Annotated in this window: 59 protein-coding genes and 1 riboswitch (2 of these 60 only partly in view); of the genes, 7 read left to right on the forward strand and 52 right to left on the reverse strand. The window is 37.2% G+C overall.

All coding sequences use genetic code 11. The features are described 5' to 3' along the window. From spoIVA to V179_RS0111435, 6 genes are all read right to left on the reverse strand, one after another. Positions 1-370: the beginning of a stage IV sporulation protein A gene (spoIVA, locus tag V179_RS0111410; protein WP_028391561.1), read on the reverse strand. The gene continues 1,109 nt to the left of window position 1, outside the view; the window shows 370 of its 1,479 coding nt (coding positions 1-370); its start codon is at positions 368-370; its stop codon lies beyond the left edge, outside the window. 199 nt (positions 371-569) lie between these two features. Then, entirely contained in the window at positions 570-1,289 is a 720-nt protein-coding gene (locus tag V179_RS0111415) for a hypothetical protein (RefSeq protein WP_028391562.1), read from the reverse strand. 13 nt (positions 1,290-1,302) lie between these two features. Further along, the gene (locus tag V179_RS0111420; protein WP_028391563.1) at positions 1,303-1,500 is read right to left on the reverse strand and encodes a DUF2768 domain-containing protein; all 198 of its coding nucleotides are present in this window, start codon (positions 1,498-1,500) and stop codon (positions 1,303-1,305) included. A 939-nt stretch (positions 1,501-2,439) separates the two neighbouring features. Further along, positions 2,440-3,492 (reverse strand): NAD(P)H-dependent glycerol-3-phosphate dehydrogenase, encoded by a 1,053-nt coding sequence (locus V179_RS0111425; RefSeq protein WP_028391564.1) that lies wholly within the window; start codon positions 3,490-3,492, stop codon positions 2,440-2,442. A gap of 16 nt (positions 3,493-3,508) precedes the next feature. Continuing rightward, positions 3,509-4,819: a ribosome biogenesis GTPase Der gene (gene der, locus V179_RS0111430; protein WP_028391565.1), complete on the reverse strand. Its 1,311-nt coding sequence runs from the start codon at positions 4,817-4,819 to the stop codon at positions 3,509-3,511. 439 nt (positions 4,820-5,258) lie between these two features. Continuing rightward, positions 5,259-5,867 carry a YphA family membrane protein gene (locus V179_RS0111435; RefSeq protein WP_028391566.1) on the reverse strand — a complete coding sequence of 203 codons (609 nt, stop codon included), beginning with the start codon at positions 5,865-5,867 and terminating at the stop codon, positions 5,259-5,261. Positions 5,868-6,198: 331 nt separating this feature from the next. On the opposite strand from V179_RS0111435, the gene V179_RS30030 reads away from it, so the two are divergent. After that, entirely contained in the window at positions 6,199-6,333 is a 135-nt protein-coding gene (locus V179_RS30030; protein ID WP_084552320.1) for a YpzI family protein, read from the forward strand. Positions 6,334-6,537: 204 nt separating this feature from the next. On the opposite strand, the gene rpsA is transcribed toward V179_RS30030, so the two are convergent. From rpsA to prsW, 8 genes are all read right to left on the reverse strand, one after another. Then, positions 6,538-7,674 (reverse strand): 30S ribosomal protein S1, encoded by a 1,137-nt coding sequence (rpsA, locus tag V179_RS0111445; RefSeq protein WP_028391567.1) that lies wholly within the window; start codon positions 7,672-7,674, stop codon positions 6,538-6,540. Positions 7,675-7,861: 187 nt separating this feature from the next. Beyond that, a complete protein-coding gene (locus V179_RS0111450; RefSeq protein WP_028391568.1) occupies positions 7,862-8,443 on the reverse strand; it encodes a lysophospholipid acyltransferase family protein in 582 nt (193 codons plus the stop codon). A 2-nt stretch (positions 8,444-8,445) separates the two neighbouring features. Beyond that, positions 8,446-9,120 carry a (d)CMP kinase gene (gene cmk, locus V179_RS0111455; RefSeq protein ID WP_028391569.1) on the reverse strand — a complete coding sequence of 225 codons (675 nt, stop codon included), beginning with the start codon at positions 9,118-9,120 and terminating at the stop codon, positions 8,446-8,448. Positions 9,121-9,398: 278 nt separating this feature from the next. Beyond that, complete coding sequence (locus tag V179_RS0111460; protein WP_235179027.1) at positions 9,399-9,653, reverse strand: YpfB family protein; 255 nt, start codon at positions 9,651-9,653, stop codon at positions 9,399-9,401. A gap of 62 nt (positions 9,654-9,715) precedes the next feature. Then, on the reverse strand, positions 9,716-10,372 hold the full coding sequence (locus tag V179_RS0111465) for a flagellar brake protein (RefSeq protein WP_028391571.1): 657 nt from the start codon (positions 10,370-10,372) through the stop codon (positions 9,716-9,718). Positions 10,373-10,625: 253 nt separating this feature from the next. Further along, entirely contained in the window at positions 10,626-11,978 is a 1,353-nt protein-coding gene (ypeB, locus tag V179_RS0111470) for a germination protein YpeB (protein ID WP_028391572.1), read from the reverse strand. A gap of 13 nt (positions 11,979-11,991) precedes the next feature. Continuing rightward, on the reverse strand, positions 11,992-12,852 hold the full coding sequence (sleB, locus tag V179_RS0111475; protein WP_051404935.1) for a spore cortex-lytic enzyme: 861 nt from the start codon (positions 12,850-12,852) through the stop codon (positions 11,992-11,994). A gap of 440 nt (positions 12,853-13,292) precedes the next feature. Then, positions 13,293-13,958 carry a glutamic-type intramembrane protease PrsW gene (gene prsW / locus V179_RS0111480; RefSeq protein ID WP_028391574.1) on the reverse strand — a complete coding sequence of 222 codons (666 nt, stop codon included), beginning with the start codon at positions 13,956-13,958 and terminating at the stop codon, positions 13,293-13,295. Between the two features lie 108 nt (positions 13,959-14,066). Here prsW and V179_RS0111485 point away from each other — a divergent pair, with 108 nt between their 5' ends. Next, entirely contained in the window at positions 14,067-15,041 is a 975-nt protein-coding gene (locus V179_RS0111485) for an asparaginase (protein ID WP_028391575.1), read from the forward strand. 145 nt (positions 15,042-15,186) lie between these two features. Here V179_RS0111485 and V179_RS32445 read toward each other — a convergent pair whose 3' ends face one another. The 10 genes from V179_RS32445 to V179_RS0111540 form a co-directional block, all read right to left on the reverse strand. Continuing rightward, on the reverse strand, positions 15,187-15,369 hold the full coding sequence (locus V179_RS32445) for an HXXEE domain-containing protein (RefSeq protein ID WP_161632343.1): 183 nt from the start codon (positions 15,367-15,369) through the stop codon (positions 15,187-15,189). A gap of 434 nt (positions 15,370-15,803) precedes the next feature. After that, positions 15,804-16,772: a YpdA family putative bacillithiol disulfide reductase gene (locus V179_RS0111495; RefSeq protein WP_028391577.1), complete on the reverse strand. Its 969-nt coding sequence runs from the start codon at positions 16,770-16,772 to the stop codon at positions 15,804-15,806. Between the two features lie 237 nt (positions 16,773-17,009). After that, on the reverse strand, positions 17,010-18,287 hold the full coding sequence (locus V179_RS0111500) for a Glu/Leu/Phe/Val family dehydrogenase (RefSeq protein WP_028391578.1): 1,278 nt from the start codon (positions 18,285-18,287) through the stop codon (positions 17,010-17,012). Between the two features lie 418 nt (positions 18,288-18,705). Next, positions 18,706-19,281 carry an adaptor protein MecA gene (locus V179_RS0111505; protein WP_028391579.1) on the reverse strand — a complete coding sequence of 192 codons (576 nt, stop codon included), beginning with the start codon at positions 19,279-19,281 and terminating at the stop codon, positions 18,706-18,708. A gap of 143 nt (positions 19,282-19,424) precedes the next feature. Then, complete coding sequence (locus tag V179_RS0111510) at positions 19,425-20,225, reverse strand: metallophosphoesterase (protein WP_034301063.1); 801 nt, start codon at positions 20,223-20,225, stop codon at positions 19,425-19,427. A gap of 322 nt (positions 20,226-20,547) precedes the next feature. Beyond that, positions 20,548-21,006, reverse strand: a complete 459-nt coding sequence (locus V179_RS0111520) for a YpbF family protein (RefSeq protein ID WP_028391581.1) — start codon at positions 21,004-21,006, stop codon at positions 20,548-20,550. A gap of 68 nt (positions 21,007-21,074) precedes the next feature. Continuing rightward, the gene (locus tag V179_RS29115) at positions 21,075-21,677 is read right to left on the reverse strand and encodes a LysM peptidoglycan-binding domain-containing protein (protein WP_051404936.1); all 603 of its coding nucleotides are present in this window, start codon (positions 21,675-21,677) and stop codon (positions 21,075-21,077) included. Next, positions 21,674-22,276, reverse strand: a complete 603-nt coding sequence (locus tag V179_RS0111530; RefSeq protein ID WP_028391582.1) for a CPBP family intramembrane glutamic endopeptidase — start codon at positions 22,274-22,276, stop codon at positions 21,674-21,676. Before V179_RS0111530 ends, V179_RS29115 begins: the two co-directional genes overlap by 4 nt. Next, positions 22,257-23,777, reverse strand: a complete 1,521-nt coding sequence (locus tag V179_RS0111535) for a RecQ family ATP-dependent DNA helicase (RefSeq protein WP_028391583.1) — start codon at positions 23,775-23,777, stop codon at positions 22,257-22,259. The genes V179_RS0111530 and V179_RS0111535 overlap by 20 nt, the downstream gene beginning before the upstream one ends. Continuing rightward, positions 23,774-24,844 carry a helix-turn-helix domain-containing protein gene (locus tag V179_RS0111540; protein ID WP_028391584.1) on the reverse strand — a complete coding sequence of 357 codons (1,071 nt, stop codon included), beginning with the start codon at positions 24,842-24,844 and terminating at the stop codon, positions 23,774-23,776. The genes V179_RS0111535 and V179_RS0111540 overlap by 4 nt, the downstream gene beginning before the upstream one ends. 285 nt (positions 24,845-25,129) lie before the next feature. Here V179_RS0111540 and V179_RS0111545 point away from each other — a divergent pair, with 285 nt between their 5' ends. Beyond that, positions 25,130-25,378 carry a ferredoxin gene (locus V179_RS0111545; protein WP_028391585.1) on the forward strand — a complete coding sequence of 83 codons (249 nt, stop codon included), beginning with the start codon at positions 25,130-25,132 and terminating at the stop codon, positions 25,376-25,378. A 179-nt stretch (positions 25,379-25,557) separates the two neighbouring features. Here the strand turns inward: V179_RS0111545 and V179_RS0111550 are convergent, their stop codons facing one another. Next, positions 25,558-26,139: an ECF transporter S component gene (locus V179_RS0111550; RefSeq protein ID WP_028391586.1), complete on the reverse strand. Its 582-nt coding sequence runs from the start codon at positions 26,137-26,139 to the stop codon at positions 25,558-25,560. A gap of 170 nt (positions 26,140-26,309) precedes the next feature. After that, a riboswitch (FMN riboswitch) is annotated at positions 26,310-26,439 on the reverse strand. 492 nt (positions 26,440-26,931) lie between these two features. Between V179_RS0111550 and serA the strand changes: the two genes are divergently transcribed. Beyond that, complete coding sequence (serA, locus tag V179_RS0111555; RefSeq protein ID WP_028391587.1) at positions 26,932-28,515, forward strand: phosphoglycerate dehydrogenase; 1,584 nt, start codon at positions 26,932-26,934, stop codon at positions 28,513-28,515. A gap of 347 nt (positions 28,516-28,862) precedes the next feature. On the opposite strand, the gene V179_RS31045 is transcribed toward serA, so the two are convergent. The 14 genes from V179_RS31045 to V179_RS0111625 all read right to left on the reverse strand — a co-directional run bounded on the left by V179_RS31045 (position 28,863) and on the right by V179_RS0111625 (position 42,794). After that, positions 28,863-29,021: a hypothetical protein gene (locus V179_RS31045; protein WP_154664005.1), complete on the reverse strand. Its 159-nt coding sequence runs from the start codon at positions 29,019-29,021 to the stop codon at positions 28,863-28,865. Between the two features lie 416 nt (positions 29,022-29,437). Then, positions 29,438-31,213: an ATP-binding protein gene (locus tag V179_RS0111565; protein WP_028391588.1), complete on the reverse strand. Its 1,776-nt coding sequence runs from the start codon at positions 31,211-31,213 to the stop codon at positions 29,438-29,440. Next, entirely contained in the window at positions 31,210-31,926 is a 717-nt protein-coding gene (locus V179_RS0111570; protein WP_028391589.1) for a response regulator transcription factor, read from the reverse strand. Before V179_RS0111570 ends, V179_RS0111565 begins: the two co-directional genes overlap by 4 nt. Before the next feature lie 294 nt (positions 31,927-32,220). Further along, entirely contained in the window at positions 32,221-33,399 is a 1,179-nt protein-coding gene (ccsB, locus tag V179_RS0111575) for a c-type cytochrome biogenesis protein CcsB (RefSeq protein ID WP_028391590.1), read from the reverse strand. A 12-nt stretch (positions 33,400-33,411) separates the two neighbouring features. Continuing rightward, positions 33,412-35,049, reverse strand: coding sequence for a cytochrome c biogenesis protein ResB (resB, locus tag V179_RS0111580; protein WP_028391591.1), 1,638 nt, complete (start codon positions 35,047-35,049; stop codon positions 33,412-33,414). Between the two features lie 18 nt (positions 35,050-35,067). Then, on the reverse strand, positions 35,068-35,598 hold the full coding sequence (gene resA, locus V179_RS0111585) for a thiol-disulfide oxidoreductase ResA (RefSeq protein ID WP_028391592.1): 531 nt from the start codon (positions 35,596-35,598) through the stop codon (positions 35,068-35,070). 105 nt (positions 35,599-35,703) lie between these two features. Beyond that, positions 35,704-36,447 carry a 23S rRNA pseudouridine(2605) synthase RluB gene (gene rluB, locus V179_RS0111590; RefSeq protein ID WP_028391593.1) on the reverse strand — a complete coding sequence of 248 codons (744 nt, stop codon included), beginning with the start codon at positions 36,445-36,447 and terminating at the stop codon, positions 35,704-35,706. Positions 36,448-37,103: 656 nt separating this feature from the next. Further along, positions 37,104-37,640 carry a spore maturation protein gene (locus tag V179_RS0111595; protein ID WP_028391594.1) on the reverse strand — a complete coding sequence of 179 codons (537 nt, stop codon included), beginning with the start codon at positions 37,638-37,640 and terminating at the stop codon, positions 37,104-37,106. 6 nt (positions 37,641-37,646) lie between these two features. Further along, positions 37,647-38,240, reverse strand: a complete 594-nt coding sequence (locus tag V179_RS0111600; RefSeq protein WP_028391595.1) for a nucleoside recognition domain-containing protein — start codon at positions 38,238-38,240, stop codon at positions 37,647-37,649. Continuing rightward, positions 38,233-39,387 (reverse strand): serine hydrolase, encoded by a 1,155-nt coding sequence (locus tag V179_RS0111605; RefSeq protein ID WP_028391596.1) that lies wholly within the window; start codon positions 39,385-39,387, stop codon positions 38,233-38,235. Before V179_RS0111605 ends, V179_RS0111600 begins: the two co-directional genes overlap by 8 nt. A 445-nt stretch (positions 39,388-39,832) precedes the next feature. Further along, positions 39,833-40,711: a superoxide dismutase gene (locus V179_RS0111610; protein ID WP_034301068.1), complete on the reverse strand. Its 879-nt coding sequence runs from the start codon at positions 40,709-40,711 to the stop codon at positions 39,833-39,835. A gap of 148 nt (positions 40,712-40,859) precedes the next feature. Further along, on the reverse strand, positions 40,860-41,348 hold the full coding sequence (locus tag V179_RS0111615) for a DUF3907 family protein (RefSeq protein ID WP_028391598.1): 489 nt from the start codon (positions 41,346-41,348) through the stop codon (positions 40,860-40,862). 110 nt (positions 41,349-41,458) lie between these two features. Further along, entirely contained in the window at positions 41,459-42,040 is a 582-nt protein-coding gene (gene scpB / locus V179_RS0111620) for an SMC-Scp complex subunit ScpB (RefSeq protein WP_028391599.1), read from the reverse strand. Next, positions 42,027-42,794 carry a segregation/condensation protein A gene (locus tag V179_RS0111625; protein WP_028391600.1) on the reverse strand — a complete coding sequence of 256 codons (768 nt, stop codon included), beginning with the start codon at positions 42,792-42,794 and terminating at the stop codon, positions 42,027-42,029. The genes scpB and V179_RS0111625 overlap by 14 nt, the downstream gene beginning before the upstream one ends. Positions 42,795-43,048: 254 nt before the next feature. Here V179_RS0111625 and V179_RS30035 point away from each other — a divergent pair, with 254 nt between their 5' ends. Further along, a complete protein-coding gene (locus V179_RS30035) occupies positions 43,049-43,141 on the forward strand; it encodes a YjcZ family sporulation protein (RefSeq protein ID WP_084552323.1) in 93 nt (30 codons plus the stop codon). Between the two features lie 430 nt (positions 43,142-43,571). Further along, on the forward strand, positions 43,572-44,099 hold the full coding sequence (locus V179_RS0111635) for a DUF309 domain-containing protein (protein WP_028391601.1): 528 nt from the start codon (positions 43,572-43,574) through the stop codon (positions 44,097-44,099). Between the two features lie 483 nt (positions 44,100-44,582). On the opposite strand, the gene V179_RS0111645 is transcribed toward V179_RS0111635, so the two are convergent. Continuing rightward, complete coding sequence (locus tag V179_RS0111645) at positions 44,583-44,942, reverse strand: GNAT family N-acetyltransferase (protein WP_028391602.1); 360 nt, start codon at positions 44,940-44,942, stop codon at positions 44,583-44,585. Positions 44,943-45,477: 535 nt separating this feature from the next. Here V179_RS0111645 and V179_RS0111650 point away from each other — a divergent pair. Then, entirely contained in the window at positions 45,478-46,347 is an 870-nt protein-coding gene (locus tag V179_RS0111650) for a DUF1002 domain-containing protein (RefSeq protein ID WP_028391603.1), read from the forward strand. Positions 46,348-46,522: 175 nt separating this feature from the next. On the opposite strand, the gene lysA is transcribed toward V179_RS0111650, so the two are convergent. The 12 genes from lysA to deoB form a co-directional block, all read right to left on the reverse strand. Next, positions 46,523-47,845, reverse strand: coding sequence for a diaminopimelate decarboxylase (gene lysA, locus V179_RS0111655; RefSeq protein WP_028391604.1), 1,323 nt, complete (start codon positions 47,843-47,845; stop codon positions 46,523-46,525). Between the two features lie 438 nt (positions 47,846-48,283). Then, a complete protein-coding gene (locus V179_RS0111660; RefSeq protein ID WP_028391605.1) occupies positions 48,284-49,762 on the reverse strand; it encodes a spore germination protein in 1,479 nt (492 codons plus the stop codon). After that, positions 49,722-50,324, reverse strand: a complete 603-nt coding sequence (locus V179_RS0111665) for a stage V sporulation protein AE (RefSeq protein WP_028391606.1) — start codon at positions 50,322-50,324, stop codon at positions 49,722-49,724. The genes V179_RS0111660 and V179_RS0111665 overlap by 41 nt, the downstream gene beginning before the upstream one ends. A 69-nt stretch (positions 50,325-50,393) precedes the next feature. After that, complete coding sequence (locus V179_RS0111670; protein WP_028391607.1) at positions 50,394-50,816, reverse strand: stage V sporulation protein AB; 423 nt, start codon at positions 50,814-50,816, stop codon at positions 50,394-50,396. Next, positions 50,806-51,423: a stage V sporulation protein AA gene (locus V179_RS0111675; RefSeq protein WP_028391608.1), complete on the reverse strand. Its 618-nt coding sequence runs from the start codon at positions 51,421-51,423 to the stop codon at positions 50,806-50,808. Before V179_RS0111675 ends, V179_RS0111670 begins: the two co-directional genes overlap by 11 nt. Before the next feature lie 147 nt (positions 51,424-51,570). Further along, positions 51,571-52,329: an RNA polymerase sporulation sigma factor SigF gene (gene sigF, locus V179_RS0111680; RefSeq protein ID WP_028391609.1), complete on the reverse strand. Its 759-nt coding sequence runs from the start codon at positions 52,327-52,329 to the stop codon at positions 51,571-51,573. 13 nt (positions 52,330-52,342) lie between these two features. Continuing rightward, positions 52,343-52,783, reverse strand: coding sequence for an anti-sigma F factor (spoIIAB, locus tag V179_RS0111685; RefSeq protein WP_028391610.1), 441 nt, complete (start codon positions 52,781-52,783; stop codon positions 52,343-52,345). A 1-nt stretch (position 52,784) separates the two neighbouring features. Then, positions 52,785-53,135, reverse strand: coding sequence for an anti-sigma F factor antagonist (spoIIAA, locus tag V179_RS0111690; RefSeq protein WP_028391611.1), 351 nt, complete (start codon positions 53,133-53,135; stop codon positions 52,785-52,787). A 130-nt stretch (positions 53,136-53,265) separates the two neighbouring features. After that, the gene (locus tag V179_RS0111695) at positions 53,266-54,432 is read right to left on the reverse strand and encodes a D-alanyl-D-alanine carboxypeptidase family protein (RefSeq protein ID WP_028391612.1); all 1,167 of its coding nucleotides are present in this window, start codon (positions 54,430-54,432) and stop codon (positions 53,266-53,268) included. A gap of 340 nt (positions 54,433-54,772) precedes the next feature. Further along, complete coding sequence (locus tag V179_RS0111700; protein WP_028391613.1) at positions 54,773-56,077, reverse strand: pyrimidine-nucleoside phosphorylase; 1,305 nt, start codon at positions 56,075-56,077, stop codon at positions 54,773-54,775. Between the two features lie 31 nt (positions 56,078-56,108). Then, positions 56,109-56,921, reverse strand: coding sequence for a purine-nucleoside phosphorylase (locus V179_RS0111705; protein WP_028391614.1), 813 nt, complete (start codon positions 56,919-56,921; stop codon positions 56,109-56,111). Positions 56,922-56,981: 60 nt separating this feature from the next. Further along, positions 56,982-57,671: the 3' portion of a phosphopentomutase gene (gene deoB / locus V179_RS0111710; RefSeq protein ID WP_028391615.1), read on the reverse strand. The gene runs 498 nt beyond the window's last position; 690 of the gene's 1,188 nt are visible here — the last part of the coding sequence; its start codon lies off the right edge, out of view; it ends in the stop codon at positions 56,982-56,984.

Below are 57,671 nucleotides of genomic sequence, written 5' to 3' on the forward strand. Positions count from 1 at the left end.
CATACCAAGGTGTGTGAATCATTCGGGGACCATTTTCATCTTCATATCCTTTTGCTCCTGGTACTGTATAGCCAACACAATCGACAAGCCGAATATTTACATCAAGACCTTCTGTAACATGAATGGACGCGGCTTGATTGGGAACAAATTTCGGCTCTGTCGTCATGATTGTTTTTCCTGCTGCACTTTGTGGAAGCTCATCCTGTGCTCGTGCTCGATCTGCTTCAGTTGCGATATTAGGGATCACCACAAGCTCCATGAACTTCTTAATAAATGTAGACTTTCCTGTCCTTACTGCACCGACGACACCTAAATATATATCTCCGCCGGTACGTTCAGCAATATCTTTAAAAATGTTTACCTTTTCCAAGGTATCCCCTCCTGAATTCAAGTCTTTGGGATAAACTTCATCCGATTTTATTTCTAGGACAATATAAATGTATGATGTTGTCCTAAAAGAATATACCTGTTTTTTTACTCTATAAGGGCAGGCATTTATGTTTATGGATAATAGAGGAAAATAAAATAACCCTTCCCCTACAATATATTTTGCAGGGAAAGGGTTATGACTATTTTGTCAAGAAAATTGGAACCTTTGATTTTGCATCATAAGTATAAGGCAATGAAAAAGCAGGGACAAATTCACTATTTTTCACTAGAAGATCACGGATATCATCACCAGGCTTATAAATTACTTCATCAGCTTGTAAGACGTCGTATAAATCAGGCGTATAATCAACAAACAGCTCACCATTTGTATCGATAACGATTTGAAGCGGTTTGTGACTATATGGGCTTGTTACTGTAGGCGCTTCCTTCATACCTAGTTCTTTATAATTCAGCGTATACACATAGTCGGAAATTCTCTCACCGAATGGCGGATATCCATTGCTTTGACGATAAAGGGTTATCCTTATCATTAAATCTTGAATTTGTTGAGCCATACGAACATCTATTAATTTTACAGTCGGATCTTCTTCCACATCGACTAGAACATATTGGAACACACCTCCTGCTTCATAGGAGTTACCCGGTGCTTCAGCCATATATCTTGGAGCTATTTTCTTAAAATCAATTACGTATTTCTGATAAATAGGCGTATCATTCTCTTTTGTTAAAATCGGCAAAACCGCTTGCTCACTTTGAAACTGATCTACTGCACTTTGCACGGACTGGATTTGCTCTTTATATGGGGTCTGATTTTCTACTTTTTTTTCTGCTGGATATAAGCATCCTGATAAAAGAAGGGGTATGGTACAAATAGTTATGAATTTTTTTATCGATTTCATGTTGGTCCCCTCTTTAATTAGTCGGTCCACTGACAACTACTATAAAAATAATCAGACCGGCCAAAACCATTAGTATGTATGCAATAATTGCGGTTAATATGCGCCATATCCCCTTTAATTTATAGCGGCTAAAATAAATAGAAAAAATGGAGATTGCCATAAATCCCATGGCAACAAACGAAATCCACATTTTCTGCAGTGCTGGTGTCATTATTTATCCTCTCCTTTTTCCGAATCATTATATCATATGAATTTCCAGCAATGGGAGGAAATTAACGATTCCTTTAGAATTATTTGAAAATGTAAAAATCTATAGTCAATGCCATACCTTAAAAGTTACTTTAATTAATTGAAACAATCGATATTTACTTATGGCTTAGAACCATAAGTATTTTGCAAACATATTATTTTTCCATCGCTTAACAGGTAGTAAGACCCACCACCTCAAGCTTTATGAGGGACATAGAAAAAGGTGGAGGTCTTACTGCCCATAAAGGTCCGATTGGTGAGGAAAGTGAAACTTACCGATAATTACACAGAAGTTAAGTTTGCGCCCATTGAAAGTGGTTCACACAGATGTAAGACTAAAGGACGGGTGAAGCAGGATTCTTATTATAGATTGTTCCAAGCGAAAGCGAAGATCTGAGCGACAGTAGAACAGGACTAACCATCAGTGAGGGATGAAGCAACCCCTACTGATTTGAAGTTTCACTTTATTGATATAAAAGAAAAAATGCGTAAATTTTTTTCCAATCTGAAACTAACATAAAATAAGGCTGTTTTCACATACTTTGTTGCTTTTCAATCATTTTTACACTAATAACCCGGGTTGATTTCCGTTGTAGAGGCGGTCTCAGAAGCCTCCTCAGTGCTTTGCACTTGCGGGGTCTCCCTCAACACGCTTCTCCCGCAGGAGTCTCGCACCTTCCACTACAATCAACATCTGTTCGAATTGGTTTCTTGCTAAAAACAACAATCTTTACGAAAAGAGCCTAAAAAAAAGACAGAAAATAAAGAAGCTCTTCATTTTCTGCCATTTGACTAAATCCACCTAAAACCAAGCCATATTGCTAGTTTACTGTCGTAGCATTGTATGCAGTTGTGCATAGACTCGAACCGTCTATCGCCTATTTTAGGATAAATATTTATGTTATTGATTTGGTTTGTCGCCCCAAGCATTAAATAACTCTTCCATTTCGTTTTTTTTCATTCGCGTCATCAATGAATCCACCGAATCTTTCACGTTTTGTTCATTAAATAAAACGCCGTATAAGGCATTCGTAATCGGCATATCAACTCCGACCTTTTCGGCGAGTTGATAGGCTGCTTTCGTTGTTCTTACACCCTCTACAACCATGCCCATATTCTCAAGCACTTCTTCAAGGTTTTTTCCTTTGCCAAGCATATTACCTGCCCGCCAATTTCGCGAATGAATACTTGTACAAGTTACAATTAAATCGCCAATCCCTGTAATACCGGAAAATGTTAGCGGATTCGCTCCCATCGCAGTCCCTAGCCTTGAAATTTCAGCAAGCCCTCGTGTGATTAAAGCTGCTTTGGCATTGTCGCCATATCCTAATCCATTCGTAATTCCAGCAGCTAAAGCGATAATGTTTTTCAGCGCTCCACCAATTTCAACACCTACAATATCTGGATTTGTATAGACGCGAAAGTTTTGATTCATAAATAAATCCTGAATTTTCTCTGCAGCCCGCATGTTTTCTGATGAAACCGTCACAATTGTCGGCTGACGCAGACTAACTTCCTCAGCGTGACTAGGTCCAGATAAAACTACTACCGCTTGAAGCTTTGATGCCGGAACCTCTTCTTCAATCATTTCAGATATGCGCAAAAGTGAATCAGGTTCGATACCTTTTGACACATGAACAATGGTCACTTGCTGTTTTACTAGAGGAACAATATCATTCAGCACTTCTCTAATTGCCTTCGTTGGAACTGCCATAATAATCGTTTCAATACCTTCTACGGCTTTTTCAAGTGAATGGTATCCAACAATATTGGGTGGCAATTCAATTTCAGGTAAATATTTTGAGTTGGTGTGATGTATATTAATTTCCGTGATTAGCGCTTCATTATGGCCCCAAAGACGAACTTGATGCTCGTTGTCGGCTAATACCATAGCAAGAGCTGTCCCCCAGCTCCCAGCGCCAATCACTGCGATTTTTTGTTTGACTTCTGACATAATTACACCGCCTTCGTTATTTTCTTTGGCGACCGAACATCCTGATAGGACTTCCTTCGAAGCCAAAGGCGTCTCGAATTCGATTTTCTAAAAATCGTTGATAAGAAAAATGAAGAAGTTCTGGATCGTTGACAAAAACAACGAATGTTGGCGGTTTAACTGCAACTTGAGTTGTATAATACACTTTCAAACGAGCACCATTATGAGTTGGCGTTGGATTCATAGCAATTGCATCCATTAGTACCTCATTTAAGGTATTTGTTTGAACCCTTAACGCATGACTTTCACTGACTTGATCAATGATTGGCATAACCGTATGAATCCGTTTTTTCGTTAACGCAGATAAATATACGATTGGTGCATAGTCCATAAATAAAAAGTGTGCTCGAATACTTTCCTCAAATTCCTTCATAGTCTTTTCATCTTTTTCAATCGCATCCCATTTATTGACAACAATGATGATACCACGGCCCGCTTCATGAGCATATCCAGCAATTTTCTTATCCTGCTCACGAATTCCTTCTTCCGCATTCAAGACTACTAGAACAACATCGGAACGCTCAATCGCTCTCAAAGCTCTTAGTACACTGTATTTCTCCGTACTTTCATATACTTTCCCCTTTTTCCGCATCCCTGCCGTATCAATGATGACATATTCTTTACCATCAAATTTATATGGGGAGTCAATTGCATCCCTAGTCGTTCCTTCAATATCGCTGACAATCACTCGGTCCTCACCTAATAGAGCATTTACGAGTGATGATTTGCCGACATTTGGACGTCCAATTAAACTGAACTTAATGACACCCTCATCATAATCACTGCCATCAAATTGCGGAAAATGCTTAGCAACCTCATCAAGTAAATCACCAAGACCTAAACCATGTGATCCAGAGATTGGGTATGGATCCCCAAAACCGAGTGAGTAAAAATCATAAATTTGACTTCTCATTTCAGGGTTGTCCACCTTGTTTACGGCTAAAACAACAGGTTTTTTTGATTTATAAAGGATTTTTGCTACTTCTTCATCAGCAGAAGTGACTCCTTCACGTCCATTTGTCATAAAAATAATGACATCCGCTTCATCAATAGCGATTTCAGCTTGCTGGCGGATTTGTTCTAGGAAAGGCTCATCTCCGATATCAATTCCACCTGTATCAATTATATTAAAATCATAGGTTAGCCATTCTCCTGAACTATATATTCGATCTCTCGTAACCCCGGGAACATCTTCTACAATCGAAACTCTCTCTCCAACAATTCGATTGAAGATGGTTGATTTCCCCACATTTGGGCGGCCAACTATGGCAACTACCGGTTTTGGCATATTGTATGTCATCCTCTCTTTTACCATGTATCGCTTCCATCATTACATTCATGAATCCATTCCATTTATTGCGCATTAACGGGCAGTAGACCCCCACTGATTGAAGTTTCACTATTTCGTATTAAACCCTGCTTTATAGATAATCAAATATATTTTAATGAAATGAGTCCACAAACTTTCATAAAATATTGACAGGTTTCTTAAAGAAGACAACCTTCTTAGCATACGCTCTAATTGTTCTTCATTCGTAATCTGCAAAGCTTTAAAGAAGCCTCCACTAACTATCATATAGTATCAAACTTTTCAACAATCAACAATATAGAAAAACAATCACAATTTTCAACCAGTAAGTGACTTAATAAAAATTGGACATATACTTCCGTTAAATACCCTTCTGAGTATTTTTATTAGTTATATCCGCTTGAGTATTTCAAAATCTCTATAATTGTTTTTGGCCTGTCTGAAATTTGCTTTGCATATAGTTCATTACAAAAACGCTAAGCCATTCGATACCTGACCAAATAAGACTTGCAGTTAATGATATAGTTATCATATCAAGCAATATGTAAGATGTAGCTGAATAGGGAAGTGAATTATGCACCATTGCAATCATAAAAATACCATCTCCCCAAATCATCCCGATTAAGATGCTACTTATTCGCTGTTTAAAGCTTTTATATAAAAATAATGTTAAAAAATGAATCATTACAGCAGCTAACCACGTAGGATTGACAAAGACCCAAAGCGGATCAAGTATGGAAAATAACTGAAAAGAAGCATAACCTAATGCAATTATTAAACTAGACAGCATAAAATAGACAAACTGCAATAAGGAAAGTCTACGATGATAGATGAGGACGACAAATAATAAATAAATTCCAGCTAGCCCAATTGAGTACCTCCCAATATGAAGAAAGTATTCGGCCATTCCTATTACAGCTAAAAGATGAAATAATAATTGAAACCGATACACTTGTGTTTTTGAAAAAAAGAACATAATAATGACCCAGTCAATCCAGGCAATCCAATAAAAAATCAATCCTTCCATTTACAACACTCCTCTAAAAACAGTATATCTGCTTTATTCAGAGGTTAAACCTAGTCCTATCTCGTTTGTCATAATTTATATAATTTGTATGAAGGACATGGGACGGAGCTTCGCAATTTATCAATATAGTCAATCTGTATAGCAGGTTTACTTATTTTATCGAGAAAGCATACAAAAATCCGGCTTCACATCGCCACCATTGCGAATAGGTGAGTGTAGCGTGATAGATGAATTAGCCTTCAGGGTAAATGGTGGCGTTTTAACGCTATATTAGTTTGCTATGAATAAATGAAGGTCCCTTTAGTTAGGTTAAAAAGAGGAGGTGTTATAAATGGGAAAAGATCGGCAAGAGAAAAAATTAAAAATGAGCAAAAGGGTGGAATCAGACCGTGATCAGTCTCTTAAATATTCTGGTGCAACGAGATTAGAAGGGCCTGAAGAGGCAAGAAGAAGAAATAAACAGTAGTTTTCTGTTTTTAAATTACATGAAACTAAAAAAGTTAGGCTGTTCTAATAAAAGGTCGAGATCTTCTAATTCCCGATGTACAGTTTAATTTGTGTGTAATCGTATTAAACTGGGGATCTTCTAGAGTTCTGACTCAATTGAACATTCTAAAAAAAAGTGAAATTTCTATTAAGGGGGGGTGTTCACCCCCTTAATGATTATTTATTATTTAAATTTTTTAAATGCATCCCCAAGAATTTCACCTAATTGAAACCCTTTTGTCTCTTCAGGCAATTCATACTCCTCATATTGTGAGGAATCCTGCTCTTGTAAATCTTTAATACTCAAGGACAAGCGTTGATCCTCTTCATTTACCTCAAGTACCTTTACCGTAACAGGTTGACCTTCCTGCAAAACTTCATGTGGCGTGCCAATATGTTTATGAGCGATTTGCGAAATATGCACGAGACCTTCTACTCCCGGGAAAATTTCAACAAATGCTCCAAAAGAAACGAGACGCTTAACAGTCCCTTCAAGTACAGATCCTTTTGAAGCTTTTTCTGCAATTCCTTCCCAAGGTCCAGGTAATGTTTCTTTAATGGATAAAGAGATTCTTTCATTATCGCGATCAACCGATAAAACTTTCACTTTTACTTGATCGCCTTCGGAAACAACATCAGATGCTTTATCTACATGGTCATGAGAAAGTTGGGAGATATGAACTAAACCGTCTACACCGCCGATATCTACGAATGCTCCAAAATCTGTAAGCCTTTGAACGGTTCCTTCGATCACCTGTCCGCTTTCAATTTTATCAAGAATATTTGATTTTTGTTTTTTCTTTTCATCTTGAACAACAGCTCGATGTGATAAAATTAAACGGTTTTTCTCTTTGTCAAGTTCAACGATTTTAAACGTTAATGTTTTATTTTTATATTCTGAGAAGTCTTCTACAAAATAGTCTTCAACTAAAGAAGCAGGAACAAATCCTCTTACTCCTAAATCAACGACAAGACCGCCTTTTACAACGTCACGAACTTCAGCTTCAAATATTTCTTGAGCCTCGAACTTTTGTTCAAGTGTATCCCAAGCTTTTAAAGCATCCATTTTTCTTTTTGATAGAATAAGAGCTTCTTCTTCGACCTTGATTACTTCAAGCTCTAGTACATCACCTTCAGCTACCGCATCAGATGCTTTTTCAATGTGTAAGCTAGATAATTCACTTATAGGGATAATACCATCGGTTTTCGCGTTTTCCACAGCTACAATGACTTGTTTTTCCTCAACTTTGGAAACCGTTGCATTCACCTTGTCTCCCACTTCATAATTATTTACTTCAACTTGGTTCATGTCTTCTGTCATTACGAACTCCTCCTTAACCCATGACTGCACTGCAGAATTTCTATTCCAGGCTCTTTTTCGATCTAAGAATAAGTTAGCTTGCCTGTCCTTTAGAGTGAATAAAGATTTCATACTAATTCATAATTCGGAATTAATCCCCTATTTATATAAATTCTAATAAAAACGTTAAATTGTCAAGTAAGATGAATTATTTATGGTTATTTATCAATGTTTGGATTTCTGTCATAATAGCCTTCGTTGCGTCATCTGCTGAAACTTTCTCTTCGCGTATTCTTTCGAAATCTATTGGTTTACCAAAGACAATTTTTACAGGTCTAAACATTTTATAAGGACCAATGATCGCACATGGAAGGACCGCAGCTTTTGAACGAAGAGCGAAAAAACCAGCACCCGCTAATCCCTCCCCTAATAAACCATCTTTACTTCGTGTTCCTTCTGGAAAAAGCCCTAATACTTGTTCTTCTTTAAGTACCGCTAGTCCTTTTCGCAACGCCTCCCTGTCACTGAGACCCCGCTTTACTGGAAATGCATGAACTTTAGGTAAGATACCCTTCAAAATAGGAATCTGAAACAATTCTTCTTTAGCCATAAAGTGAATATCTCTTTTCGATGCAATTCCAACGATCGGCGGATCTAGGTTATTAATATGGTTGGAGCAAATTAGTACTCCTCCCTCGTTCGGGATATTTTCAATTCCGATCGCTTTAGCCCTATAGAACGGCAATAGAACAATTTTTACAACGTTTTTTGCAAATGTGTAAAAATTCAAATTCATCTTATCCTTTCTTCTATGAGCGAAGTGATTTTCTTTGCTACTTGTTCAATCGTCATCGAGGTAGTATCTAGTTCTATGGCATCATTCGCCTTTTTTAATGGTGATACTTCCCTTTCCGAATCCAGCTTATCACGTAAAGCAATCTCTTCTTTTAATTTCTCTATATCAGCTGAAAATCCTTTTTGTGCATTTTCCTGATATCTACGCTGCGCACGTTCTTCTACTGATGCAATTAAAAACACTTTTACTTCCGCTTCTGGGAGTACATGCGTACCAATATCGCGTCCATCCATGACAACACCGCCGCCTTTGGCAAGCTGTTGCTGTCTTCTAACCATTTCTTCTCGAATCGAACGATGCTTCGATACTTCAGATACTGACCCTGTCACCTCGTTATTTCTAATTTGAGCAGTGACGTTTTCACCATCAAGAAATACAAGCTGTCCATGTTCACTTGGCTTTAATACGATTTCCGTTTGTGTCAGCAACGAAAAAAGTTGCTGCTCTTCCGTTGGATTGATTCCTTCACTAAAAGCTTTGTATGTTAATGCGCGGTACATTGCTCCTGTATCTACGTAAATGTAATTAAAATGTTCTGCCACTATTTTTGCCACAGTACTCTTCCCTGCTGCTGCAGGACCATCGATGGCAACAGATATTTTCTTTCTCATAAATCCTCCTAAAATCCAAATCAATTGCTGTAATATCCTATCCCTTTTATTTTATCACATTCACTTAATGAAACAGAAATACTTTTGCCCTAATTAAGTGAAACTTCAATCGTTGTTTATTTTCATCTCAACTTTTTGATTCTACGACCAAAAAATTGAAGTCGAGATATTTAATCTGTTATACAAGTGAAATAGATTTCAAATTCCGTAGTAACACATCCATAATCTCTTAAACGTCAAATATTTAGCCAATAAAAAAAGCGAAAAATTCGCCTTTTTTAGTCTTGCAAATCTTCGAATGTTTCAATAACTTTTGTATAATTATTGCTATTGACTCCTTCATACTGAGCAAGCTTTTTTAATTGACCAAAAGATTCTTCACGATTCAAAAAAAGTTGAAATACCAGTAAGAAAATCAATTGGATCCAAATTAATTTAATTATAATTCGTTCCACCGTTTTCAAAATAACTAAAAACCCTCCATTTGCTACTTTGTACTTATTAACAGTATGGAGAAATGATTTAAAATTCATTCAATTACTTTTCAAAATATAGAAATAATATATTTTAGTAATAACGCTTTATGTATAAAATATTAGATAAGACCACGTTTCTTTAATTCCATCTGTTTTTCAAATATAAAACGCATGATTAATTGAGTATCCGTGTCTGTTGTTTCGAAAAATTGAACCGAAAGGATATTTTTCCCTTTATATTGTTCATTAAAGCGAGTAATCCTCCCCTTCAAGCATAGATAATGAATTTCACCTGATTTTAAGGGCAAACAAAGCCATATTTTTACGTTGCTAGTCGCTTTAATCTCTATATTTCTTGGTAGCCTTATTGCTGCTCCTCCAGCACTTATGTCTTCCGTGATCGTTTTAAAAGGTGAAAATTCATTCTTTTCTGGATGTACGGCTGCATCTACTGAGACATCTAATCTTACAAATTGTCGCCTCTGAATTCGAATGAAGGTATTTTCTGGAGGTAATAATAATTGAATCATTGGAATTCTTGCTCTAATTCTCCCCAGCACTTCAGAATCAAAAATATGAACCATTTGTTCCGAATCAGTAATTGTAATCTCCAATTGCATACCATCTGGCAAAAACGCAATCTTACCAGTCTCAACATTCACTGGATAATCAATAAATAAACCGCCATCCTCTATTTCAACTACCATTGCTTTATACGTTTCTTCAGTCATAGAAAACCTTGGCTTTATTAATAAAGCGTCCCCGATATTAATCATTACTTCACACTTCCCTATAATAACTTGTTCAAATATTCTTCCTTCCACCGCTTTGACTGTATTCTTGAACATCGCCTTTTCTATCTTTATTTCCATTATTATTACATGAAAACAAAAAAAGGAAAAGCACATAAGGTACTCTTCCTTTTTAGTAATTATTATAATATGCCACTAAAACATTCTAAATGTTTAAAAACCCTAAAATAGATAGAGGGGGACACACCCATCCTATTCGTAGTTTACATCAATTGCGTTACAAAATATTCTCATAAACAGGTTCGGAATTTTTTAATTTTTCCACTTTTTCTTCTCTTCCCGAATTAGCATTAATAAAAATCCGATACGTATCCTGATTAATCGTACCTAAAAATTCATAACAAAGAACTTCTTGGTCGAGATCATTAACAATTAACGCTTTTCTCTCCTCCATAATCTGTACGTTTTGATTGATTTTCGTTTTCGCTTCTTCTGCAGATAGTGTAGCTTGAGGTATATCACGCTTTTTATGTGACTGAAAGAAGTCATCAGCTGAGAAGCCGAGCACTGATCCATCATCAAGTGCAATTTTTATTTTTACCGAATCTGGATAGATCCTAATACCATCTTGTAAAGTCACGAAGTTAAATAATCCTACATGATCATATTGAGCACTTTCAAATAGATCTAGTGATTCAAAATCATTTTCTTTTAGAAATTGAACCGCTTTATTGCTCGCTTGATTTAAATCTAATTTACTGTTCTGAATGTCACGATTGTTTATATACCATACTGGATATCCGCCTATTTTCGTTAGATCCATATCTACTTCATTATTTGTCTTTGTTTCAACAAGACTTATACTGTAAAATCCGTATTTCGCACCTTTGCCATTTTCTACAACTTTGACTTCAATCGGTTCTGTCATTTTTGCATATTTCTTTGCTTTTTGAATTGCTTCTTGTTTCGAAATAACCTCACCTTTTAAGTTTTGAAAGTTTTTATTTTCTTGTTTAGTACTCGTATGCGTAGGGTCTCCTGTTTGGGCTTCTGAGTAACCTGATACTGTTTTCTCCACCGTTTCGAAGCCATCAATAATCGTGTTATCTGCATTCTCTTTCCCAGATGCTAAAGCCATTTCAACATCCATCCAACGAAGATTATTCTTAATGACAAGATATTGGACTTTTCTTAGTTCCTTCTGAATTTCTCCAGCTTGCCCATAAAGAGATTCAAGTCTAGCATATTCCTGATCATTAAGCGGTTCTTTTTCCAAATCTCTCACAGCAGTTCGATAGCTAAAATCACCAATATCTGACAAGAACTCTTCGGTTTTATTAAATGGGAGTAATGTCAATGGAAGTTGACCCACGTCATTTTGTGCTTCAGACGTAATTCTCCAAACATCTGTAAGTGCAGGACTAAGTGAAGTACGAGAATTCATTGCTAATGTATTACCAATCTTATCTTGCAATATATCTACTTGATACGATAAATCGTGAAATGCACGTTGATACGTATTTTCAGCATTAATCAAGATTGCATTTTTTTCCTTATGTTCTTGGTAGCCCCAAAACCCCGTACCTGCAACAGCTGCTACTAAAACACCAATCACTACGTTTCTAATCAATTTGATTCACCTCTCAATGACAGAAAATATGTTTGCCGATTTGTTTAATTTGCGGTCTTGTCCAAATCCATTTACTTGTGGCAGTTGCCGGATTAAAGTAATACTCTGCATTTCCGCTCGGATCCCAGCCATTAATTGCGTCAATAACCGCTTCTTTTGCTCTTTCGTTAGGAGACAGCCAGATTTGACCATCCGCTACAGCCGTGAACGCTCCAGGTTCAAAGATAACCCCAGAAATCGTATTTGGAAACGAAGGACTATCGATACGATTTAAGATAACCGCAGCAACAGCTACTTGTCCTATATAAGGTTCACCTCTTGCTTCGCCATACACTGCATTCGCTAATAATTGAATATCATTCTGAGAATAGCCAGCTGGGAGATTCGATGCAGTATTCGTTTTTTGATTGCCTTTGGTAGCTTGTTTAGTATTTGTACTAGTTTTCCCTGTAGTTTTCGTATTCTTCTTATTTGTATTCGGTTTTATTTGCTTTGCAATATCTACCCCACCATAATACGTAAATTCGTTACCTTTTTGAATTTGTGTATGGACGAATTTCGCATTAAAATTCGATGCATCTGCAAGTTTTTTTTTCGTTGTAAACCCAGCTAAACCATCAATAGGTAATCCAAAGCTTTGTTGAAAATTTCGCAAAGCCCAATATGTCCCCCACCCATATACCCCATCGATTTTGCCATGATAATAGCCGATGTTTTGCAAACGAGCCTGAAGCTCAATGACATCGTCTCCGACCGCACCTTTTTGAATCACTTGACTCGTAAAGGCCGAAGCATGAATATCAGAAAATGCTAGACAACAAACAGCTAAACCTGTCGCTATTACCCCTTTCCATTTTGACGAAATTCCTTTCATCAACTACACACCCTCTTTTTCTTATGATGTAATGTAGTCCTATTTTCTTCTTAAGGGCCGTTTTTATTCCAAGATAAGTAGAAAAAGCCTTAATAGAAAAAAGAGGAAAACCAAATGGTCTCCCTCTTAACTCACATTTAAATAATTTGAGATATAAAAAAGGCTCTTTTCGTAAAGATTGTTGTTTTTAGCAAAAAACCAATTCGAGCAGATGATTGATTGTAGTGGAAGGTGCGAAACTCCTGCGGGAGAAGCGTGTTGAAGAAGACCTCGCAAGTGCAAAGCACTGAGGAGGCTTTTGAAACCGCCCTCGGAAAGCGAGTACCTGCAACGGAAATCACCCCCGGTTGTTAGTGTAAATATAATTGAAAAGCAACAAAGTATGCGAAAACAGCAAAAAACAATGATTCACTTCGTCTGAAACCGTTGTTTTACATGTTTTAAAAACTTCTTGTTTCATGAAATTCAGATAAAAGTCGTGCAGATTTTACTTTTTTCAATGCTAACCACCAAAGAAAAATCATAAATGGCAAAATTAAATAAATCCAAAATCGATCAGTCAAGAGTATGAAATCGTACATACCATGAAGAAACACAGTTACACTAAGGGATAAGAACAAAAATAGTTTTTTATGTGTGTTTGAGAATTTAGCTTTGCCGAGATAATACCCCATTATTACTCCGAATAATGCATGGCTGGACACAGGGAGTATCGCTCTACCTAATGCATGTTCGACTCCGTTTGCAATTAAATATAAAATATTTTCCATCGTCGCAAAACCTAATGAAACAGAAACACCATAAACAATCCCGTCGTACGGTTCATCAAATACTGCAAACGGATAAATAATATACAAAAGAAAAAACCATTTTATGAATTCCTCCAACAGTGACGCTTTTAGAAATGCTTCGCCAAATTGTGATGTAAAGACATTTTCTGTTTGCAACACGTATTGAAGAAACATAATCGGTAGCACAAGAGAAACCCCATATAAAAACGTCTTTAACACAGCAGAAACCGGTTCAGAATCATATTGATCTTTCAAATAAAAATAACATAGCAATGCCAAACCTGGTGCAATGCCTGCAGTTAAAATGACCAGCATGGCTGACCCCTTTTCATATCTTTTATTTAATCGTATCATGTAATAAGGAAAAAGAAAATGACAGCTTAAATTCTGTTATTGGTTTTAAAAAGAACCCGGAGGTGACGAATTGTGAAAAAAAATGTGTTAATCATTCATACAGGTGGAACAATTTCTATGATGGAGGATTCGGCCGGCTCCGTAAAATTAGCCGATGAAAATCCAATAAAAAAAACATCTGAAACAATACGCGACATGGCAAATTTTATCGTTAAAGAGCCTTTTAATTTGCCTTCGCCACATATCACTGCTATTGAAATGCTTTCGATTAAGAAACTAATTGAAGAATCGATCCAAAAGCAATCAATCGATGGTGTTGTAATCACTCACGGTACAGACACACTTGAAGAAACAGCTTACTTTCTAGACTTGACGATTCAGACGAATATTCCCATTGTTGTCACAGGTGCTATGCGCTCAAGTAATGAAATCGGCTCTGACGGATTATACAATTTTATCTCATCTATTAAAGTCGCAACTTGTGATCAGGCTATAGACAAAGGCGTACTCATTGTCTTGAATGATGAAATTCATACAGCCGCCAACGCCACAAAAACGCATACTAGCAATGTGTCCACATTTCAAAGTCCCCAATATGGTCCAATTGGAATTGTGACAAAGGGTGCAGTTTTTTTTCATCATCAGCCTATACATCGAGAAAAGTATCAGATGAAAAGCGTTTCAAAACGAGTAACTTTGCTTAAAGCACACGCCGGAATGGATTCTGCCTTATTTTATGCATTAAAGGATATAAATATCGATGGATTAGTCATTGAAGCACTTGGCCAAGGTAATATGCCTCCTGAGACATTAAAAGGAATCGAGGGACTCTTAGCAGCAAATATTCCTGTTGTGATCGTGTCTCGCTGCTTTAATGGAATCGTACAGGATGTGTATGGATATAACGGTGGTGGAAAGCATTTGAAAGATATGGGGATTATTTTCTCAAACGGTCTTAACGGTCAGAAAGCACGGATTAAATTATTGATCGCTCTACATAACACAGAATCTCATATAGAAATTCAGCGAATGTTTTCTCTGTAAAGGTCGACAAATACTCGATTCAAAGAAAATTAGCCCTATATTAAAACAATAGTTTTGCAATCCAATGGGATAAAAGCGCAAAAGGAACTTGTAAAATAAAACCTAATCATAGAAACCATATAAATTTTTTACCGTTATTAACTTCTCATTGAACAAGTATTTGAGCGTTATAATAGAATAAGGATAGATGAACAATCATTGAGGTAAATATGCCTAGAACATAGTCTTTTAATATAATAAATTGAATGAAATGACTGACAACGTTAGCTAATAATAGACCTGGTACTAAGGATGAAAAGAATGTAAGTGGCTCTATTCCTAAAAACACTCGATTCTTTAATGCTATATAGCTTCCATTGACTGATATAATCTATAAAAGTAAAAAGGCAAACGTAAACTGCTTTGTTGTTAAAGTAAAAGGGATCGTTTCAGAATGATTATAAAGAAAAGTCTCTACAGTCAAAATTTCTTCCAAATCGTAAATGAAATAAAGGAGCGGAAAAAGCCAAATGAATCGCTTCAATTTTGCGTGGTTAGCTACTTGTGACTTTATCTGAATCACCCCTTCAATAATTTTTTCAACTTTTGTAAGAATGTCTTTACAAATGCATCGGAAAACTAAATCGAGAGGGCGTCTCATAAGGGTCTGACTTCGCATTCTAAATCAGTATGTAGTGTTTCTTATAAGTATCTTATACTGTATTTAGTTGTTTTTTAGTCTAACCTCTTGCTTTTGGGACACCCGCTCTATTAGTTTGCAATTTAGTAAATTTTAGAAGCAATATCCGTAGCGATCATTCCACCATGAAAACGACCGTTTTCAATAAAGATTTCATTCGCATTATCTCCAGCAGCGATCACCCCAGCAATGTATATTCCAGTTACATTCGTCTCCATTGTCTCCTCGTTAAATAGTGGTCTGCCACTTTCTTCTTGAATGTGAATGCCCATTTTTTTTAAAAAAGAATAATCTGGATGGTACCCTGTCATAGCAAACACATAATCACTTTTAATCGTTTCGGCACGCTCTGCTGTATGGTAGATTACTTGTTCTTTAGTGATTTCATCAACATGAGCCCCAAATACCATAGTAATTGTCCCATTCCTTACTAGTGATTCAAATTCAGGTAATATCCATGGTTTAATGCTCTTCGAATACTCCGTGCCACGATAGAGGACAGTAACCCTAGCACCCGCCTTTACGAGTTCCAACGCAGCATCAATACTTGAATTTTTTCCACCAATCACGGTTACATCTTTATCAAAGAATGGATGACCTTCCTTAAAATAATGCGATACGTGGGGAAGATTTTCACCTGGAATATTTAAATAATTCGGATGATCATAATAACCAGTTGCGACTATAACGGCTTTCGCTGAATACGTCGCCTTAGAAGTAGTTACAACAAATGTACCTTTTTCGGCTTTAGCAACACTCGTTACATTTTCAAATGATGAAATTCGTAATTGTTTTCTCTTTACTACTTCTCGATAATACGCCAGAGCCTGATTTCGGACTGGTTTTCTATTTTCTGTAATAAAAGCAACATCGCCAATCTCAAGTTTTTCACTCGTACTAAAAAACGTTTGATGGGTTGGATAGTTATAGATGGAATTCACAATATTACCTTTTTCAATAACGAGCGCCTGAATTCCTTCATTCCCTAAAGCTATTGCAGCACTAAGCCCACAAGGTCCCCCACCAATTATAATCACTTCTTCATGAATCATTGTTATACCCTCTTTCTTATTATCAAAGCACACGGCATCCTTTTATCCCTCATTAACGTGCAGGAACCCCCCACTGATAAAAGTATCACTTTATTGGCTTTTGATCTCAAACCAATCGTGCATCGTGCCTATTATTAAATACCATTCCTTATATTTCAAGAATAATTGCAAAAAAAATCTCCTTTTCATTTAGAATAGGAGATTTTTTCATTTTCATCAATTAATAAAGCTTAAGGCTTAAATCCAACCACGGAAACGCGAAGCTTCTGCCATTTTTCTTACACCTACCATATAGGCAGCCAATCGCATATCAACACGTCTTGTTTGAGCAGTGTCATAAATATTATTAAACGCTTTTATCAAGATTTTTTCTAGTTTCTCTTCTACTTCTTCTTCGCTCCAGTAATACCCTTGATTATTCTGAACCCATTCAAAATAAGAAACAGTCACGCCGCCAGAGGAGGCAAGTACATCTGGTACAAGTAGGATGCCGCGTTCAGTTAAGATTTGTGTAGCTCCCATTGTTGTCGGACCATTAGCTGCCTCTACAACAATTTTCGCCTTTATATCATGAGCATTATCTTCTGTTATTTGGTTTTCAATAGCTGCTGGCACAAGGATATCACATTCAAGCTCTAGCAACTCTTTATTTGTAATCGTATTCTTAAATAGCTTAGTAACCGTGCCAAAACTATCACGGCGATCAAGTAAATAGTCAATATCCAGTCCATCCGGATCATAAAGGGCTCCATAAGCATCAGAAATCCCCACGACCTTCGCACCTGCGTCATGCATAAATTTCGCAAGATAGCTTCCAGCGTTACCGAATCCTTGAACAACGACACGCGCACCTTTTACATCGATGCCTCTTTTTTTAGCCGCTTCATGAATAACAATTGTAACCCCTTTTGCTGTAGCTGAATCACGACCATGTGAACCACCTAAGACTAGCGGTTTACCTGTAATGAAACCAGGGGAGTTGAATTCATCCATTCGACTGTATTCATCCATCATCCAAGCCATGATTTGAGAGTTGGTAAATACATCAGGTGCAGGAATATCCTTCGTTGGTCCAACGATTTGACTAATCGCCCGCACATAACCGCGGCTCAATCTTTCTAGCTCACGGAACGACATATTGCGAGGGTCACAAACGATACCGCCTTTTCCGCCTCCATATGGTAAATCAACAATTCCACATTTTAAGCTCATCCAAATAGATAATGCCTTCACTTCTTTTTCAGTCACATCTGGATGAAAACGGATTCCACCCTTAGTAGGACCTACCGCATCATTATGTTGAGCACGATATCCAGTGAATATTTTTACTGAACCATCATCCATTCTTACTGGAATCTTCACTGTTAGCAAACGCAATGGTTCTTTAAGCAGCTCATAAACTTCCTCAGGATAACCAAGTTTGTCCAATGCTTTATGTATTACAGTCTGAGTAGACTTCAGCACGTCATATTCTTGTTCTTGGTTAGTATGGTCAGTACCTTTCTCGGCTACCATCTGTATACCTCCTAGAATCTTCAGTAATTACTTTAGGTCATCTTACAAAAAAACGCCACCATTTACCATGAAGGATATATCATGAAGTACGCTACACTCGCCAAATCAAAGGTGGCGGTAGCGAAGCCGGAATTTTGGACTTTCTTGATAAATCAGTATACCTGATAAAAAGATCGGCTACCTTAGTAAATCCAATCCCCGTCCCCATGTCCTTCATACAAGAGTATACACCTTTGTATCACTTCTGCAAAGCATTATAGTTGGAAAAAGAAGATTAATCACAAATTTATTGAAAGCGATATCATTTAACTCATCACTACTTTTGTAGATAACAAGTAGACTTGTGATTTAAAAAGCAGGAAAGAGCAATTAAGTCTTGTTTTTGTAGCTATTGCTCTTTACCTTTTTAATTGCATGTTTATTTAGAAAAATATTTCGTAAGTATTAAATGTGCGTTTTCAGGTATAATACAATTTCCATATTCCTTTAATCTGTAAATAGTCAGTGTAGACACATAGCCATATTCAGCAGCAAGTGAAATGATTGTATCATATGATTCTTTAGATACCTTTTCAATTAAAAAATAATATTGACCTTCAAACTCATAAAGGGTGATACAAACATCCATATGTTTGATACAATATGCAAGTTGAATTACTGCTTCAATATCGGCAAACATATATAGAATATATGGATGCTCACCAATCCGAACTTCTAAATCCAAGTACTCATCTTCCTCTGTCAAACTGTCTTCCTCGTCTTTTGACACAACAATAATTAACCCTTGTGCCTGTAAGGAAAAAATTTCAACCGCAATTGATCCGCTCATTTTAAAATTCATTTCCTCACAAGCTTCTTCCACCATTTCTTGAAAAAGTTTGTGAACCTTTAGAGAATTAGCTTTAATATCTTCTATGGTTATTCCTCGATCAAACAAGTCATCGAATGTTAAAAATATTTTTATCTTGTTATTCGTCAATCGCTCCAGCTTCATAAAAAATGCCCCCTGAATAACCATTTTCATACATCATATGTAAACGATTATTCACGGTGCATATCCTTTTTCGCTTCTATTTTGATTCCTCAATCTCATACCATTTTGTTCGTTCACTTTTGAAATCAACTTGATTGTTGTTACTATAGTTCAATGACTTTTGAGTGATCTTCCGAACCGTTTCCATTAAGTGTTAGTAAATGCGTCTCTGGTTTTGCTCCTAAACGTAAAGGTAACGTGCTTGTTCCATATCCATTACTCGTTAAAAAAAGCGATTTTCCAGCTTTAGATAACCCTCCGAGCTCATATGGACCAATACCAAAAAATCTAATTTGTCCTCCATGAGTATGGCCTGATAAAACAAGCTGAATATTATGCTCACTTTTAACCTCTTTAGCAATTAGTGGGTTGTGGCTGATTAATATTCTGAAATCATGCTCATCAGCATCTCTAAGAGCCAAATCATATCGCGCTTTTTTTTCACCGATATCTTCAATGCCAAGCAGTGTGATTTTTTGATTTTCAGACACGTTAATTCTCATTGATTTATTGTTAAGGATTATCACATTTTGTTCCTCAAGCTTATTTAATAATTCTTGCTCATTTTGTTCATAATCATTATTTCCCCAAACGAAATAGACAGGCCCAATTTCTTTTAATTTTTCAATATTCGCAGCCACTCGTTCTATCGGAACGCCACCTTCTCTTAAATCACCACCAATGATGACAAAGTCCGCTTTATTACGGACAAAATCAATTAGTTTAGGAGAAATCTTCCTTCTATGAATATCAGATATAAAAAATAAAGATATAGGATCAGACGACTCAAAAGCTTCAAAGTTCAATGTTTGTACTAAAATTCTATTTAAAAATGCCATTCGCCACATATACAAGACAAGGACTACAATTATGGCAATCCCTAAAATTACTCCGTTTAATATCATCTATTGTCTGCCTTCCTTCTAATCACTTACCATTTGATTAACAAAGTTGTATGGGGTAAAACTCAACCATTTTCCATGAAGGATCAATCATTTAACAAGTTGCACTCACCTAATCATAATGGTGGCGGTGCGCAGCCGGTATTCGGAATGTTTCTCAATATAAATTAGTTTACCTGCTAAGAAGATTTGTTGTATTGTTAAGTCGCGAAGCCCTGTCCCCGTGTCCTTCATAAAAAAAATAGGCTGACTCAAAGTCAAAGAGTCATGCCCCCCTAATTAAACAATTTACATATCATGCAGAAACAGCATGTATATGTTGTCTTTATTTACTTTCATGATACAGATTTATATCATAATTTTTCTTCATCATTTCGAACACCTTATGGCGATTTTTCCATTTCAGTTCAGCCTTCCATAGCTCTTTGCTTTTATGAATGATTTCTTTTCGCATCGTATGATATTCAAGTTCTGCTTTATCAACCTTTTTCTTCATGATACCCATATAGCCGTACAATCCCGCTGTTATTAATAAAAATAACATATGTGCAAACTGATCAACGAACACAGAAAACATTGTGAAAAATGAATAAGAATAAGGAATAATTATAGCAATATATAGGTAGGCAAACAATGATCCTGCGGAAATAATGGTTGCCCATATTGTTCTAAGATGTTTTTTTTTCAATGCCTCATATTTTCTTTTTCTTTCTACTACATGTTGCAGCATTTGTTTCGTCGCCTGATCAGTATTATCGTCTAATAATAGGATGGCTGACTCCATTCGCTTCCCCTCCAATGCGTCTACACCATCACTATATGCACTTGTCCAAATAAAATGATAGAAATCTCTTATTCTTTTTCCTTTAATGGGATTTCTAAAACTTGACCTACTTGTATTTCATCTCCCTGTATATGATTCCATTCTTTTATGAAGTCAATACCATCACCTGAATTATAATAGTTCATAGAAATAATAAATAAACTTTCATTTGGCGAAACGGTATGGTAAACAATCTGATACCCATCTTTTGACTCCTGTTTCTTATCTTTTCTCTCTATAACAGATGCTTTCTCTTGAGTTTTTTCAGACTCTATTGGTCGGTTAGCACTAGCAGGTATCGTTTCTGAATCATTCGTTTTTCCCTGCTTTTCTTCCGTCATTTCATTTGATTTTATACCATCCGTGTGCTTTGTTACTTCTACCGTTTCAAAGCCACTTACTAGCTTTTGTGGAGATAATGAAATCGGCTTTTGTTTTTCTAAAAACGGTAAAAGAAAAAATATGGCAATCGGCATGGCAATAAAAAAAGCAGCTAATAGCTTAATTAACAGAAACTTATTCTTTCGTTTTTTTTTCTTTTTCGCTCGTATCTCACTCCTGCTCGGCAAAGGTTTCGAGTTCATGTTTACATGATTTTTTTGATACTCATTTGGTGTATTCTCGGGATTCATCTATCTTCCCTCTTTCTATCTAGGTTCTTTCCTTTTTTCACTTTAATTATTAGCCCTAAAATGAAATCAATCGTGAAATGCATACTAATTGTTACATATAAATTCCCTGTCATTTCAAATATAAAGCCAATAAAAAAACTGACTACTATGATATTAACGAATAAAAATGGGTGAAACAAATAGCGATAATGAACAAGGGCAAAGAGAACACTTGTCCATAGTAAGCCAATATGGGTTTGTAAAACTCCTCTGAACAGAAGTTCCTCACTTACAGCAACCATACTTGCAACAACGGCAACCATCGGGTATGACAAACTCGTGAAGATTCTTTCATTAATTCCCCCGTCATTATAATAAGATTCTGGGAGGAGTTTCATCAACACTAAATCAAACAGAACGACAATGAGTCCTGCACTTACTCCAATATAAATAATTTTCCATTCCGAGTGAAAGATTTTCGTAAAGGATGAAAAATCATCAAATAACCAAAACCCAAGTATGACAGAAATGACCAAAAGCAAAATCTGTGTGAAAAATAACTGCATATGTAGCTCACGATTGCTAAGTCGTCCAATGAGTTCAGCTTGTTTGTTCTTCAATGTTTTTTGCTTCTCCTATCAATATGGCTGCCAATTCTTGCTTCCATGTTTTCTTTAGCGCTCTACCGGCTTGTTCATCATGAGGTAAAATTTCTAATAGCTCTTCTGTCACCACTCCGCAACGATCACAGCATGTTTGATTTTTTTCTGTTAGCATAACATCGAAGTAAGACAGAATATTTTCCCGTCTGCAGTCTTCAACCGCTATCCAACGAAAAAAACGTTCAAGTTTCGTTTGATTTTCAACCCTTCTCGTTTGAGCGATCTGCTTTAACTTCTCAGTTATCAATAATGGCTCTTCTTGTTCAAATTCTTTTACATAATGTGTAATCCATCTCCACTGCACATCTGTCAGTGTAAACTTTTCTCTTAAGTCTATTTCTAGTTTCGGTTCAATATTCCAAATCCCTACTTCATGAAGTGATGCACAAGTTTGTTCAATTTGATAATTTGTTGGCAATTGCTGCTCTACTAAATGTAGTGGTAAACCTTCATCGCCGTCACAATACAATAAAATGGCTACACTTTGCAACCCGTCACGGCCTGCTCTGCCTATTTCCTGTAAATAAGCTTCCATTCCTTGTGGTAAATGAAAATGAATAACCACTCTTACATTATTTTTATTCACGCCCATCCCAAATGCAGAGGTCGCGCATATGATACGTAATTGCCCACGAAGAAACTGCTGCTGGATCAGCATTCTTTGTTCTTGTTCCATCCCCCCGTGGTAATAATCTATATTTTTAACTCCATTTTCCTGTAAAAAGGTCGCAACAGATTCGGCTGCTTTCTTACTCGAAAAATAAATGATCGCTGCGCCATCAAAACTGTTCACCAGTTGCATCAGCCTTTTTAGCTTTTCATCATATGAAGAAAATTCCTCGACCATATAGGCAATATTACTACGATCCACTGAAGTAATGACTTCTTTTGGTTGCTCAAGCTTTAGTTTGTCTTTAATATCTGTTTGAACCGTTTTTGTAGCGGTGGCCGTTAATGCCAACGTAAGCGGATTGTTCAATATACTCCTTACATTTCCTAAGTTCAAGTAATCCGTTCTGAAATCATACCCCCATTGCGAAATACAGTGCGCTTCATCAATGACGAATAATCCAATCTCAAGCTTTTGCAATCGCTCAATGATACGCGGAATTGCAAGCATTTCTGGTGATAAGTAAATGAAGCGATACGAGTCTAAATGCTCAATTGCTTCCCTTTTCTTTTCATAGGTTAAAAATGAATTCAATGTGATTACGCTTTTTTCACCTCGCATTTTTAGTTGTTCCGCTTGGTCCTGCATAAGGGATAGCAAAGGTGAAACGATTAAAACCGATTTTTTTAATACATAAGCTGGAAACTGGTAGCATAATGATTTCCCAGAACCAGTCGGTAGCATGGCTAATGTATCTTTCCCTCTTAGAAGCGACTCGATAACTTCTTTTTGGCCGGGTCGAAACGTGTTAAAGCCGAATTGCTTGAGTAAAATGTCTTCTAAGTTCATGAATCATCACCTACTTTCGCCAGGACAAGACGAATTTGAAAATAGCTAATTTCACTATTGTCCACGATTTCTTTAATAGCTCGTAATTGTTTCGTTCGGCTCGTTTTAGAAGCTACTCTTATTTCTTCAGCAATTTTTGGAGTCATAAAGCGTGAAATATTAAACTGAGGATCAGAGTAAGCTAATTCCACAATATGATCTTCAATTGTACTTCGCTTCAATTTTCTAATATAGGAAATCTCTTCTAATGATTTTCCTGCTTTTAAATACTTTAATGTCATCTGTGTCGAGTTCGTTAACTGAATATGAGAATTGCCTTGAATATCTTTACCCACACTATTTAAATAAGGATATTCCCCGGATGTGTCATCCATTTTTTGTAACATAAAATGAATTGTACCGAGAAATAAGTACCGTACATGCCACTCGTCATCATCTAATTCTTTGGCGATTTGCGAATAAGTACTTCCTATGCGATCAATACCTGTTAATCTTTTTACAAAAATATCTCTTTCCTTTTCTGGTCTTTTCTCTAAAAGCATCGATAATTCATCAAATAAATGTCGGCCAATTTCCGCTCGATTTTGTCGATTTAGGGCTAGATACCGCTTGACCCATGTTTGGGTTTGAAAATTCCGTTGAATCGGATAAAATCGATTTTGCTTGTGAATAATATGTGATATAGTTTGAATAAGAAGGCTTAATCTACTCCAATACGTTTGGGTACGATTTTGAAATCTAAATCCATTCAAAGTTTCTGGAAATGGGTACTTGTCCAGATGTTGTTTTAACAATTCCTGACCGATTGAGGTTATCATATAATAGCCATTCTGAGATAAAGTACTAATCAACCCTGATTGAAGCAAATAATCAACAGTTATTTCAAGCTGTCTTCTTGTCAAATCAGGTAGTGTACCTAACAGCTTGGTTAGTCCAAACAGATGAACATCTTGAATCGTTTGAGACGATTTTTTCCCCTTTAGCATATGCAAAATAGCGTAAACGGAGCGTTCTCCATTAATAATACGAATACAATCGAGTACGATCATGTCAAAGTAATTTTGCATGTATTATATTCACAACCTTGTTATAATCTTTGTTACCATTGTACCAAATCATTGAAGTTTATAGGTCATGAAACCCGATTGATTTATAAAAAATGAGCATTTTTTTGTAAATCAATCGGATTTATATCACAAATGCATATTTTAATTTGACAAGACCTAGTACAAATAGTGTTTTCATTACATTTATATTGAAAATTTCTACATTCAGTTTTACAATAAGGAAGTATGAATACATGAAACAATTTAGAAGTAGAAAAGTTCGGATTTACCGGGAGGAGTTTTGTAATGGCTAAATATACAATCGTTGACAAGGATACTTGCATCGCTTGTGGTGCTTGTGGAGCTGCGGCGCCTGACATTTATGATTATGATGATGAAGGCATTGCTTTCGTTATACTAGATGATAATGAGGGAACAGTTGAAGTTCCTGATGTTCTTTTAGATGATATGATGGACGCATTTGAAGGCTGTCCAACAGATTCCATCAAAATTGCAGATGAACCATTTGATGGGGACGCTACTAAATTTGAGTAATAATTAACTTGATATTCAAAGAGCTATCCTTAAAGGTCTGGCCTCTACTAATTCTAGGTATGAGGTCCGATCTTTTTTTACGGGATAGCTCTTTTTACTGCATCTATAAAAAAAGATGAAGGTATCTCAAAAGAGTCAGACCCTTTTGAGATACCTTCATCCTTTTTCAACTATTCACTTCAAACATTGTGTGATAATGCTTGTTTTTCAATCCACGTTTTCATTCTTATATAAAGCAGCGTAAATACGATGGTAATCAATCCACCCTTCAAAATGTTGAATGGAAGGATTGCAGTTGTAACAAATTGTCTTGTTTCCTGAGATGACATGGCATCCCAGTTCATAAATAACGTATACGCCGGAAGAATCACATAATAATTTAGCACACTCATAAACAATGACATGATAATAGTACCCATAACTAAAGCAATTGTCATACCGTGTTTTGAATTTAACATCTTAAAAATATAATATGTTGGCAGAACGAATAATACCCCAGCAACAAAGTTAGCAATATGTCCTACAGGAACGCCCGTCGGACTTCCAATCATAACAAAATCCAATACGTTTTTAAGCAATTCAACAATAATCCCTGCAACAGGACCGAAAATAAGCGCAGCTATTATCGCTGGAATATCGCTAAAATCAATCTTTAAAAATGGTGGTAAACCTGGGAATGGAAAATTCAATAACATTAACACATAAGAAATACTCCCTAACATCGCCAAAATTACCAGTTTCTTTACATTGTACACCTTCATAGATCTCTCTCCTTCTTTTTTGTGATCTACCCCACGAAAAAGAGGATTGGTTCCATCGAAATGATTTGCATCCATTAAAATACCCTTTAATTCAAAGAACTAAAGGGAGCTTTAAAGGTATCAGCAAATAAACGTTCAAGTCATGTGAATTTGAACATTTCTCAAGAGACCTCCATCTTCTCCCATCCAGACTATACTGTCGGCTTTGGAATCTCACCAAATCAACCCGAAGGTTCGCGGGCTTTGAAGATTTACTTCATCACCGCCGGTGGGGAATTACACCCCGCCCCGAAGATAGACCTATTCAATTTTTTTCGTATCCGAAAAAGTAATTAACCAGTACGACATAAGTAAAAGTTTATGTGATCAGATTAGCATCCTTTACCTATCTTAAGATTGATAACAAGCTGCTACTAATCTATTTCACATCCATTCTCACATATTCATACTATCTTAATTGGTATTAATTTATCATTGAACGTAAAAAAAAGCAAGGATTTAAATTTGCAATATGACTAAATAAGTGATAAATGATAAAAACCTTGTTCGTTTTACTTGAGAAACATCTAATTTACTTATTAAGTGATACTTCAATTAGTGAGGGGTTTGACTTTCCGTTAATGCGGGATATAATCTTTTTCTTGCTTTTTTATTTCTACCAAACCACATTATTTTTAGAAACACTAAAGATTTACATATTTTTTACATCTATCTCAAATTGACACTCGTATACCCATCCTGTAAAATTAACTGAAAATTAAGTGAATTATACAGGATGGGTGGTGTTTGGTTTTGTACCAGATTTTAGTGGCAGATGCAATTAAACCAGAAGGGCTCGGACCATTATTAGAAAGTCCAAAGGTCCATCTCATTGAAAAAACAGTAGTAGAAGCAAAACATCAACTTCATGAAATCGATGCAATTCTTGTTAGAAGCGCAACCACTGTGACTGAAGAATTAATTTCTTCTATGCCAAATCTGAAAATCATCGCTCGGGCTGGGGTCGGAATCGATAATATCGATGTCCCCGCTGCTACTAAACGCGGTATCGTCGTTGTCAACGCACCGGACGGGAACACAATCTCGACAGCTGAGCACACTTTTGCCATGATGGCTGCTTTAATGCGCCATATCCCTCAAGCTCGAGCTTCACTTAAGAATGGAGAATGGAAACGATCTTCATTTATAGGAACAGAGCTATACGGAAAAAATCTAGGAATTGTCGGAATGGGTAGAATCGGCAGTGAAATAGCTAAACGCGCCAAAGTTTTCGGCATGGATGTGCTCGTCTATGATCCATTCTTAACGTCTGATCGAGCGAAGAAAATGGGTGTGACATCGCTTGAGCTGGCAAAACTATTAACCTTGGCTGATATTATAACGGTACATACCCCTCTTACACCAGAAACCAGAAACCTAATTAATAAAAAAAATTTATTAACATGCAAAAAAGGGGTATATCTATTAAATTGCGCTAGAGGCGGCATTATAAATGAAGAAGATTTGTACGAATTAATTATTAAGGGGCATATTGCTGGAGCTGCCATTGATGTTTTTGCAGAAGAACCACCACTTGGACATCAGTTACTCGAACTTGATTCAGTTATTGCAACACCTCACCTTGGGGCATCAACGAAAGAAGCCCAATTAAATGTAGCGACCCAAGTTGCCCAAGAAGTTTTATCTTTCCTTAATGGTAATCCTGTCACGAGTTCTATCAATCTTCCTGCGATATCCAAAGAAGTTTTTGCTAAAGTCCAACCTTTTTATGAACTAATAAAACAGATGGGCTCTATTGTCAGTCAAAGTATGCCTGAGGGAATTCATGAAATTACGGTGAATTACGCAGGTGAAGTGTTGGATTTTGATACAAGTATATTAACAAAAAGTTTGTTATCTGGGTTCTTTAAGTCTAGATTAGATGTGCCCGTCAATGAAGTAAATGCTTTTTTGATTGCCAAAGAGCGCGGCCTGACAATCGGCGAAAAAACTTCACACGATACCTTTGGCTATAGTAACTTCATTACCGTTACAGCCAAAGGTGATAACAAACAACTTGGCATTAGTGGAACATATGTAGATCACTATGGCTCACGTATCGTTCGTTTAAATGATTTCACAATTGATTTCCATCCTGAAGGAAATCTGCTATACGTTCAGCATATGGACCGCCCTGGTGTAATTGGCCGTGTCGGTAAAATACTCGGTGACCACGGGGAGAACATTGCGACTATGCAAGTTGGCCGTAAACAAGCTGGTGGGGAAGCCATCATGTTACTCTCATTTGATAATCCATTAAGTGATGACATATTAAGAAAACTTAAACAACTTGATGATATTACGTTTTTATACAGAATCACATTACATGGAAGTTAGCTAACTATCAGTTAATGATCTAAAAGGCTGTTCTATTTGAAAAGATCAGAACCCACATTTACTATATTCCAATAAATCACAGACTAAGTTCGCCGCTCGTTATGGCTTCATCTGTATGATTCATATCTTATAGGCCTAAACTTCCTTTTGAAACCCACAAAGGCAAGTTTCACTGTCTCTCCACTAATCAGGATTTTACGGAAAGTAAGCCCCCACCTCTAAGCTTCGAGATGGGGGCTTACTTTCGACTTTCCGTTAATGCGGGATAAACGGTATATAGTGTGTGAGGTGACCCTTTTTGCCTGTTCATGACTCATTTGGTAATGCTTCTCTAAGTGAGGAAAAATTCACATATAGTGTTCGTAGTAATGCCTCACATTTTCGTTAAGTTTTCTAGTAAAAAAACCTTCGTCTACTTCACGCTTCCCAATCCCGCCAATAAACATCAAACTGATACATATCCCAAAAATCAAGACAATCAATAATCGTTTTCCATAATCCAGCATATCTATCCCCTCACACAAAATTTCATCAACTCTCTATTTGTATGAGATATGACCGATTTGTAGAACTTTAAATACACAATTTTTTTACTATACTGAATCCCCAATTACATTATTCTTTTTGGTGACAGCGGGTCCTTAATGGGCTATTTTTATAAGAAACGCTCCTACCATAATACTAAGTAAAGGCGTTTTGTATTAAGGACATGGGGATTGGGCTTCGCGACTTACTAAAATCAATCTACTTTGCAGAAATACGTACTTTATTAAGAAATGTACTCCAAAATCCAGCTCCGCACCGCCACCATGATTAGGTGAAGCTAGGGTGTTAAGGTATGAATCCTTCTTAGTAAATAGTATTATTTTCATGCCATAGGCGTTTCTTATGAAACAAGATTTTTTGGCAAACTATTCTGGAATTATTCATTTTCTATCATTTTTCGTGGCAAAATAAAGGTAAAGGTCGTTCCAATTCCTAGCAAGCTGTTAACCGAGATTTCCCCATCGTGAGCATTGATAATATTTTTAGCGATAGAAAGCCCAAGTCCTGTACCTGAACTACCTCTAGTTCTAGCCTTGTCTGCTTTATAAAAGCGTTCGAACACAAAGGCTAAATCCTCTTTTGGAATCCCCGAACCTGAATCCTTCACTTCTATTATCAACCCTTGACATTCATCTAGTCGTTGAATTATTTCAACCCTTCCACGAACTGGGGTATGACGAATAGCATTATCAATTAAATTCGTCAATACTTGTTCAATACGGTCAGGGTCAAACATCCAGTTAAGTTCTGGATTTTTCAATGAAGTTGACAGAATAATGTCATTTTCTTTAGCAAGTCCGGAAAATTTATAGACGATTCTTTCTAAATAATCTTCCAATGGTATCGAATCATAACAAAGTTGCATATTTTCCGATTCTAGTCTGGCTAAATCAAGCAAGTCATTAACGAGACGTCCCATCCTAAGCGATTCATCATAAATCACCTTTGCCATTTCTTTTTTATCCTCTTCACTTTCGGCAATATCATCAATGATTGCTTCACTATACCCTTGAAGCATACTAATCGGTGTTCGCAACTCGTGGGAGACGTTTGCAATGAAGTCGGTACGAAGTTTATCCATTTTCCTTTCATCCGTCATATCACGGATAATCGCAACTGCACCTCGGATGCTCTCACTCCCATATAAAGGACTGACGATTAACACCCAATCATGCCCTTGCAAAGAAATTTCACCAATTTGTTCTTTATCAAGTAGTTCTGAGCGATCGAATAAATTCATGAGTACAGATGGAACCATTCTATTACTTTCAAGTTTCTCGAAAGTCCAGCTATGCAAAAAACGTTCCGCAGGCGGGTTGGTTTGCAATATCGTTCCATCTCTATTAAAGGTAATCACGCCATCAGCCATACTTCTTAAAATGCTAGCTAGATGCTCTTTTTCTTGGTTTAATGCACTAATATTATTCTTCAACTGTTTGCCCATTTGGTTAAAAGCAATCGCCAATTCCCCAATCTCATCACCTGTCAAAATCGGTACTTTCGTATCAAATTTGCCCTTAGCCACTTCAAATGCTACTTCCCGCATTTTTGTTAATGGGGCATTAATCCTCGTAGATAAAAAGAAAGCAAATATTGTTGTTAGGATAATTGCCACACCTGCTGCAAGCAGAATAAATTTTGTAGTAGATGTAATGGCTTCTTCCATTGTTTCTAGTGATTGAAAGAGAAAGACTTCATCTTGTTGACCGTTTAAATCAAGCGGAACCCCAACAACTATTGCTGAAATCTCTTGATTACCAACTTTCAGTGGGAGAAGCAGTTCTTTCTTTACCATTTCCCTTTTTGTGAATACTTTGTTTAGACTAGGGTCATTTTTAAGAAATTCTGGATTAACACCGTATTTCTCCATTGATTCTGAGCTGAAAATAATGTCATTATCATTCAAAACGAGCATTTTAGTTTCGATTCCAATCATTTCAGATGCAATCTGTAATACTTCATCGGTGTCAGCATGGGTATTGGCTATTTCAACAATTCGTTTTGCAGTTTTCATTAAATTATTTTCAACTTCATCAATTTGAAAATTCCCAAAAAACTCGACGAGTAAAATTGTTAATATTATTAATACGAGGGAAACCAATAATAAAATGGTAGCCCATAACTTACCAACTACACTTCTCCATAGCTTCATTCTTGTATAACTTCGAACTTATACCCAACACCCCATACGGTTGTTATCATCTTAGCAGCGTTTTCCGATATGCGATTCAATTTTTCACGCAGTCGTTTTACATGGGTGTCTACAGTTCGAGGGTCTCCAAAAAATTCATAATGCCACACTTCTTTTAGTAACTGCTCACGGTCAAATACTTTGTCAGGAGACTTAGCCAAAAAATATAATAATTCATATTCCTTTGGTGTCAAAGATACTTCTTCTCCATCAGCAGTTACTCGATGTGCATCATGATCTATCGTTAAATGAGGAAAGACGATAATATCTTTCGTAGCTGTTTCGGATTGTACATATGTTGTACTTGAGGATCTGCGTAACAATGCTTTGACCCTTAGGACAACTTCCCTAGGGCTAAATGGTTTTACAATATAATCGTCTGTACCTACTTCAAAGCCTTGTACTCGGTTAACCTCTTCCCCTTTTGCCGTTAACATGATAATTGGTGTCGCCTTTTTTTCTCTTAATTCCCGGCACACTTCGATTCCATCTTTACCTGGCATCATAATATCTAGAAGAATTAAATCATAATCTGTTTCGATTGCCTTTGTGAGCGCAATATCACCATTTTCCGCCTCATCAATTTCATAGTCTTCCCTTTCAAGATACATTCGTAATAAGCGACGAATTCTCGCTTCATCATCTACAACTAATATTTTAATCGGATTTCCCATATATGTAAGCACCCTTTCTTACCTCTATTTTACAAAATGAAAGCGAGCATTTCTATTCTCTTTCTGCTTTTGTACGAATGAATATTATGTTTGTCACAAATCTTTCACTTATTCATGCGCTTGTTTCATTAAAATATAGCAGCATCTCATAAAAAAAGAATATTATCTCTTTCGAATGTAAGTTTACACGCCTTTTAGCAAAATACTTTTATTAAACAGTTTTTTACCGAGCTAGCCTAGGATACAGAAAAGAGGCGATCCTTTCTAACGAATGGAAAGCGCCTCTTAAATTAGTTATGCATATGAATGAAGTCCAGCTAAAATTAAGTTCACAACGATCAGATTGAACATAATGATGGCAAAACCTACTACTGCAAGCCATGCTGATTTCTCCCCATGCCAGCCTCTTGAAAGACGTAAGTGAAGAAATGCTGCATAAAATAGCCAGGTAATTAAAGCCCATACTTCTTTAGGATCCCATCCCCAGAAACGTGTCCAGGCAATCTGTGCCCAAATCATTGCAAAGATTAAGGCTCCAAGGGTAAAGATTGGGAAGCCAATTAATATCGATCGATAGCTAATCTCATCTACTAAATCTAAGTTAACATTCTTAACTAGCGGTTTGAAAATGGCCGCCACTCGTCTACGGAAAATCAGGCGAAGTAAACCGTATAAAATTAATCCAGAAAATAGAGACCAGATCACTGTATTTGCTTTATTTGCATCGATAATTGCAGGCATTTCTACGAAAGGTTTCATTTTCCCTTCTGTCAATAAAACGCCTTCATGTGGACCTATTAATGCAGGTAAATGGTATTCAAACACGTCTTCTTTATTATATTTATTCATCCATGTAAAGTTTGCTTTATAATCCAATGCAGAAAAAGTCGACGTGATGATGACAAAAGCAAGTGTTGCTACCATGGTGAACATAATCACTTCAAGCCAAATCGTCTTCTTGTTCCTTTTTGACTGATCAACTGATTTTATAAGATATAAAATCGCCGCCACAAAGCTAATGGACAATACCGCCTGTCCAGCAGCCGCCGTCGTAACATGAATATGCAACCAATCACTCTGAAGTGCTGGAATGAGTGGTGATATTTCCCGAGGAAACATACTTGCATAGGCAATGATCAGTAGAGCGATCGGTAAAGCGAATAATCCTAATGCAGGTGTTTTGTAGATAAAATAAATCAAAATAAATGCAGCTATAAGCATCATTCCAAAGAAAGTTGTAAATTCAAATAAATTACTTACTGGAGCATGTCCGCTTGCTAGCCATCTTGTAATAAAATAGCCAACCTGTGCAACAAATCCTAATATTGTTAACCCAATAGCTATTATTGCCCATTTGTTTTGTTTTTTTTCAGTTTCCCCTTTTTTATCCTTTATAGCACCACCGAAAAAAAAGGTACCGACTAAATAAAGGACAAAAGAAGCATATAACAAGTTACCGCTTAATTCTGCCACGTATACCCCACCTTATTTCTCTTTTTCGCCTACTTCTTTGGCTTCCAACTGATCTTTTGGCTCTGTTATATTCGTACCTTCCAGCACCATGGAAATATCGCGTTTTAATCCATGCCAGTTTTTATTTGTGTGTCCTGCCAGCCAAATTTCCCCATCTTTTCTTTGAATCCAAATACGTCGATGATTCCAATAAGCACCTTGTATAACACCAATCATGAATATGCCACCGCCAACAAAGAAAATCCATAATGTTAGATCCTTTCTGACAGTTAGTGCTGTGACATTTCGTGTATCTACCCCAGCAAATGCCATCTTATACGTATTTTCTCCTAATGGCTCAAGCGTTTGTTGAATGGCAACAAAACTAACTTCACCTTCTGGCTTATCTGGTGTCTTCATATTAAAAATAAAAGCTGGATTATTTGGAACTGGTGATTTAGTAACAGGTTCCTGATTTTCATCAAATTCAAAATCAGGAAAATAGCTCATTAACTCAACCGAATAACCATTTTGCAATTTATACATGGTTTTTGGATCGTCCAAAGAAATAGTAATCGTCCCAAACGTTTCTTTCGTACTTTTATTCATTAAATTAAATGTCATTTCACTCAATTCATCCAGTTTATAATCGACTTGGTAGAATGCAAAATGATCGTGTTTTAATGGAACATTCACTTTGATAGAATGGTCTTTAATTTTTTGAAATTTTGCATCTTCTCCAGGAAGAGTATTGCCCTCTTTTTCATAGAGGGTTACATCAGCTTGATAATTTTTTACGATTGTTCCTACTTTATCAATGGCAGCACTGAATGTTTGGTCTTCCTCTTTATCATACACTTCTACTTTAAATTGATTGTTTTTCAGTGCATATTGACCTTCAGTTCCGGGAATTTCTTTCATTTCGCCTTCTCGTAGCCAAAGAACCTCATCGACATACATGCCTGGTAAAAATCGAAGCATTCCGCCAATCAAAAAAATGATAAGCCCAGCATGATTGACATACGGCCCCCATCTAGAGAATCGTCCTTTTTCCGCAAGAATGTTGCCGTTTTCTTCTTTGACTTTATATCTTCTGGATTCCAGGCTTTTCTTGATTTCTTCAAAATCGCTAGCTTGTTTATCTGTACTCGTTATCCCAAAGAGACGCTGCTTCTTTAAAAAACCTTCATGTCTTGCGATTTTCTGTTTTTTTAACGATCGATAAAGAGGAACAACACGGTCAATACTTGCAATCAAAAGAGAAGTCCCAAGCATCGCGATACAAATTAAATACCACCAAGAACTGTATAAATTATGAAAACCTAATAAATAATACAATTTACCTGAAAAACCATATTCTTTTTCGTAAAAAACCTCAGGTAATTCAGTAGGCGGTATGTATTGTTCTTGAGGAAAAATTGTCCCCACTGAAGAAGCGATGAGCAAGATCACGATCAAGCTGACGCCTACCTTTACGGATGAGAAGAAATTCCATATCTTATCAATTATCGATTTATTATAAGTCTGTGATCGACGTGCGCTCCCCTCATAACGCATATCGATCATCTTTGAGTCTTTTTGGGCATCATCTAGTACCCGACCACAAGATTCACACAGAATCGTGCCATGTGGATTCACATGGCCACACTCACAATTCACCACTTCTTTCATGTCAAAATCTCCCCAATGTTATGGTTTAATTCGCTCCATATGTTTTTGAATGCTTTCCTCACTTAGACTGCCTGTTAGTGTATCCACAATTTTTCCATTTTTATCTATTAAAAAGGTAACAGGTAGTGGATCTACTTTATAAGCCGTTTGCACTTGCTTATTCTTATCAATCATAATCGGAAATGTTAATTGATGCTTCTCAGCAAATTTCTTAACAGAGTAATTGGATTCTCCAACATTAACTGCTAAAATTTGCACCCCTTGTTCTTTATAGATCTGATATTGATTATCCATAAACGGCATTTCATATTCACAAGGCTTACACCATGTACCCCAGAAATTTAAAAACACTCCCTGCCCCTTATAATCAGAAAGTTTATGCGTATTTCCATCTAGATCAGTTAACACAAAATCTCGAGCCATGTCCCCTTTTTGAACGGCTTCTACTTTGTCTTTTGTAAAATTCGCATATAATGAAAAAACTAATGCTGCACCTAAAAGAGCAAGAATTGCAGATCTCATAATAAGCCGGCGCTGTTTTTTATCCATAACCATCCCCCTACATGCTTCATTCATGATTTCATTGTTGCAGGTTACACATATTGACATTATCTCGAAATAACAAAGTATTTTACTTTAGATAGAAAATTTCCTTTATTTTAGTCTGTTGCTCTTCCCATCTGTAGTAGCTAATGCTCTCATTTGTTTCACTTCATGAGGCGTCAATTCACGAGCATCCCCTGCAGTAAGCCCTTGTAATGTTAAAAATCCATATCGCTCTCTTTTCAGTTTCTGAACGGGGTGACCGATTGCATCGAACATCCTTCTTACTTGACGGTTTCTACCTTCGTGAATCGTAATCTCAATAATTGATGTTTGTTTTTTCTTATCACTCGAGAGAAACTTCACTTTCGCAGGTGCTGTTTTTCCATCTTCTAATACGATTCCTTTTTCAAGCTTCTTCAAACTTTCACGTAGTGGTATTCCTTTCACCTTTGCAACATACACCTTATCTACTTCGTGCTTCGGATGCATTAATACGTTAGCAAAATCGCCATCATTAGTCATCAACAGCAAGCCAGACGTATCATAATCAAGACGACCTACAGGATAAATACGCTCCTCAATTTCATAAAAATAGTCTGTTACGACTTTCCTGTTTTTATCATCCGATACAGCAGAAATAACGCCACGCGGCTTATAAAACAAGAAATAAACAGGTTTTTCTTTTTCAAGCGGGACACCATTTACCTCAACTTTATCATTCGGTCCTACTTTAATTCCTAATTCTTTTACGACTTTACCATTTACTTTCACTTTGCCTTCTTGAATCCACTCTTCTGCTTTTCTTCTTGAACTCATGCCAGCATGTGCAATAACTTTTTGTAACCTTTCCATCTATCTTTCACCTCATCAAATGTTGTTTAACATGTTTGTAGAATAACGCAATCATACAATTATTACACATTGTACCGAAAAAAAGAAGGTGAATGAAAGTTTTTAATGAAAAGAGATGATTTCACTTTAAAAATGAGCAGTTACTAGCAATTACTTTTTCAGATAATGAATATTTTTTGACAATTATTTCATTTAAAAATGGAGATTAATTCTATATGAGTTTACCACAGTCATTCGGTACCTTGCCAAAAAAAGTTGACGATATTTCGACAAATTACAATTTACCGAAAATTCCTTTATTTATTATCGTTTCACTAGTGTTTCATAAAATATACACACTCGCTAAACAGAATAGCTACATTAGCAAATTCACGAAAACCAGTTCCTGTTTCCTTCATAAAAAAGGCTGGTTTCGTATCCTTTTTTGCTTTTAACCTGGGTTGATTTCCGTTACAGGTACTCGCTTTCCGCGGGCGGTCTTAGGAGCCTCCTCAGTGCTTCGCACTTACGGGGTCTCCCTGAACACGCTTCTCTAAGCAGGTGCCTCGCACCTTCCACTACAATCAACATCTTCGCGAATTTGTTACTTGCAAAAAACAACAATCTTAACGAAAGGAGACAAAAAAAGACGGATAGTATTTCACCCGCCTACATCATTATTTAACACCAAAAACAAATGTAACTACAACGATTGCAGCTATTAGACCAACTAAATCGGCCAACAATCCAACCTTCAACGCATCACCCATTTTTTTAATCCCAACAGCCCCAAAGTAAACGGTTAACACATAAAACGTTGTATCCGTACTTCCCTGTATCGTCGCTGCCAGTCTGCCGATAAATGAATCTGGGCCATAAACAGCTATTAAATCACTAGTCATCCCGAGAGCTGCTGTACCTGAAATGGGGCGGATAATGGCCAGCGGAACAATTTCAGCAGGCACATGGAGAAATTCAAGAAAAGGTCGCAGAAATTGAACAAAAAATTCAAGTGCCCCAGAAGCGCGAAACACAGAAATAGCGACAAGCATGCCGACTAAATAAGGGATGATGGCAAAGGACATCTGGATCCCTTCTTTCCCACCTTCAACAAACGTTTCATAGGTGGGAATTTTTTTATATGTTCCGTATAACAAAATACCGCAAATTATAAAAGGTATCATCCAAATCGATATTACGGTCATCCACTGCATTTTTAACTACCTCCTCCCGTTACGGACACGTTTTCTATAAAAGTAACGGTCAATTAATATGGCCCCTACAGCAGAGATCGCCGTTGCAATAATAGTAGGAAAAACAATGTCAGTTGGTGAGGCTGAGTTATACGTCATACGTATTGCGATAACGGTCGTCGGAACGAGGGTAATACTTGACGTATTAATAGCAAGAAACGTTATCATCGATCTACTCGCTGTGTTCTTGTCGCCATTTAAGTTTTTTAATTGCTCCATCGCCTTGATTCCGAGCGGAGTCGCAGCATTGCCCAAACCGAAGAAATTAGCCATCATATTGGATAAGATATAACCCATCGCAGGATGATTTGCTGGTACTTCCGGAAATAACTTTTTGATAATTGGACGAAATAGTGCAGATAATTTGTCCAACAAACCAGAATCCTGTGCAATCTTCATTAAGCCCAGCCAAAATACAAGGATACTCATTAAACCTAAAGACAGGGTAACTCCTTCTTTCGCCCCTTTAAACAATGCTTCATTAACAGCGTCCATTGTTCCATTTACCATGGCAAATATGACACCGATCAAAGTCATCCCAACCCATATATAATTAATCATGACGACCGGTCCCTGCAAAAGACTGAATGAGATCCTTCCAAACCCTACGCCAGTTTTGATCACTAAACGTTTCTTTAGATTCACCAAAAAAAATTGTTCGAGTACCAATTAACTTCTCTTCATAAAATATTTCTGCTTTTCCAACAATATCTGGAATGCTCTTTTTTTCTCTCCACTCGCCCTTCGGCTTGAGTAGTTTGATTTTCACTTCTACGTTCTCCTCTTCCTCATCCAAAAGCGGATACGTAAAATCATGCTTCAGGTAGATTTTCCCTTTATATTGCTTAATACCTACATCCTTAACAGGTCCTGCTTTTAACAGCTTAATTGGTTTATATTCCGAAAAAGCGTGTTCATACATGTAAATATGATCGTTCCAGTCATCCGGACCATCAAGTGTGACCGCAATCAAATTTAAGTCATTTTTAGTTGCTGTTGTAACAAGTGTCCGTCTTGCTAGCTTTGTAAAGCCTGTCTTGCCACCTGTTGTGTATTCATATAACCCAGTAAGCAAACGATTTTTATTTTTCCACACATAGTCCCAGTCTTCTTCTGAATTCGAAGCTCGATGCTTTTTCGTGCCTGAAATCACCCTGTATGTCTCGTTTTTCATGGCATATTGTGTTAATAGCGCCATATCATAGGCTGTCGAGTAATGGTTTTCCGTGTTGTCGAGTCCATGTGGGTTTGAAAAATGACTATTTGTCATGCCGATTTCCTCTGCCTTTTGGTTCATCATCCAGACAAATCCATCAAAACTGCCGCCTACCTCTTCAGCGATGGCTACAGCTGCATCATTTCCGGAACGTAGCATTAAGCCATAAACTAAGTTCTCCAACGTAATTTTTTCTCCTTTTTTTAAATAAAGAGAAGAACCCTCCGTTCCAACGGCATTTTGGCTAATTGTTACTGTATGATCTAATTTACCGGATTCTATTGCTAAGATTGCTGTCATGATTTTGGTTATGCTAGCAATACGGCTCTTTTCATGTGCATTCTCCTCATAAATGACTCGTCCGCTTTCCTGATCCATTAATATCGCACTATGGGCGCTTACAGGAAGGGTAGCTTTAGCTTGGCCTGGAAAGAATGTAAAAGCGATCATCACCATGCAGATGCATGGCAAAACTCGATATCGAAAACGCATGCAGTCCCCTCGTCCCTTTATGGTTTTGTACAAGTTTATGCATAAAGTAAAGGGATATGATAAGAAAAGCTGCCACCAGCGTTCGACTACAAACTTGTGAATTCTTTTCACGCTATAATGCGGATAGCGCTTAGTTGTTTTACAAACTAGCGATGATCTACTGGTCTAGGATAATCACTGACAACAAAGCTTCAGTAAATATGCAGTGCAGACTCTCATATCTACTAAATATCGTTTTAAGAACACTTAAAAGAGGATATAGAGTGCGAGGCCTGCACCTTTTTGTATTTCGTTTTATTTGATGTAAAGAAGCGGTGTTTAGTACTCTGAAATTGTCAATATCCAAGCCATTTTGATTTTTTTCTTTGGCGCAGACGCGCATGGACTCTTTTATAATATTCTAATTTCAAACTACATCATGAGTTTGAATGTGTAAAAAAAGCCTTTATTGAGTTTTCCATGTAAGCTGACTTGCTTTGTCAAATCTATATTGTACCTCAGGCCAGTTCACGATTTCCCACCAGTTATCTACATAGGCTGCTCGATCTGTTTTATATTGCAAATAATAGGCATGTTCCCAAACATCTAAAACAAGTAAGGGAATCGTATCCCATTGGGTTAAAATCATATGTCGTTCCGACTGAAGTATTTCTAATTTCTTCGCTCTAGGTGCCCAAACAAGTATTGCCCAACCGATCCCCTCAACCGCTTTTGCCGCTTCACTAAAATGTTTCTTAAAAGCTTCAAAACTACCAAAGTCATGATCGATTTGCTTTAACAAACTCCCTTTTGGTTTTTCACCGCCTCTTGGATCCATGTTTTCCCAAAACAATGTGTGTAAGTAATGTCCTGATCCATGAAAAGCAGCTTCTCTTTCCCAATGCTTAATTAAGGAAAAATCATTAGTTTCACGAGCTTTTTGCATCATTCGTTCAGCTTTATTAAGCCCATCTACATATGTTTGGTGGTGTTTATCATGATGTAATTTCATAATTTCTTCTGAAATAACTGGTTCTAATGCATTATAGGGGTAAGGGAGCGGCGGAAGCGTATGTTTTCCGATCGGCACGGATTTGTTTACATTTAGATCTTGTGGCTGCTTTTGCGAGAGTTTGGTTACGTTATGATGGAGGATATGGATACGTTGCTGAAGCTGTTCGATTTCAGAAGCAGATAGCTCATCTTCACTTATTTCCGATGTACACTCTAATAGTTGATCGATTTCATCATGTAGATCACTTGAATCATCCGATCTTTTGTCAAGAAAACTCCTTACTCCCTGAAGCCATTCTATAACGTCTTCTACATATTGTTTATTTATCATTTTCTTTCTCCCCCAATATCACTAAATCTTCTTTTTTTGCCCATTCTGAACTATCCTATGAAAAATTTAGCATGATATGAGGATATTTTGGGTAATCAAAAAGCTGGTTTACGAAAGGATCTTTTCGCAAACCAGCTTTTGGTTACATTTAATTAGACTGCATCATTTTCGTACGATAATCATTTTCATAATAATCTAGTTCTTCACGCATTCTTTGAAAATTGCCTTCTAGACTTTTCAATAAGCGGTCTACACTATCAGGGGCATCCTTTTGGAATCTAATCGCATGTGCACCGGTATAAGCAGATCGGCTATCTTCATACCAAACATCTGATCTGGGAGTAAAAAATTCTTCTATACACCCATGAAATATTCGATATAAAGTTTTCTCAGCTATCTCTTTATTAAAATTGTTTTTCTGCAAAATGATCTGACACTCTTCCAAACAATATTCACTGTTTACCAACAAACGGCGAATGGTTGATAAAAGACCTTTATAATACGTTTCATCGCCTTGTTTTTCTTGCGTCAACTCATGCATTGTCGTTTCATTTAGAAATACCTCAAGCGTACTTACCGTATTCTCTAAAAAGTTTTGTACATCAACTAACTGAGACTGAACCGTTGAACTTTCCACAGCGAACCCCCCTAATGAATTTTATCCGCCAATCCGTTTTCGATTCTAAAAACGTATTATGGGCTGGATAGATTTATTATTAGTATATTATCACAATTACGATAATATTGTCAGTCAAGTGTTTCCTGGAATTTTTCAAAAAACAGATCCGCTTCACCCTGTTCAAAGTTTTCCTCGGATGAGCCTTCGAGCGCGGGTAATTCCTCAAGTGTTTTCAATCCAAAATAATCGAGAAACTCTTTCGTTGTGCCGTATAAATAAGCTCTTCCCGCTCCATCCGCTCTACCTACTTCTTTAATTAACGCTTTAGAAATAAGCGTCTGCAAAGGCCTTTCTGTTTTCACGCCTCTGACTTCATCAATCTCAGACCTCGTTATTGGCTGTTTGTATGCAACGATGGCCAGTGTCTCTAGAGAAGCTTGAGACAATCCGCCCGATGCAGGTGATTCTACAAGCTTTTTAATATAATCCGAATGTTCCTTTTTAGTCGCTAATTGATAAACGCCCGCCATTTCAACTAGTTGCAAACCTCTATCACTTTCTTCATAGTATTCATTAAGATCTTGAAGAACTTCTTTTGTCTGAAGTTCAGCCATTTCTAGTACTGAAGTTAATTGCTTTAGAGATAATCCTTCATCTCCAGCTGCAAACAACAATGCTTCAACGATACCTTTCCAATTAATCACTTCCAACTGCTCTTACACCTTCCTTAGTTGCAACAAATATTTCTGCGAAGTTATGCTCTTGTTCGAGAAAGATTTCATTTAGCTTCACTAACTCTAATATTGCTAAAAAAGTAACGACAATATGCTCTTTCTCAGGCTCTGGGAATAATTCAAAAAAGCTTTTTCTTCCCCGAATTGCTTGTAAGTCAGCCATGATTTGATTCATCCGTTTTTCGATAGATATTTCCTGTTTCGTTACTTTTGTAAACATCGGCTTCTGGAGCTTTTTCCTGCGAAGCAATTTTTGTAGAGCGCCGAGCATATCATATAAGCTTACATTGAGATCTTGATGATCCATTTCTGCTTCTTTTACAAATTCCCCCAAGTCACTTGGCGGCTTCATGAACATTAAACTTCTATCCTCTTCAAGCATCTTTAATTCATTGGCTGCTAGTTTATATTTCTTATATTCAATCAGTTTCTCTACGAGCTCATCACGAGGATCTTCTTCATATTCCATGCCTTCTTCATCGTATAAACGTTCCTCTTCATGTTTTGGTACTAACATCTTGCTTTTAATGGCAAGTAGCGAGGCAGCCATTACTAAATATTCACTGGCCACATCTAATTCTAGATGCTTCATTGTATGAATATAACTAAGATACTGTTCTGTTATCTCAGCCATTGGAATGTCATAAATATCTATTTCGAGCCGATTGATTAAATGAAGCAATAAATCCATCGGCCCTTCAAAAGCATCAATTTTAATATTATAAGCCATTTCAAAACCCCATTACATCGTTTTCGGTTACAAATCCTAAGGCAAGCCGAACTTCATTCGTTATTTCTACCTTTTTCTAAAATACGCCACACTATAGTATAGTGGATTTTTCAGCTGTTATCCAATAGTACATAAAATAAAGAAGCCATTTTTTCTAGGAACATTTTTCTAAATTAGGTTTCTGCCCAAACACTTTTCTTCAAAAGTGCATACTCTGACACTGTAAAGAAATTAGAATTAAAGGAGGTACTAACTTGGGCGATGGAGGATTTGGTTTCGGCGGAGGTTTCGCTTTGATTGTCGTATTATTCATTTTGTTAATTATTGTAGGTGCATCTTGGTTTTAATTTTTAGCTCATAAGCCTTGTTAAAAAGGCGACTAGGAGGCTCTAATTTAGCCACTAAACAAAATAATTGAACAACTCGAATTGGTTTTCCTCGTTTATATAATTAAACTTATACAAAGAGGGATTTGACGAAAGAGTCAAATCCTCTTTTTAATTGGCTGTTTTCACATACTTTGTTGCTTTTAAATTATATGTACACTACTCTCCTGGGATAAGTACCTCCCACTACAATCCATATCTCCTCGAATTTGTTACTTGCTGATAACAACAATCTTTACGAAAAGGGCCTTTTAATTAATATGTTTTATGACATAAAGAGCACTCCTATAAACTATTCCTTGTACTTTTCCCCTACTAAAGCTTTATGCACTTCTAAATCCAGCTTATGCTACAATGACGGTAACAATTGAATAAACAAGGAGTGAACAAATTGGGCTACCCAAAAGAGTATGTGTCATATTTAGTTCATTTTCATGCTAGCAGAGATTATTTCGAATGCCATGAAATTTTAGAAGAATATTGGAAAGAGGTCTCACCTCGTGAAAGAGACTCCTATTGGGTCGGATTTATCCAACTAGCTGTAGCTCTTTATCATTACCGTCGGGGAAATCTTATTGGTGCTAGAAAGTCCATTCGAAAAGCAGGTAATATTCTTCAACTGAAGCCCGCGCAGATCAGCCAGCTTGGAATAGATTACAATGATTTAATGAAACTCATCGATGATCTTACTGAAAGAATGATTTTAGAAAAACCTTATCAAAGTGTGAATTTGCCAATTTTCGACGAAAAATTATCGGAAGACTGCCTTACTAGTTGCCGTGAAGCCGGCTATCAGTGGATGAAGGAAAGCAATCTTAATGATTCTCTTTTGATTAACAGACATGCACTACGTGATCGTTCAGAGGTCATTACAGAACGTAATAAACAGCTGCAAATGCGAAAAACGAAAAGTGACTGATTTTTTTAATCTTCAATGATCACATTACAATAAAGTGAAACTTCAATTAGTAGGTTTTTTTCCATTCCCCACTGATTTGTCCCTTTCTACTGTCGAAGGATCTAAATGAATCACAAAGTGCACCGCGTCCTTTAGTCTTACCTCTATGTCACCCACATCCTGTGATAGTCCGACAAGCATAAGCTGTAATACTCTATGGCGTAATTTGCCACAGAGTATTACAGCTTATGACCTTAAGTAGGGTTAGAAACAAAAAGGCAAATAAGACCCCCACCTCTTATCCTTGAGGTGGGGGTCTTACTGCCCGTTAATGCGGGAAAAAGAGGCGCCTAAGGTCAGATCCTGCAACAGCTAAATACAGTTAAAGATACTTGTAAGAAACTCTTCATACTGATTTAGAATACGAAGTCAGACATTTATGAGACGCCCACTGTTTATAAATTATTTATATATTTACATGGTAAATCTTTTACGTTCTTCTTATTATTCAACTTCTTTGATAAAATCGCATTTTTCAAAGAAAGAAACGGTATTTTCATTTGGTCTAATTTCTTTATTAGGAAAAAGCTCTTGAACTTCTTTTATCATAGTCTTTCCAATGCCTTGCTGGCGAAAAGAAGGGTTAACAGAAATATGCCTAATGATAATTACATCAGAAAGTGAAAGGTCGATTCCAATCACACCGAGGATTTCCTCGTCCTTCCAAAGATACAATTGCATATTATCATTGATTTCGTACTCTTTCATCGTGGTTTGCAATTTTTTAATATCCTTTTCCTCTGGCATAAACGACAATAGACCCATAGCAAATTTCTCGTATGCTTTTTTATATTTGATTAACATAATATCCCTCGTTACTAAAAGAACGTTGTATTTTAATAATTGAACCGATATTTATCATACATAAAAACTTCTTTTGTTTCAACATCCGCCATAATTCCTTTTACTAAAAATAGATTGACCCATCGAGGACCATTTAGCTTTATACGATCCATATCCAGTAAACAATGCCCCAAATAAGCCCTAGTGCAATCAAAATGAAGATTAGAGTTAGATTATTATTTCTCATTTACGAACTCCCACAACCCGCAATCATTAGTACAAAAAGTATTATTTTATGCATAGCACAACCGTTCTTTATTTGTTTATGCCTTCATTTTACTACACTCTTTACTTTCTGACAATATTATTTCAATTTATTACCATAAAATCAGATGCTTTACCACTTTTATTTTGAAACTTTTCTACAATCTGCTTATACTATAAAGTGAAACTTCAAGCATCCCTTGAACATTCTATAGCTAATGAGTGATAGTTCCTCTCATACTATGAATATTTTTCTCAAAACGTTCGTCTATTAATTGAAGGAGGAAATACTATGAAAAGAATAATAAAATGGGGTTTATTAGCCCTAATACTCTGTATGTTCGTACCAATTCGTGCATTTGCCGATGCTGCGGTGGGCGACATGATTATTACACTTGGTGAAAATCTCACAGCAGAACAAAAACAAATGTTACTTGCAGAAATGGGTGCACCAGCTGACGCTGAAATTCTAACAGTTACTAATAAGGAAGAACACGATTATTTAGGAAATTATATTGCAAGCCGATTAATCGGAACGAAAGCAATCTCTTCTTCTTCCATTACATTGGAAAAAGCAGGCACAGGATTGAAAGTAGATTCAAAAAATATTAACTGGGTTACAGAAGAGATGTATGCCAATGCACTTGCTACTGCTGGTGTCAAAGATGCTACCGTACATGTAACAGCTCCGATTCCCGTTTCAGGGACGGCTGCTTTAACTGGTGTAATTAAAGCCTATGAACTTTCATCAGATAAAGCGATACCTGAAGAAGTAAAACAAGCAGCAAATGAGGAGATGGTGAAAACCGCTCAACTCGGTGATCAGGTCGGTACAGAGGAAGCCGCTGCCCTTATTACAAAGATAAAAGAAAAAATGGCAATAGATCCTCCGAAAACAGAAGCAGACGTTCGAACAATCATTGAGTCTGCGGCAAAAGAACTGGGAATTACCTTAAACGAGCAACAAATCCAAAGCCTCATCGACTTGTTTAATAAGTTGAAAGATTTAAATATTGACTGGAATGCTGTTGGTAACCAATTGACAGAAGCTAAAGAAAAATTGTCTACCTTTCTCCAATCAGAAGAAGGCCAATCTTTTCTCGATAAACTTAAAAGCTTTTTTAGCAGTTTAATTGATGCGATAAAATCCTTCTTCTCTTAATAGTGAAAAAACGAGGCTGTCCTAAAACCATAGGGTCAAATCCTCACCCTCTATATACAAATTAAGCATTACGCTTAAACTGTATATAGAGGGTGAGGTTAGCCCCTTTTAGACAGCCTCGTTTTTTATCCCACACTTAATGGGCAGCAAGACCCCCACTGATGGAAGTTTCACTTTATTTCGTTTTGACGATTTCTTTTAATTCTAAATCCAAACGGACTAAATCTTCATATGTTTCTCTTTTAATCACTTGTTTCGCCTCACCATTTTCCACAAAGACTACTGCTGGACGTGGAATCCGGTTATAGTTATTAGCCATCGAATACCCGTACGCTCCTGTACAAAATACCGCTAGAAGATCACCGCGGCCAGACTTTGGCAAAGGCAAATCCCAAATAAGCATATCGCCGCTTTCGCAGCACTTGCCGGCAATTGAAACAGTCTCTTCTACTTCATCTAATGGTCGATTCGCTAGTACAGCCTCATACTTTGCTTCGTACAGTGCTGGACGAATATTATCACTCATTCCACCGTCAACCGCAACGTATTTACGAACTTGTGGCACTTCTTTTTCAGAGCCCACTTTATATAAAGTAATCCCCGCATCCCCTACAAGGGAACGCCCTGGTTCAATCCAAATTTCAGGCATTGGAATGTCTGTTCCTTGAAGTTCATTTTGAACTTCACGAACAATTTCCTCTACATATTGTGAAGCAGGAATGGGAGTATCTTCTTCAGTGTAGCGGATCCCAAAACCTCCTCCTAAATTTAGCACTGGAGGTTGATAGCCGAATTCTTCATTCCATTTCTTTAATTGTCCGATTATCTTTTTCGCAGCTAAGACAAAACCTGTCGTTTGAAAAATCTGTGAACCGATATGGCAATGAAGTCCTTGTACATTCATCCACTTACAATTTAAAGCTTGCTTTAACGCTTGCTCTGCTTGGCCATTTAGCAAATCGAAACCAAATTTCGAATCTTCTTGCCCTGTCAGGATATAGTCATGTGTATGAGCTTCAATTCCAGGCGTTACTCTAAGTAAGATATTTACCTTCTGTTCTTTAAACACACACAGCTCTTCTAATAATTCTAATTCGGAAAAATTATCTACGACGATACATCCAATGTTATGCTCTAGTGCCATCATTAGTTCTTCTTCGCTCTTGTTATTGCCATGAAAATGAATTCGTTCTACAGGAAATTCAGCCTTTAACGCTGTATAAAGTTCTCCACCAGAAACAACATCAAGAGAAAGTCCTTCTTCTTTCACTAATTGAATCATGGCAATTGAAGAAAACGCTTTGCTAGCATATGCTACTTGTGCAGAGATTCCCAGATTTTCGAATGTTTGTTTGAATCCTCTCGCTCTTTCTCTAATTAATTCGATATCATATACGTATAGAGGTGTTCCGTATTCAGCTGCAAGTTGTACAGTATCTACTCCGCCTATTTCAAGATGTCTTGCATCATTTACTTTTCCTGTTCCATAAAAGTGCATATACGCCTCTCCCTTTCCTGTCTTTGAAGCCAATTCCCGCAGTTCTTGTAAGAGAATTTCCCCACCAAAAGGGTCTGAGATCTCCACTAATCTTGTACAAATTGTATTAACGATATAAGTGATGTGGGGTCTGACCCTTTTAGGAGAAACTCTTTGTGGAATCTTTTTCTTTCAAATAGCTATTCAAAGCTTTAGCTATTGATTTTTAGAATAAAGTTAAATTACCACAACTTTTCGACAACAGCAACACTTATGTGAAACTATTTAATGAAGCTGCACTACTCATTTTAGCTTTTTAACATAGATAAAGGTGTAATACCGCAGTATCACATATAAGAACTAACAGTTGGTTAGACAACCAATCAAAGTGAGCAATCTTAGTTTTTTCATTTATCTCACAATACAGTCAGCAAGACCCCAACTGACTGCTGTTTCACTTTATTTTGGTTGACGATATCGATCTTGAGGATGTACAATACTCGGACGAATTCTAGAACCTGGATAAGGTCTTCTTAACAAAATATGCGATAGTGCTTTTGGCCGAAACGGGATAAGAGGCCATAAGTATGGCGTATTCAAGGTTTTTATACTAGCTAGCAAAATGATGTACAATGTTAAGCCTATGATTAAGCCGGGTAGCTTAAATATTGCAACAATAAGTAAAATAATTAACCGTGAGACTTTATTCGCAACTCCTAATTCCAAACTAGGTGTCACGAATGTTCCTACTGTAGCAATTGATGCGTAGAGAATGACTTCTGGTACGAAAAATCCAACATCGATAGCAATCTGGCCAATTAAAACGGCTGCAATTAGTCCCATTGCTGTTGAGAGTGGGGTTGGCGTATGTATGGCCGCCATCCTCAAAAATTCAATTCCAATGTCCGCTATAAAGATTTGCAAGACTATTGGAATATTTGTTGATTCGTTAGGCCCTACGAATGCTAGTTGTTCCGGCAATAACGATGGTTCCACACAAAATAAGAACCAAACCGGCAATAGTAAAATAGAAGCAATAACTCCTAAAAATCTAACCCACCTTTCAAGAGTACCAATAGCCGGTGCCTGACGATACTCCTCCGCATGCTGCATATGATGAAAAATCGTTGATGGAGTAATGATGACACTTGGAGAAGTATCTACAAAAATGATGACATGCCCTTCCATCAAATGAGTGGATGCGACATCTGCCCGTTCCGTATACCGGATGAGCGGATAAGGAATATATCCTTGTTTGACGAGAAATTCCTCTACCGTTTTATCCGCCATTGTCAATCCGTCCACTTTTATATTAGATAATTCTTTCCGTATAATATCTATTAAGTCAGGATCAGCGAGCCCTTTTATATATCCGATCGCAATATCCGTTTTTGATCGTTCTCCAACCCTCATAATTTCGAATCGAAGTCGTTCATCACGGATTCTCCTTCTGGTCAGTGCTGTATTGATAATAATATTTTCCACATAGCCATCTCTTGAACCGCGAACCACTTTCTCTGTATCCGGTTCTATTGGTGTTCTTCCTGGATAACTTCTAACATCGACAACAAGTCCAATTGGCGTCCCATCCACTACTATAACAATCAAACCGGAAAGTACTTGATCGACTAATTCATCAAGAGTCTTAATTTCTTCGACTGATGGGTGAACTATACTATTATAGACTTTTTCAAATACCTTTTGTGTATGTCTTTCAGTATCATTTTGATCGACGAGCTGGTCCAAAATTTCGATTATAAATTCCGAGTCGGTCAATCCATTCACATAATAGATATGGACCTGTTTTTTCAAAATAATTAGTTTTCTAACACCTAAGTCAAAACTTTCTCCTAGGCCAACCTTCTCCTTCATAAAGGCTTCTATTTCTTCCACTCTTTCAGGAATCGGTCGCATCTTGTGCTCTTTTTTGTTCGTCACTATAGCCGCTCCTTTCTAAAATAAGTTCAATGGCAAGCTTGGTAATGGGAGCTCCTTTTACATAATCATCTTTTTTTGACATTTTTCCAATATCGCCAATTCCTACGACAATTGGTGCATGTAACTGATCAATACAATAAACGGTATCTCCAGTAATTTTTCCTGGTTCAAATTCTTCCGCCCCATACTTATCGACACCATTTCCTGTTAAGTTACCGTCACGATCAATACTGACGTCCACTTTCGTCCACTCTGCATGTCGCGTTCTTGAAGCAACAGCAATAATGCCTAATACTTCAATATCCGCATGATTGGCTACATACCGCATAGCAGTTTCTCCTGCACCTTCTCCTACAATCCCGCTATCATCAAACATTACTAATACGGGGTCATAGGGGGCCTTTTTAATTAACCTAACAATGGTCTTGCCTGAAAGAGTGGTTGGGTTGCCCCAAGACATAGAAATACAGCGTCCTCCAATCTCCTTAGCTACAATCTCAACCACCCTTCTTGCGTATTCGTCACCATCAGTTATGAGGACTACTTTTCGTTTATTGTCCATTCAAGGGATCCTTTCTATATAAAGTGAACTCCCATCTGTCGGTTATTAGAAATTTTCACATGTTAATCTTCACAAGTTTACAAAATAGATCCATTGAAACAATGATCCAATTACCTTTCCGAAAACAACTGCCATGATTAAATAAACCATTTTATCTTGGATTCCAATCCGTTTGGATAGGATAGGAAACACATTTAGCACTTCCGTTAATGCAGCCGCTAGCATTCCGTTGAATACACCGTTTGCCACTCCAATAATCGGCAATACGTATTGATTCCAATGCAAAATAGTTCCTTGTAGGCTAAGCCAAGTTCCAGCAAGTACACCAAATACTACAGCCCATTCGTAATAGCGAATCATTTTCATCGTTTTTGTCAGCTGAGTTAGCCTTGGGATCAGTCCAAGAACAGTTAAGAATGCAACGAATCCAGCACCGACAGAAAGTCCGCCTGCAAAACCAAGAACGGCAACCAAAATCAAATTACCTGTCATCGATTTGACGGATGCTTTCCTTATTTTCATTCATAATCACGTATTGGTCTAAATCTTGCTGGTAATTGAACATTTCCACTTCAAGTGGACTCGGTTCTTCGTTGAATCGTTTTTTAAAAAAGTGATTAAAAAACAGGACCATCCCTAGTCCCAAGCCAATACTATAAGGAATTTGAATTAACAACGGGCTTTTGTCTTCCCTGCCTGTAATAAGCTTAAATAGTTTTTGATGGACTTCTTGCATACTCACGTCGACATGATAGTTCATAATCGTGATTCCTGTTCCTAAAAACAGAAGTATCCATACTCCGATGAAAAATAAAAACGAGAATTTTCTTTTTTCATAGACTACTTCAACGATTGTTTGAGCAGGACCAAACGTCTGTACTTCAAGCTCACTATCCATTTTTCCCATTTCCTGGATAACCTGAACTAGATCAATAATGATGATATTTTTGTCCTCTTTTTTTACTTTCAAAAGCGTAATGTCCTCAAGCTTACTTACTAAATCTTTGGGACCAATTACTTTTACTACATCTTTAACCTTCACTTCCTGATTTAATTTGACTTGTACGCGGTTTCGCATTCGTACATAAATTAGTTCCATTTCACTCACCCCGCACGTTATTTTCCTTATATTTGTAGTATGGATTGGAAATCAAAGGAGCATACGAAAGAATCGTGATGACTAAAAATTACCATCTAACTTAACTATTATATTTTTTCTTTTTTTACACGCAAAAGACCATATGAATTATTGATTCATATGGTCTTTCATTTGTTGAAGAATTTTCTTTTCTAAACGGGATACTTGCACTTGCGATATACCTAAACGAACAGCCACCTCTGACTGAGTTTGATCTTTATAATAGCGCAAATAGACTATTAATCGCTCTCGTTCGTCCAGTCCATGAATCGCTTCTTTTAAAGCGATCTTATCAAACCATTTGGTTTCATTGGTATCTGCAATTTGGTCAAGCAGGGTGATTGGATCTCCATCATTTTCATATACGGTTTCATGGATTGATGAAGGACTACGGCTTGCTTCCTGTGCAAGGACGATTTCCTCAGGGGTTAATTCCAAATGCTCGGCAAGTTCCGTTAATGTTGGGACTCGCCCATATATTTTCGATAGTTCTTCTTTGGCACGACGGATTTTATGAGCCATTTCCTTCAACGATCGACTTACTTTTACGGTCCCATCATCACGAATGAAACGTTGGATTTCACCAATAATCATCGGAACCGCATACGTGGAAAATTTCACTTCAAACGATAGATCGAACTTATCAACAGATTTTAGAAGACCAATACAGCCGATTTGATATAAATCATCTGGCTCATAGCCTCGATTCAAAAATCGCTGCACAACCGACCAAACTAATCTTAGATTACTATTTACAATCTTGTCCCTAGCTTCTTGGTCCCCGCTCTGGCTGCGTCGGATTAAACTCCGTAACTCATCATCTTTTAAATGGACCTGGTTCTTCTTGTTTTTAACCTCCACATCCATAGGCGTGTCTCCCTTAATTGCACAAAGCTTTAGTTTTAGTTAAGTGCTTTTTTAGTCGAATGATGGTTCCTTCGCCTTTATGGGAAATGACATGCATTTCATCCATGAAATTTTCCATAATCGTAAAACCCATTCCCGATCTTTCGAGTTCTGGCTTTGTCGTATAAAGTGGCTGAAGTGCTTCGTCTAAGTCTTCAATTCCAAGGCCTTCATCACGAATTTCCAATTCAATCATATCGTCTTCTAGGACAACAGAAATATAAACAACACCGGTTGGGTCATTCTCATATCCATGAATGATGGAGTTCGTTACCCCTTCAGATACGACGGTCTTAATCTCTGTTAATTCATCCAGAGTCGGATCTAATTGCGCGATAAATGATGCGACAGACACCCTCGCAAACGATTCATTTTGGCTGAGTGCCGAGAATGCCAATTCCATTTTATTTTTCATATTAGGCAACCCCCAATCTTTGTAAAGCATATTCTTCAGAAATATCAAGCTTGATAATTTTAAACAATCCTGACATATCAAACAAGCGCTTTATAGATGGGGAGATTGCACATACGACCATTTCACCGTCGTTCTTCTTTATTTGGTTATATCGGCCAAGAATGACGCCCAGCCCTGAGCTGTCCATAAATGTTAGCTCTTTTAGATTAAGCACGATATGTTTAATCTCCTGTTTCTCCAACACTGATTCAGCCTGCTGCTTTAGCTCAACAGCTGTATGATGATCCAATTCTCCTCTTAGGCGGATACATAAGACTTGATTTTTCGTTTCAATTTCAATTATCAGACTCAAACTTCATGCCTCCTTATCTGTCGTATAAGGAGTGAATTTCTACTTTTAGAGGGTCAATTCCTTCTTATCAGCAAAACTAGTGGTTTTTCGGCTAAATTAGAAAAAATAGGTTTGATTTTGACACAAAACGCTACTCCGTTTTTGTAAACATGCCAAAGGAACGTTTATATAGGTCCCACCAGCTTGCTTTTTTCACTGTATTTTTAGCTACGATGGGTGAGCTCGTCACTTTTTTTCCATTTTTCATGATTTCAAGTGTTCCAATTTTCTCGCCTTTCATAACCGGTGCTTTTATATGTTTGTCAAGCTTGATTTTTTTTGTAAAATCTTTTGCAGACCCGCCTTTTGCCGTCAACACAGAGATCGGCTCACTCGTTACACCCGTAACGTTTTTTTTATTTCCTTTACTGATAGAAACCGTCTTAAGATCAACCCCACGCTTATATAATGGATGGGTCATAAATTGTGAAAATGCATAATCAAGCATTTTCGTCACCTGTGCATTTCGTTCTTTCGGTGACGGGGCCCCCATTACGACCGCAATGACCCTCATATCGCCTTTTTTCGCTGTCGCTGTTAAGCAATATTTCGCTTCATTTGTAAACCCGGTTTTCAATCCATCTACACCTGGATAAAATTTTACAAGCTTATTCGTATTAACAAGCCAGAATTTCTTGTCGGTATTTTCACGAAGGTACGATTCGTATGTCCCTGTAAATTGGGTAATTAAGTCATATTTCAATAATTCCTTTGCCATAATTGCCATATCATGTGCCGTACTGTAATGATCAGACTCTGGAAGTCCTGTGGAATTTTGGAACTTCGTGTGCGTTGCTCCTAATTCTTTTGCTCTCTCATTCATTTTCGCGACAAATGCTTCTTCTGAACCTTCCAGTCTTTCAGCCATAGCAACAGACGCATCATTTCCTGATCCTATCGCTATACCTTTGAGCATTTGTTCAACCGTCATGACTTCTCCAGGTTCTAGAAAGATTTGCGATCCACCCATTGATGCGGCATATTCACTTGTGCTAATCTTTTCATTTAGCTTTAATTCACCTTTATCAAGTGCCTCCATGATGAGTAGCATGGTCATAATTTTTGTCATACTAGCAGGTGGTAGCTGTTCTTCTGCGTTTTTATCATATAAAACAGTGCCTGTATCTCTTTCAATTAAAATGGCTGATTTCGCCTGTTTTGCTAATTCAACACTATTTTTCTCAGCAGCAAAACTATGTGGAATGCTCATGCTTGTTAGCAATAGAATAGCTGCGCATATACTTACTATCCGCTTCATCTGCAAACCCCTCCTATTCTTGATAATTTTATTTTTTCCAAAATTATCATTAATATACAAGTTGTGTTAATTAAAAAGGAAAAGGAGGAAGTTATTTTATTGGATAGTTGTTTTTAGCAAGTAACAATTCGAGCGGAATGCGAGTACCTGAAACGGAAATCACCCCAGATTGTTAGTGTGCATATAGGTTGAAAAGCAACAAAGTATAAAAAAGCCGTCCCATAAGAAAGGGTCAGACCCCACACCTACTATATATCGTTTAAGTCGTGAACATAAGCTAATAAACGATGTATAGAGTGTGAAGATCTGACCCTTTAGGACAACCTTATTGTCATCTAAATTATTCTGTAATTTGTTTGTATATAAGCGTTGGCTTTTCAACTTTTTCAGAAGAAATTGTGATATTCGCATACAGTTTTTCTTTAACTGCAGAAACATCTTCAAAGTTACTGTATATCGTAACAAGGGACTCCCCTTTGACAACGCGATCTCCAATTTTCTTATTTAGCATAAGACCTACAGCTAAATCAATCTCAGATTCTTTAGTAGCCCGCCCTGCTCCTAGAAGCATTGCGGCTGTTCCTATTTCGTCTGCTACGATTGTAGAAACATATCCATCTTCTTTTGCTTCAAGCTCGAATTTGTATTGTGCTTGTGGAAGCTTTTCAGGATGATCAACAATCGATCCGTCTCCCCCTTGTGCTTCAAGGAACATTTTAAAGGAAGCTAGTGCCGAGCCGTCCTTGATTGCTTGTGTAAGCATTGTTCTAGCCATTTCAATAGATTCCGCTTTCTTCGCTAAATAAACCATATAACTACCAAGTGTTAAAGAAAGCTCCGTTAAATCTTCAGGTCCCTCCCCTTTTAATGTATCAATCGCTTCTTTTACTTCTAATGCATTCCCGATGGCAAAGCCAAGTGGCTGACTCATATCTGAAATAATCGCCATTGTATTACGGCCAACATTATTCCCGATGTTTACCATCGCTTTAGCCAGCTGCTCCGAATCTTCAACTGTTTTCATAAATGCACCCGCTCCTGTCTTCACATCCAAGACGATAGCGTCAGCACCAGCGGCAATTTTCTTACTCATAATCGAGCTTGCGATCAACGCGATATTGTCAACTGTTGCTGTAACATCACGTAGGGCATAAAGCTTTTTATCGGCTGGAGTCAGGTTCCCACTTTGGCCGATTACAGCGAGTTTATTTTTGTTAACAAGATGGATAAACTCTTCATTTTCAATTTCAACATGGAAGCCTTTGACCGCTTCTAATTTATCAATAGTTCCACCAGTATGACCAAGACCGCGACCTGACATTTTCGCAACAGGCACACCTACTGCAGCAACAAGAGGTCCTAGCACAAGTGTTGTAGTATCACCCACACCACCAGTGCTATGTTTATCCACTTTAATACCTTCGATCGCTGATAAATCAATTGTTTCTCCTGAGTTGACCATCGCCATCGTTAAATCAGCACGTTCTTTTTCAGCCATGCCTTTAAAGTATATAGCCATTGCAAATGCACTCATCTGGTAATCAGGAATCGATCCCTTTGTGTATCCGTCTATAATAAAGTTAATTTCTTCTGTTGATAGCTCAAATCCGTCACGTTTTTTTGCAATTAGATCAACCATTCTCATTGAAATCACCACTTTTTAAAAAATTTTAAATTTACATTTGTTTAACAATTTCTTTTACAAAGCTCATGAAGCTACTTTTTACTTTTTCCGTCGTTTCAATCACTTCTTCATGTGATAGTGGCTGATCCAAGATGCCAGCTGCCATATTCGTAATACAAGAAATACCTAGCACTTCAATCCCTGAATGACGAGCGATGATAACTTCTGGTACAGTTGACATCCCTACTGCGTCTCCTCCCATTACCCTTGCGAGACGGATTTCTGCTGGTGTTTCATAAGTTGGACCGCTAAATCCTAAGTAGACTCCCTCTTTTGTATCGATTTGAAGAGTTGAAGCAATCTCCTTCGCTTTTGCTCGAAGCTGCTTACTATATGCTTCGGACATATCCGGGAAGCGTGGACCAAAGCGCTCATCATTCGGCCCGATCAAAGGATTTGTACCTGTATAATTTATATGATCAGTTATCAGCATTAAATCACCGGGAACAAAACTTTCATTCACACTACCGGCAGCATTCGTTACGATCATTTTCTCCACACCAAGAAGCTTCATAACACGAACTGGGAACGTGACCAATTCCATAGGATAGCCCTCGTAATAATGGAAACGTCCTTGCATAGCGACAACCTTTTTTCCACTTAGTTCGCCAAGTACAAGCTGCCCAGCATGACCTTCAACGGTTGACACCGGAAACTCTGGTATCTCACTGTATGGAATTTTCACCGCATTTTCAATTTCATCTGCTAAAACACCAAGACCTGATCCTAAAATTAAACCGATTTCTGGTGTATCCTGAAACTTTTCTTTAATAAACGATGCTGCTTTTTCAATTTTCTCGTACATTCTGCACTACTCCCTTTATTCTTTATATTATTCGTGGAAAACGCCCAATATCAGCCATCTTTATTGAAGATATTCCAATAAACTTTTTCCGAATTCCGGCATTTTCACCTTAAAATTATCTGCTACTGTTGCGCCAAGATCAGCAAACGTTTGACTGATTGGCAATTCTTTACCCTTTGTAAAACGGGGTGAATAGATTAGCAGTGGCACGTACTCACGTGTATGGTCTGTTCCGGCGTGGACAGGATCATTCCCGTGGTCTGCAGTAATGATTAATAAATCATCTTCCTTCAACTTACTTAACACTTCCGGCATACGTGCGTCAAATTCTTCTAACGCTTTTCCGTATCCAATTGGGTCACGGCGATGCCCGTATAATGCATCAAAGTCAACTAAATTCAAAAAGCTTAACCCAGTAAAGTCCATGTCTAAAGTCTGCAGTAATTTATCCATTCCGTCCACATTAGACACTGTTCGCAAGCTTTTAGTTACACCCTCCCCATCAAAAATATCAGAAATTTTCCCGACAGCAAGAACGTCCAAACCTGCATCCTTTAATTCATTCATAACGGTTCGTTCAAACGGTTTTAATGCATAGTCATGGCGATTCGCTGTTCTTTTGAAATCGCCTGGTTCACCGATAAATGGTCTGGCAATAACACGTCCAATTTTATATTCATCAGCCAATGTCAATTCACGAGCAATTTCACAAATTTTATATAATTCATCTAGTGGGACGACTTCTTCATG

The organism is Bacillus cihuensis, from assembly GCF_000504145.1.
GTDB lineage: Bacteria > Bacillota > Bacilli > Bacillales > DSM-1321 > Peribacillus > Peribacillus huizhouensis.

What these genes read in the sequence shown, in the direction of transcription:
- V179_RS0111535 (WP_028391583.1), bottom strand. Translation starts at nt 23,777, where the DNA reads ATGAACTTAGAAGACATTTTACTCAAGCAATTCGGCTTTAACACGTTT.
- V179_RS0111550 (WP_028391586.1), bottom strand. Translation starts at nt 26,139, where the DNA reads ATGAAGGTGTACAATGTAAAGAAACTGGTAATTTTGGCGATGTTAGGG.
- V179_RS0111435 (WP_028391566.1), bottom strand. Translation starts at nt 5,867, where the DNA reads ATGGAAGGATTGATTTTTTATTGGATTGCCTGGATTGACTGGGTCATT.
- rluB (WP_028391593.1), bottom strand. Translation starts at nt 36,447, where the DNA reads ATGGAAAGGTTACAAAAAGTTATTGCACATGCTGGCATGAGTTCAAGA.
- V179_RS0111675 (WP_028391608.1), bottom strand. Translation starts at nt 51,423, where the DNA reads ATGGAACTAATTTATGTACGAATGCGAAACCGCGTACAAGTCAAATTA.
- V179_RS0111545 (WP_028391585.1), top strand. Translation starts at nt 25,130, where the DNA reads ATGGCTAAATATACAATCGTTGACAAGGATACTTGCATCGCTTGTGGT.
- der (WP_028391565.1), bottom strand. Translation starts at nt 4,819, where the DNA reads ATGCCAAAACCGGTAGTTGCCATAGTTGGCCGCCCAAATGTGGGGAAA.
- V179_RS0111645 (WP_028391602.1), bottom strand. Translation starts at nt 44,942, where the DNA reads ATGTTAATCAAATATAAAAAAGCATACGAGAAATTTGCTATGGGTCTA.
- rpsA (WP_028391567.1), bottom strand. Translation starts at nt 7,674, where the DNA reads ATGACAGAAGACATGAACCAAGTTGAAGTAAATAATTATGAAGTGGGA.
- V179_RS31045 (WP_154664005.1), bottom strand. Translation starts at nt 29,021, where the DNA reads ATGCTGGATTATGGAAAACGATTATTGATTGTCTTGATTTTTGGGATA.
- V179_RS0111625 (WP_028391600.1), bottom strand. Translation starts at nt 42,794, where the DNA reads ATGGCTTATAATATTAAAATTGATGCTTTTGAAGGGCCGATGGATTTA.
- sigF (WP_028391609.1), bottom strand. Translation starts at nt 52,329, where the DNA reads ATGGATGTGGAGGTTAAAAACAAGAAGAACCAGGTCCATTTAAAAGAT.
- sleB (WP_051404935.1), bottom strand. Translation starts at nt 12,852, where the DNA reads ATGAAAGGAATTTCGTCAAAATGGAAAGGGGTAATAGCGACAGGTTTA.
- V179_RS0111570 (WP_028391589.1), bottom strand. Translation starts at nt 31,926, where the DNA reads ATGGGAAATCCGATTAAAATATTAGTTGTAGATGATGAAGCGAGAATT.
- V179_RS0111610 (WP_034301068.1), bottom strand. Translation starts at nt 40,711, where the DNA reads ATGATAAATAAACAATATGTAGAAGACGTTATAGAATGGCTTCAGGGA.
- V179_RS0111465 (WP_028391571.1), bottom strand. Translation starts at nt 10,372, where the DNA reads ATGATTAATATCGGGGACGCTTTATTAATAAAGCCAAGGTTTTCTATG.
- resB (WP_028391591.1), bottom strand. Translation starts at nt 35,049, where the DNA reads ATGAAAGAAGTGGTGAATTGTGAGTGTGGCCATGTGAATCCACATGGC.
- V179_RS0111700 (WP_028391613.1), bottom strand. Translation starts at nt 56,077, where the DNA reads ATGAGAATGGTTGATCTAATTGCAAAAAAACGTGACGGATTTGAGCTA.
- V179_RS0111605 (WP_028391596.1), bottom strand. Translation starts at nt 39,387, where the DNA reads ATGCGTTTTCGATATCGAGTTTTGCCATGCATCTGCATGGTGATGATC.
- spoIIAB (WP_028391610.1), bottom strand. Translation starts at nt 52,783, where the DNA reads ATGAAAAATAAAATGGAATTGGCATTCTCGGCACTCAGCCAAAATGAA.
- V179_RS0111495 (WP_028391577.1), bottom strand. Translation starts at nt 16,772, where the DNA reads ATGATTCATGAAGAAGTGATTATAATTGGTGGGGGACCTTGTGGGCTT.
- prsW (WP_028391574.1), bottom strand. Translation starts at nt 13,958, where the DNA reads ATGCTGGTCATTTTAACTGCAGGCATTGCACCAGGTTTGGCATTGCTA.
- V179_RS0111705 (WP_028391614.1), bottom strand. Translation starts at nt 56,921, where the DNA reads ATGTACGAGAAAATTGAAAAAGCAGCATCGTTTATTAAAGAAAAGTTT.
- V179_RS0111520 (WP_028391581.1), bottom strand. Translation starts at nt 21,006, where the DNA reads ATGGAGTCAGCCATCCTATTATTAGACGATAATACTGATCAGGCGACG.
- V179_RS0111425 (WP_028391564.1), bottom strand. Translation starts at nt 3,492, where the DNA reads ATGTCAGAAGTCAAACAAAAAATCGCAGTGATTGGCGCTGGGAGCTGG.
- V179_RS0111505 (WP_028391579.1), bottom strand. Translation starts at nt 19,281, where the DNA reads ATGAAGCTGGAGCGATTGACGAATAACAAGATAAAAATATTTTTAACA.
- V179_RS0111420 (WP_028391563.1), bottom strand. Translation starts at nt 1,500, where the DNA reads ATGACACCAGCACTGCAGAAAATGTGGATTTCGTTTGTTGCCATGGGA.
- V179_RS0111600 (WP_028391595.1), bottom strand. Translation starts at nt 38,240, where the DNA reads ATGATTAATTATATATGGGTTGGGATGACTTTGATCGGTGTCATATTT.
- V179_RS0111510 (WP_034301063.1), bottom strand. Translation starts at nt 20,225, where the DNA reads ATGATATTAAACGGAGTAATTTTAGGGATTGCCATAATTGTAGTCCTT.
- cmk (WP_028391569.1), bottom strand. Translation starts at nt 9,120, where the DNA reads ATGAGAAAGAAAATATCTGTTGCCATCGATGGTCCTGCAGCAGCAGGG.
- V179_RS0111500 (WP_028391578.1), bottom strand. Translation starts at nt 18,287, where the DNA reads ATGGTAGCCGAGAAAGGTACTGACCATACTAACCAAGAACAAGAATAT.
- V179_RS0111460 (WP_235179027.1), bottom strand. Translation starts at nt 9,653, where the DNA reads ATGAATTTTAAATCATTTCTCCATACTGTTAATAAGTACAAAGTAGCA.
- V179_RS29115 (WP_051404936.1), bottom strand. Translation starts at nt 21,677, where the DNA reads ATGAATCCCGAGAATACACCAAATGAGTATCAAAAAAATCATGTAAAC.
- V179_RS0111540 (WP_028391584.1), bottom strand. Translation starts at nt 24,844, where the DNA reads ATGCAAAATTACTTTGACATGATCGTACTCGATTGTATTCGTATTATT.
- V179_RS0111415 (WP_028391562.1), bottom strand. Translation starts at nt 1,289, where the DNA reads ATGAAATCGATAAAAAAATTCATAACTATTTGTACCATACCCCTTCTT.
- V179_RS0111595 (WP_028391594.1), bottom strand. Translation starts at nt 37,640, where the DNA reads ATGCAGTGGATGACCGTAATATCGATTTGGATGATACCTTTTATAATT.
- V179_RS0111665 (WP_028391606.1), bottom strand. Translation starts at nt 50,324, where the DNA reads ATGGACAATAAACGAAAAGTAGTCCTCATAACTGATGGTGACGAATAC.
- resA (WP_028391592.1), bottom strand. Translation starts at nt 35,598, where the DNA reads ATGGATAAAAAACAGCGCCGGCTTATTATGAGATCTGCAATTCTTGCT.
- V179_RS0111565 (WP_028391588.1), bottom strand. Translation starts at nt 31,213, where the DNA reads ATGAAGCTATGGAGAAGTGTAGTTGGTAAGTTATGGGCTACCATTTTA.
- V179_RS0111695 (WP_028391612.1), bottom strand. Translation starts at nt 54,432, where the DNA reads ATGAAGCGGATAGTAAGTATATGCGCAGCTATTCTATTGCTAACAAGC.
- V179_RS30030 (WP_084552320.1), top strand. Translation starts at nt 6,199, where the DNA reads ATGGGAAAAGATCGGCAAGAGAAAAAATTAAAAATGAGCAAAAGGGTG.
- V179_RS0111650 (WP_028391603.1), top strand. Translation starts at nt 45,478, where the DNA reads ATGAAAAGAATAATAAAATGGGGTTTATTAGCCCTAATACTCTGTATG.
- V179_RS0111670 (WP_028391607.1), bottom strand. Translation starts at nt 50,816, where the DNA reads ATGACAGGTAATTTGATTTTGGTTGCCGTTCTTGGTTTTGCAGGCGGA.
- lysA (WP_028391604.1), bottom strand. Translation starts at nt 47,845, where the DNA reads ATGCACTTTTATGGAACAGGAAAAGTAAATGATGCAAGACATCTTGAA.